At 38.4% G+C, this 44,049-nt stretch carries 40 protein-coding genes and 1 pseudogene; 17 read left to right on the top strand and 24 right to left on the bottom strand.

From position 1 onward, the window contains the following. Window positions 1–242: 242 nt before the first annotated feature. On the top strand, window positions 243–545 hold the full coding sequence (locus MKL62_RS13390; RefSeq protein ID WP_270899777.1) for a hypothetical protein: 303 nt from the start codon (window positions 243–245) through the stop codon (window positions 543–545). Between the two features lie 158 nt (window positions 546–703). Here the strand turns inward: MKL62_RS13390 and tyrS are convergent, their stop codons facing one another. Next, complete coding sequence (gene tyrS, locus MKL62_RS13385) at window positions 704–1,936, bottom strand: tyrosine--tRNA ligase (protein ID WP_000335558.1); 1,233 nt, start codon at window positions 1,934–1,936, stop codon at window positions 704–706. 61 nt (window positions 1,937–1,997) lie between these two features. Here tyrS and MKL62_RS13380 point away from each other — a divergent pair, with 61 nt between their 5' ends. Both MKL62_RS13380 and MKL62_RS13375 read left to right on the top strand, forming a co-directional pair. Next, window positions 1,998–3,125: an anhydro-N-acetylmuramic acid kinase gene (locus MKL62_RS13380; protein ID WP_004837146.1), complete on the top strand. Its 1,128-nt coding sequence runs from the start codon at window positions 1,998–2,000 to the stop codon at window positions 3,123–3,125. 127 nt (window positions 3,126–3,252) lie between these two features. Continuing rightward, complete coding sequence (locus tag MKL62_RS13375) at window positions 3,253–4,098, top strand: alpha/beta fold hydrolase (RefSeq protein ID WP_005127627.1); 846 nt, start codon at window positions 3,253–3,255, stop codon at window positions 4,096–4,098. A gap of 55 nt (window positions 4,099–4,153) precedes the next feature. Here the strand turns inward: MKL62_RS13375 and erpA are convergent, their stop codons facing one another. The 4 genes from erpA to MKL62_RS13355 all read right to left on the bottom strand — a co-directional run bounded on the left by erpA (window position 4,154) and on the right by MKL62_RS13355 (window position 8,228). Further along, the gene (gene erpA / locus MKL62_RS13370) at window positions 4,154–4,489 is read right to left on the bottom strand and encodes an iron-sulfur cluster insertion protein ErpA (RefSeq protein ID WP_000993572.1); all 336 of its coding nucleotides are present in this window, start codon (window positions 4,487–4,489) and stop codon (window positions 4,154–4,156) included. A gap of 124 nt (window positions 4,490–4,613) precedes the next feature. Then, window positions 4,614–5,618, bottom strand: coding sequence for a putative solute-binding protein (locus MKL62_RS13365; RefSeq protein WP_001212536.1), 1,005 nt, complete (start codon window positions 5,616–5,618; stop codon window positions 4,614–4,616). A 342-nt stretch (window positions 5,619–5,960) separates the two neighbouring features. Beyond that, a complete protein-coding gene (locus tag MKL62_RS13360) occupies window positions 5,961–6,968 on the bottom strand; it encodes a putative solute-binding protein (RefSeq protein ID WP_000724999.1) in 1,008 nt (335 codons plus the stop codon). Between the two features lie 255 nt (window positions 6,969–7,223). Further along, window positions 7,224–8,228, bottom strand: coding sequence for a putative solute-binding protein (locus MKL62_RS13355; RefSeq protein WP_000746542.1), 1,005 nt, complete (start codon window positions 8,226–8,228; stop codon window positions 7,224–7,226). Between the two features lie 256 nt (window positions 8,229–8,484). Between MKL62_RS13355 and abc-f the strand changes: the two genes are divergently transcribed. Both abc-f and MKL62_RS13345 read left to right on the top strand, forming a co-directional pair. Continuing rightward, window positions 8,485–10,416, top strand: a complete 1,932-nt coding sequence (gene abc-f / locus MKL62_RS13350; protein ID WP_000613985.1) for a ribosomal protection-like ABC-F family protein — start codon at window positions 8,485–8,487, stop codon at window positions 10,414–10,416. Window positions 10,417–10,666: 250 nt separating this feature from the next. Then, window positions 10,667–11,224 (top strand): VTT domain-containing protein, encoded by a 558-nt coding sequence (locus MKL62_RS13345; protein ID WP_001009202.1) that lies wholly within the window; start codon window positions 10,667–10,669, stop codon window positions 11,222–11,224. Between the two features lie 85 nt (window positions 11,225–11,309). On the opposite strand, the gene cybC is transcribed toward MKL62_RS13345, so the two are convergent. The 5 genes from cybC to dnaA form a co-directional block, all read right to left on the bottom strand. After that, entirely contained in the window at window positions 11,310–11,702 is a 393-nt protein-coding gene (cybC, locus tag MKL62_RS13340) for a cytochrome b562 (RefSeq protein WP_000987632.1), read from the bottom strand. A gap of 37 nt (window positions 11,703–11,739) precedes the next feature. Continuing rightward, the gene (gyrB, locus tag MKL62_RS13335) at window positions 11,740–14,208 is read right to left on the bottom strand and encodes a DNA topoisomerase (ATP-hydrolyzing) subunit B (RefSeq protein WP_270899776.1); all 2,469 of its coding nucleotides are present in this window, start codon (window positions 14,206–14,208) and stop codon (window positions 11,740–11,742) included. A gap of 52 nt (window positions 14,209–14,260) precedes the next feature. Next, entirely contained in the window at window positions 14,261–15,343 is a 1,083-nt protein-coding gene (recF, locus tag MKL62_RS13330) for a DNA replication/repair protein RecF (RefSeq protein WP_004837138.1), read from the bottom strand. A 14-nt stretch (window positions 15,344–15,357) separates the two neighbouring features. After that, a complete protein-coding gene (gene dnaN, locus MKL62_RS13325) occupies window positions 15,358–16,506 on the bottom strand; it encodes a DNA polymerase III subunit beta (RefSeq protein ID WP_001237350.1) in 1,149 nt (382 codons plus the stop codon). A gap of 97 nt (window positions 16,507–16,603) precedes the next feature. After that, a complete protein-coding gene (gene dnaA, locus MKL62_RS13320) occupies window positions 16,604–18,001 on the bottom strand; it encodes a chromosomal replication initiator protein DnaA (RefSeq protein ID WP_000964770.1) in 1,398 nt (465 codons plus the stop codon). A 670-nt stretch (window positions 18,002–18,671) separates the two neighbouring features. On the opposite strand from dnaA, the gene rpmH reads away from it, so the two are divergent. The 5 genes from rpmH to mnmE all read left to right on the top strand — a co-directional run bounded on the left by rpmH (window position 18,672) and on the right by mnmE (window position 22,771). After that, complete coding sequence (gene rpmH / locus MKL62_RS13315) at window positions 18,672–18,806, top strand: 50S ribosomal protein L34 (protein WP_000831329.1); 135 nt, start codon at window positions 18,672–18,674, stop codon at window positions 18,804–18,806. 29 nt (window positions 18,807–18,835) lie between these two features. Then, window positions 18,836–19,228: a ribonuclease P protein component gene (gene rnpA, locus MKL62_RS13310; protein WP_001240377.1), complete on the top strand. Its 393-nt coding sequence runs from the start codon at window positions 18,836–18,838 to the stop codon at window positions 19,226–19,228. 10 nt (window positions 19,229–19,238) lie between these two features. Next, on the top strand, window positions 19,239–19,559 hold the full coding sequence (yidD, locus tag MKL62_RS13305) for a membrane protein insertion efficiency factor YidD (RefSeq protein ID WP_000251652.1): 321 nt from the start codon (window positions 19,239–19,241) through the stop codon (window positions 19,557–19,559). 5 nt (window positions 19,560–19,564) lie between these two features. After that, window positions 19,565–21,325 carry a membrane protein insertase YidC gene (gene yidC / locus MKL62_RS13300; protein ID WP_005129997.1) on the top strand — a complete coding sequence of 587 codons (1,761 nt, stop codon included), beginning with the start codon at window positions 19,565–19,567 and terminating at the stop codon, window positions 21,323–21,325. 90 nt (window positions 21,326–21,415) lie between these two features. After that, window positions 21,416–22,771, top strand: coding sequence for a tRNA uridine-5-carboxymethylaminomethyl(34) synthesis GTPase MnmE (gene mnmE, locus MKL62_RS13295; RefSeq protein ID WP_000556119.1), 1,356 nt, complete (start codon window positions 21,416–21,418; stop codon window positions 22,769–22,771). Window positions 22,772–22,816: 45 nt separating this feature from the next. On the opposite strand, the gene MKL62_RS13290 is transcribed toward mnmE, so the two are convergent. After that, on the bottom strand, window positions 22,817–23,080 hold the full coding sequence (locus tag MKL62_RS13290) for a metal/formaldehyde-sensitive transcriptional repressor (protein ID WP_000018128.1): 264 nt from the start codon (window positions 23,078–23,080) through the stop codon (window positions 22,817–22,819). Window positions 23,081–23,137: 57 nt separating this feature from the next. Here MKL62_RS13290 and dmeF point away from each other — a divergent pair, with 57 nt between their 5' ends. Next, window positions 23,138–24,142 (top strand): CDF family Co(II)/Ni(II) efflux transporter DmeF, encoded by a 1,005-nt coding sequence (gene dmeF / locus MKL62_RS13285; protein WP_005129994.1) that lies wholly within the window; start codon window positions 23,138–23,140, stop codon window positions 24,140–24,142. 95 nt (window positions 24,143–24,237) lie between these two features. Then, complete coding sequence (locus MKL62_RS13280; RefSeq protein ID WP_000592161.1) at window positions 24,238–24,936, top strand: DsbC family protein; 699 nt, start codon at window positions 24,238–24,240, stop codon at window positions 24,934–24,936. Between the two features lie 52 nt (window positions 24,937–24,988). Here the strand turns inward: MKL62_RS13280 and MKL62_RS13275 are convergent, their stop codons facing one another. From MKL62_RS13275 to MKL62_RS13240, 8 genes are all read right to left on the bottom strand, one after another. Next, window positions 24,989–25,240, bottom strand: a complete 252-nt coding sequence (locus MKL62_RS13275) for a GlsB/YeaQ/YmgE family stress response membrane protein (RefSeq protein WP_000269732.1) — start codon at window positions 25,238–25,240, stop codon at window positions 24,989–24,991. Between the two features lie 172 nt (window positions 25,241–25,412). Continuing rightward, a complete protein-coding gene (gene hpt, locus MKL62_RS13270; RefSeq protein ID WP_000214980.1) occupies window positions 25,413–25,940 on the bottom strand; it encodes a hypoxanthine phosphoribosyltransferase in 528 nt (175 codons plus the stop codon). Window positions 25,941–26,154: 214 nt separating this feature from the next. Further along, entirely contained in the window at window positions 26,155–27,480 is a 1,326-nt protein-coding gene (guaD, locus tag MKL62_RS13265; protein WP_005129993.1) for a guanine deaminase, read from the bottom strand. A gap of 56 nt (window positions 27,481–27,536) precedes the next feature. Beyond that, the gene (locus MKL62_RS13260) at window positions 27,537–28,592 is read right to left on the bottom strand and encodes a Rieske 2Fe-2S domain-containing protein (protein ID WP_005129992.1); all 1,056 of its coding nucleotides are present in this window, start codon (window positions 28,590–28,592) and stop codon (window positions 27,537–27,539) included. A 290-nt stretch (window positions 28,593–28,882) separates the two neighbouring features. After that, window positions 28,883–30,043, bottom strand: a complete 1,161-nt coding sequence (locus tag MKL62_RS13255; RefSeq protein ID WP_005129991.1) for a glutathionylspermidine synthase family protein — start codon at window positions 30,041–30,043, stop codon at window positions 28,883–28,885. Between the two features lie 21 nt (window positions 30,044–30,064). Further along, window positions 30,065–30,430 carry a hypothetical protein gene (locus tag MKL62_RS13250; RefSeq protein WP_001256727.1) on the bottom strand — a complete coding sequence of 122 codons (366 nt, stop codon included), beginning with the start codon at window positions 30,428–30,430 and terminating at the stop codon, window positions 30,065–30,067. Window positions 30,431–30,618: 188 nt separating this feature from the next. Beyond that, window positions 30,619–31,575, bottom strand: coding sequence for a TerC family protein (locus tag MKL62_RS13245; RefSeq protein ID WP_004843769.1), 957 nt, complete (start codon window positions 31,573–31,575; stop codon window positions 30,619–30,621). 318 nt (window positions 31,576–31,893) lie between these two features. Continuing rightward, on the bottom strand, window positions 31,894–32,490 hold the full coding sequence (locus MKL62_RS13240) for an undecaprenyl-diphosphatase (protein ID WP_000051338.1): 597 nt from the start codon (window positions 32,488–32,490) through the stop codon (window positions 31,894–31,896). A 135-nt stretch (window positions 32,491–32,625) separates the two neighbouring features. Here MKL62_RS13240 and MKL62_RS13235 point away from each other — a divergent pair, with 135 nt between their 5' ends. Beyond that, entirely contained in the window at window positions 32,626–33,876 is a 1,251-nt protein-coding gene (locus MKL62_RS13235; RefSeq protein ID WP_004843767.1) for a low temperature requirement protein A, read from the top strand. A gap of 70 nt (window positions 33,877–33,946) precedes the next feature. On the opposite strand, the gene mpl is transcribed toward MKL62_RS13235, so the two are convergent. Further along, window positions 33,947–35,320, bottom strand: a complete 1,374-nt coding sequence (mpl, locus tag MKL62_RS13230; RefSeq protein WP_004843764.1) for a UDP-N-acetylmuramate:L-alanyl-gamma-D-glutamyl-meso-diaminopimelate ligase — start codon at window positions 35,318–35,320, stop codon at window positions 33,947–33,949. A gap of 241 nt (window positions 35,321–35,561) precedes the next feature. On the opposite strand from mpl, the gene MKL62_RS13225 reads away from it, so the two are divergent. From MKL62_RS13225 to MKL62_RS13210, 4 genes are all read left to right on the top strand, one after another. Further along, the gene (locus MKL62_RS13225) at window positions 35,562–35,924 is read left to right on the top strand and encodes a DMT family protein (RefSeq protein WP_002018080.1); all 363 of its coding nucleotides are present in this window, start codon (window positions 35,562–35,564) and stop codon (window positions 35,922–35,924) included. A 183-nt stretch (window positions 35,925–36,107) separates the two neighbouring features. Then, window positions 36,108–36,620 carry a 5-(carboxyamino)imidazole ribonucleotide mutase gene (gene purE / locus MKL62_RS13220; protein WP_000994663.1) on the top strand — a complete coding sequence of 171 codons (513 nt, stop codon included), beginning with the start codon at window positions 36,108–36,110 and terminating at the stop codon, window positions 36,618–36,620. Between the two features lie 9 nt (window positions 36,621–36,629). Next, the gene (locus MKL62_RS13215) at window positions 36,630–37,751 is read left to right on the top strand and encodes a 5-(carboxyamino)imidazole ribonucleotide synthase (RefSeq protein ID WP_000361786.1); all 1,122 of its coding nucleotides are present in this window, start codon (window positions 36,630–36,632) and stop codon (window positions 37,749–37,751) included. Between the two features lie 689 nt (window positions 37,752–38,440). Then, window positions 38,441–39,733 (top strand): lytic murein transglycosylase, encoded by a 1,293-nt coding sequence (locus tag MKL62_RS13210; protein ID WP_001252448.1) that lies wholly within the window; start codon window positions 38,441–38,443, stop codon window positions 39,731–39,733. Between the two features lie 49 nt (window positions 39,734–39,782). Here the strand turns inward: MKL62_RS13210 and MKL62_RS13205 are convergent, their stop codons facing one another. The 4 genes and pseudogenes from MKL62_RS13205 to MKL62_RS13190 all read right to left on the bottom strand — a co-directional run bounded on the left by MKL62_RS13205 (window position 39,783) and on the right by MKL62_RS13190 (window position 43,994). Continuing rightward, window positions 39,783–40,169, bottom strand: coding sequence for a hypothetical protein (locus MKL62_RS13205; protein WP_001985173.1), 387 nt, complete (start codon window positions 40,167–40,169; stop codon window positions 39,783–39,785). A gap of 101 nt (window positions 40,170–40,270) precedes the next feature. Continuing rightward, a pseudogene (locus MKL62_RS13200) lies at window positions 40,271–41,282 on the bottom strand (M57 family metalloprotease). 81 nt (window positions 41,283–41,363) lie between these two features. Then, entirely contained in the window at window positions 41,364–42,281 is a 918-nt protein-coding gene (locus MKL62_RS13195; RefSeq protein ID WP_004843757.1) for a matrixin family metalloprotease, read from the bottom strand. Between the two features lie 334 nt (window positions 42,282–42,615). Further along, a protein-coding gene (locus MKL62_RS13190; RefSeq protein WP_094081405.1) for an IS3-like element ISAba45 family transposase occupies window positions 42,616–43,994 on the bottom strand; the annotation gives its coding sequence in 2 pieces (ribosomal slippage) (window positions 42,616–43,520 and window positions 43,520–43,994; 1,380 coding nt in all). Between the last annotated feature and the right edge of the window lie 55 nt (window positions 43,995–44,049).

The following is a 44,049-nucleotide window of genomic DNA, read 5'->3' as shown; positions in this document are numbered from 1 at the left end:
ATTCATCACTTAAAGCAATCAATCTAATCACAAGTAACTGTTTTTCAACAAGTTTCTATCTGCATCACCGCCGATGGATGTGCATTATAGACCATTAATATCCCTTTGCAAGGGGTATTTATCCCTTTTTCACTTGAGTGCCGTTTTTTTCTACTATTTTGCGAAAAAAGTGATATATATGGCTTTTTTTTAAGCATTTTTGCTATTTTTTATTGGTTTTTATCTTTAGCTATATAATCATTTTGGAGTTAGGGAGCCTTTTATATGGTTTTTATTCCTCTATAAGCTTTTTTATTCCAAAGAATCCAAAGAATCCAAAGAATCCAAAGAATCCAAAGAATCCAAAGAATCCAAAGAATCCAAAGAATCCAAAGAATCCAAAGAATCCAAAGAATCCAAAGAATCCAAAGAATCCAAAGAATCCAAAGAATCCAAAGAATCCAAAGAATCCAAAGAATCCAAAGAATCCAAAGAATCCAAAGAATCCAAAGAATCCAAAGAATCCAAAGAATCCAAAGAATCCAAAGAATCCAAAGAAATATTAGAGTAAATACTCTACCCTCACTTTATATTTCTTCTTATTTTTTAATTTATTTTATTCTTAATAATACTTAGATGGTTCCACGTGGAACGCTTAATTGGTTTTATAGTTCTGAAATAAAAAAAGCAGGATTACTCCTGCTTTTCTATCACTATATAACTTTTAGTCAGTGAAAGTTACACGCGCAATTGCTTTTTTCCCAGACTGAATAATAAAAGTCCCGTTTTCTTTTACAGAGAAACTTGCATCTACTACATTCCAGTCTACTTTTACTGCACCGCGTGCAACAGCATCTTTTGCAGCAGCTGCATTTGGATTTAATCCTGCTACGCGAAGAATCGTGGCAATAAAGATTTCACCACCAAACTCACCACGTGAAATAGTTACTTCAGGAGTATCTGCCGGCACCTCACCTTCTGTAATACGGTTACCAGCACTCTTATGAGCATTAGCAGCAGCTTCAGCATCATGGAAGCGTTCAACCAACTCGAGTGCAAGAATACGCTTTACTTCTTGTGGATTACGGCCAGCCGCGATTTCATCTAATAAAGCTTTGATCTCATCTAGAGATTTAAAACTTAATAAATCGAAATAACGTTCGATTAAAGAGTCAGGCATTGATAATACTTTTTGGTACATTGCACCTGGCGCATCAAAAACACCAATATAGTTACCTAAAGATTTAGACATTTTATTTACGCCATCTAAACCTTCTAGAATTGGTACAGTGATACACACTTGTGATTCTTGGCCATAACGGCTTTGTAACGTACGGCCCATGAGTAAGTTAAAGGTTTGGTCTGTACCACCTAACTCAACGTCTGCTTCAAGTGCGATAGAGTCATAGCCTTGAACTAAAGGATATAAGAACTCATGAATTGCAATTGGCTGATGGTTGTTATAACGCTTAGTGAAGTCATCACGCTCTAACATACGTGATACTGTTTGCTGGCTTGCCAACTGAATAAGATCCGCAGCAGACTTTTGGTTAAACCACTCTGAGTTAAAACGTACTTTTGTTTTATTCGGATCTAAGATTTTGAAAACTTGTTCTTGATAAGTTTTAGCGTTAGCTTCAACTTGTTCGCGTGATAACGGCGGACGAGTTGCACTTTTGCCTGTTGGATCACCAATCATGGCTGTATAGTCGCCAATCAAGAAAGTAACTTCATGACCCAAATCTTGAAACGTTTTTAGTTTGTTAATAAGAACCGTATGTCCTAAATGTAAATCTGGAGCTGTAGGGTCAAAACCAGCTTTAATTTTAAGAGGACGATTCTCTTTAAGCTTTTTCAGTAAATCTTCTTCTGAAATAATTTCGTGCGTGCCTCGTTGGATGAGGGCAAGCTGTTCTTCGGCGGGCAAGAAATTTGACATCACAAAACCTAAACACATCAGTTATTCAATTTGTGCGATATACTAACATTTTTTCAGCGTCTTGCAGGGGAAGTTGCATATGAGCGCAATCTATATCGGCGTAATGACTGGCACTAGTATGGATGGTGTGGATATTGTTGCGGCTTCATTTGAGCCACTACAGCTTCATGCCACACTTACAGTTCCATTCGAACCCGAGTTACGTGATGAGCTTATGGCATTAACTTTACCCGATGACAATGAAATTGACCGCATGGGTAAAGCTGATGTTGCTCTAGCCAAAATGATTGGTCACGGGATTAATTCTCTCATTGAAAAGCACCAATTAGATCGTAGTCAAATTAAAGCGATTGGGTCGCATGGACAAACCATTCGTCATCGTCCAGAGCATGGTTTTACGCTACAAATTGGCGATCCAAACATTATTACTGAGATCACTCAAATTCCGGTTGTTTCAGATTTCCGTCGTAGAGATATGGCAGCAGGTGGTCAAGGCGCTCCATTAGTGCCTGCATTTCATCAGGCATTATTCCAGCACCCAAGCATTCATCGGGTAATTTTGAATTTAGGCGGCATTGCCAATGTAAGTATGTTGCCAGCTAACAATCCGGACGGCGTTTTTGGTTTTGATACGGGACCTGCCAATATTTTGATGGATGCATGGTGTCATCGCCATACAGGCCATCCATACGATGAAAATGGTGACTGGGCGGCTTATGGTCATCCTATTCGCTCTTTACTCGACCGTCTTTATGCTCATGAGTATTTTTCTAAAGAACCTCCTAAAAGTACGGGACGTGAAGATTTCAATATTGACTGGTTAGATGATCAGTTAATCGATTGGCGTAATGATTTAACTTATGATGAGTTAGAAGATACACCTGAAAATATTCAAGCTACCTTATTGAAACTTACTGTACGTGCCATTCAAAAAGCGATCTATCGTTCTAATATGGAAACAGGTGAAGTTTATGTATGTGGAGGTGGAGCTTATAACTCTTATTTGTTAGAACAATTACGTTGGCGCTTACGTAAGCACAATTGGTCAGTTCAAACCACTGATGTTTTAGGGCTCTCCCCTACTTGGGTTGAGGCTACAGCATTTGCATGGTTAGCAATGCATTTTGTGAATGGTTTAAGTGGTAATTTACCTGCGGTAACCGGAGCGTCAGATTTTAGAATCTTAGGCACGATCACGGCGGTATAAAACTACTTATTCGATTTAATTGGACTGATTCGACCTCATAACACATTTCCTGACCCGAAATGCTGTTATTAAATTGGTCATAAAAATTCATGATAAATGCCAACAAAAATAAGTAAGGCATGTTGTTATGGATCTGACCAAACGTATTCATCAATACACACGTGGGGCCTGGACATTCGATGTCATTGATTCAGGCCCTATAGATGGCCCTCTCGTGGTTTTATTGCATGGTTTTCCAGAAACTGCCCATAGTTGGGAGCAGACTTCGGAATTATTGCATGAGCATCAATTTAGAACACTTGCGATTCATCAACGTGGTTATAGTTTAAATGCTAGACCTCAAAGCCGATTTCAATATTCCTTGAGTGAACTTGTAGAAGACGTAGCAAGTTTAATTAAACAACTTGGTCAACCAGTTTATTTAATTGGGCATGATTGGGGTTCTGTAATTGCGTCTAGTGTAGCTATGAATTATCCGCAGTATATTCAACATCTCACTTTAGTTTCCGTACCCCATCAAGCTGCTTTTTTAAAAGCCTGCTTAAGTAGCAATCAACTACTAAAATCTTATTATTTTGCAGTTTTTCAGCTTCCTATTTTGCCCGAACTTTTATTTAAGAAAATGCCTAAAGTAGCAAGAAAATTTCTTAAATCATCTGGCATGACCGAACAGCAAATTAAAATATTCGAAACTGAATTTATAAAAGAAAATAGGCTAACTACGGCATTAAATTGGTATCGTGGTTTTTTTTGGGACAAACCTGAAAATCCTTTTAAAACAATAGACGTTCCCACTCTTTTTATTTGGGGTAAGCATGATATTGCAGTAACAGAAAAAAGTGCCAAGTTAAATTCAGGTTATTTTAAAAATAATTATAAGGCTATTTTTATGGATGCCTCTCATTGGATTCCTTATCAAAAGGCACCTGAACTCGTACAGTGCTTTTTAGAATCTATACATGATCAAGCATAGTCTTATAAGTAAAAAACCTCTCATCATAGAGAGGTTTTTTTATTTAAAATTCTTTTTAAATTGAGAATGAAGAACCACAACCACAGGTTGTTGTCGCATTCGGGTTCTGCACAATAAAGCGTGAACCTTCAAGGCCTTCAACATAATCAACCACTGAGCCAACTAAATATTGATAGCTGAGCGAGTCAACCAGCATCTTTACATCGCCATTTACAAATTCAGCATCATCTTCATTTACGCTTTCGGCGAAATTGAAGCCGTATGAAAACCCTGAACACCCGCCTCCGGTTACATATACACGTAACATGAGATCGTCATTCCCTTCACTATCACGGAGTTGGCGTACCTTATTGGCAGCATTATCTGTCAAAACTAGAGCTTGGGCATTCATGATGATTGTTCCTCGGATTTTGCTGTGCCTTTCAAAATAAAAAAGACCCTATATTGAGTATAGCATAATCAATATAGGGTCTGTCTTCGAAGTTTAAAGCGAATCTTGAGTATTTTTATCAAGATTATTTGTAATTCTCATCTTGTAAGCCACATTCAAAGTTTTTCGCGTCTTGCTTACAACGGAATTGCCATAGTAGTTTCATCATCCGTTTATCATACACCCCGCGTTGTGTAAGGTTAATTCGAGACTCACGCATGAGCTTTTGATAACCCGGTTTATCGGCAGCTGGTACTTCCATCCAATATTTTTGCGGAATATCCGCTTTCATTTTACCCAAGATAGTAAAAGCACGCGGTAACTGACCAGCCACCCACTCTCTAGATTTCTGACCAAAACCAGCTGGGAATTTGTCTGGACGAATAATAATATTTCCGGTCACCTGTAAAATTGGATAGTTTACAATTGCCCCTTTTGTACCTAAGCCTTTTTGTAACTCTAAAGGTTTAAAAGCTGCTGCTGGCGCACCAATAATATCCACCTGATGATTATTAAATTTAGCTCCAAAGTTCGTCACGTCAGCACTCACTGCCTGGGCACCCACCTGCTGAACCATGATTTTTTGTGCTTCATCGTAGTCTAATACGGCGATTTTTTTACCCGCAGCTTTCGCTACGGTATTAATACTACGGTCGTTTACTAAAAGATAAGCATCTCCTACCGGAATAACACCTACTACCTCATAGCGGCCATTGACCATATATTTACTAAAGGTTTGGCTTGCTAAACCTTGCATGACTTTAACAGCAAGTTTGAGATCTGGAATCGCGCCAATTGCATCTAATGATCCCGTAAATGAGTTGAATTGACGTCCGCGCATGCCTGATACACTAATACCATCACATTTGCCCGCTTTAAAATCTTCAGCAATCACTGCTTCATTCTGGTTTACTTTTAGTTCGATATCAGCTCCCCAGTTTTTCGCTGCAAGCTGATAGTCCTTCATGAGCGCATAGACATCGCCATTTTTACCAACAAAATCAAAAACACATATGGTTTGTTTGGCCTCGGCTGCAAATGAAATTGTTGTGAGTCCCATCGCAAGTAAAAGCGTTTTGGAAAATCGCATATTCTTTTCCTTTCCTTGTAAATTTTTTGTTTTTGGCATCAAGAAATTTCACGCTGGTTGGCATGATTCTCATGAGATACGCTTCATCTAAAATTCACACTTGAGATATTTTTATGCTCAATTCTGTTTGTCCGAGCTCAATAAAAAATAACGAGTTAAATTCCCTTAGCTCTTTTAATGACTCACTTCCTTGTTCTATTTTCTAATATCTTCATATATCCAGATGAAGTTTTATCCTCAATTTAGATTAGCGTCTTTTTAATGAATCACAATGGCTGAATTGACAGCCTATAGAAAGCAAAAAAGCCTAGAATAAATCTAGGCTTTTAAGTTCAACATGAATTATTCACCAGGCATTGAACATTCAAAGTTAGCTTTGTCTACAGAACAACGTGCTTTTTTCAATACAGACATCATACCTGCATCGTAAATACCGCGTTTAGTTAAATCCATACGGCCATCACGTAACATTTTTTGATATTTCAGTTTGTCTTCAGCACTTAGGTTCATTTTATATTTACCTGGAATTTGTGCTTCTAAACGGTTAATCATTGCAAAGCTTTTTGGTAATTGTTTTACGAACCAATCACGAGACTTTTGACCAAAGCCTGCTGGGAATTTATCAGCACGCAATACTAAATCAGCCGTTACATGTAATACCGGGAAGTTCCACATTACACCGTTTGCACCCAAACCTTTGTTCAATTCTAATGGTTTGTAAGCATAAGCAGGCGCACCTACCATATCTACCTGACCATTATTAAATTTAGCAGCAAAGTTTGAAATATCAGAAAGAACTGCCTGAGCACCTACGCGCTGCACCATAATTTTTTGTGCATCGTCATAACCTAACACGGCGAATTTTTTACCAGCAGCTTTTTCAACTGAGTTGATGTTTTTATCACGTACGAAAATGAACGCTGAACCTAACGGAGAGATACCAGCAACTTCGTATTTTTTACCACCAAGGTTAGTTGTCATTTTTGCAGCATTACGTGCATCTAATACATAAGTAATAGCACGTTGTGCAATTTGGTTATTAGGAACACCACCAAGCGAGTCGATTGATCCGGCAAATTTGTTATATTGGCGAGCACGCATAGCTGTCATTGCTACGGCATCACATTTACCAGCTTTAAAATCATTATCTGCAACAGCCTCGTCCTGACGAGGAACTAAGTTAATTTCAGTACCCCAGCCTTTTGCAGCTAGAGCCCATTCTTCCATCATTTTATATGAGTCGCCTGCTTTTCCTAAGAGGTCGAATACACACACGGTACTCGCTGCTTGCGCTGAAGCAGAAAAACCAACAACAGAAGCGGCAGCCATAGCAAGTACGATTTTTTTCATTTTCTTCATCCTTCCACGGAACAGATTTTTTGTTTGAAGTTTCCTTTCAAACACAGATATTAATCATGTTTTTTAGAAAAAAATAGAGCTTTTACTCAAATATTTTTATCTCATTGAACCATTGTTTGTTCGATTTAAATTATTTATTAAAATGAAAAATCGCTAATTTTCCGTAAGTTATTTTTTATATTCACAATTTTCATACCCATATTCAGCTTTGAAATATCTGTAGGGTTTTTGTGATTAAAAAACAAACTACTCTCCAGTAAGCGTACATTCAAAATTTGTCCGTTCAATGGTGCATCGTGCGCGCTTGAGTACACTCATCATTGTCGCGTCATATACACCTTGTTTTGTTAAGCCAAGGCGACCTTCACGTAATATTTTCTGATATTTCAACTTATCTTCGGCTGAAAAATTTAATTTAATTTTAGGAGGAATCCCGGTTTCTAACCGTTTTACCATTGCGAAGTTCTGTGGCAACTGTTTAATAAACCATTCACGAGACTTCATTCCAAAATTGGCCGGAAACTTATCACTTCTTGCAATTAAATCCCCTGTGACGTTCACCACAGGAAAAGTAAACATAGCTCCATTTGCTCCAATTCCCTTACCAATTTCTAACGGTTTATAAGCATAAGCAGGTGCAGCAATTGCCTCGACTTGGCCACTATTAAACTTTTTCACAAAATCGGTAATCTCAGAAGGAATAGGCTGGGCACCTACACTTTCAACCATAATTTTCTGGGCTGCGTCATATTGCAAAATAGCAAACTTAGTCCCACGTACTTTCTCAATTGAGTTGAGGTTTCTATCTCTTACAAATAAGTATGCTAGTCCAATCTGGACAATTCCAACCACCTCATAGTTTGTTCCATTTTGCGTGGTTAGCATGCGATGTTTATTACGTTGATCCAAAACATAACTAATCGCCTTTTGAGCAATAGCATTACTTGTCACGCCCCCAATTGCATCAATCGAGCCTGCAAATTTATTGTAGTTTCGTGCTCGCATTGAAGTCATATAAGCTGCATCGCATTTACCCTCACGCAGCCTACGATCTACCAGAGCTTCATCTTGAAATGGAATTAATGTAATGTCCGCTTGCCAACTTTTTGCCGCAAGTGCCCATTCTTCCATCATTTTGTAGGATTCACCTGATTTACCCAATAAATCGAATACACATACGTTTTGCCCCGCGTGTGTTGTCCCCATAGCACAGCAAATGACTGCACTTACTATCCCCAATCTTTTTTTCATTTGACTTTCCTTAGTCTGGTTTTATTAGTTAGTAGCTCATTTATCAACCAAGTTTTAAATTGTTTTTATTTTAGCCATATTTTTCTAAATGTGGCCTATCTTGCTCAAAATTTAGATATTTTCAGACGAATAGCTTTAATCGGGATCAGTGAAACCATGCAATCTCAGTATTTATAAACTAAAACTCCGAAAGCTTTGTCTTCATGATCAGTTCTCTTTAAAATACAGCATCCCTAACTCACCACGATAAGACAAGATGATTCAATTTGACCAAGTTTCTTTACGCCGCGGTGGACGTGTTCTATTTCAAAAAGCGTCTATGCAATTACACCCAGGTTGGAAGATTGGTCTGACTGGAGTCAATGGTGCAGGTAAATCAACACTATTTGCAGCATTACTCGGTAGCTTAGGAGCAGATGAAGGCTCGCTTACTCGTCCTTCTGTATGGACTGTGGCCCATATGGCGCAAGAAGTTAAAGCCCTAGACATGCCTGCTATCGACTTTGTCCTTTCTGGTGATGAAGAATATTGGGATATTCAAAATAAACTTGCTCAACCAGAACAATTAACAGACTCGGATTTGGCTAAATTACATGGCCGTTTTGATGAAATTCATGGTTATTCTGCGCCATCTAAAGCAGCTCAGCTGATGGCTGGCTTAGGGTTTCTAGAACATCAATTACGTTTAAACGTTGCTAGTTTTTCTGGTGGATGGCGTATGCGTCTAAATTTGGCGCGTACATTGATGAGTCGTTCTGACTTACTCTTATTGGATGAGCCAACCAACCACTTAGATTTGGATGCAATTTTATGGTTAGAAGATTGGCTCAAAGCTTATGAGGGCACCCTCATTTTAATCTCGCATGACCGAGATTTCTTAGATGCAATTACGGACCATATTCTTCATATTGAGAATCAGGAACTTACTCTTTACACGGGTAACTACTCCACATTTGAAACCACTCGAAGTGAACGTTTAGCACAACAACAACAAGCTTTTGAAAAACAGCAAGAAGCACGTGCTCATTTACAAAAGTTCATTGATCGCTTTAAGGCTAAAGCCACTAAAGCTCGTCAGGCACAAAGTCGTATTAAGCAACTTGAACGCATGCAGCAACTTGCACCTGCTCATGTAGATACACCGTTTACTTTTAGTTTCCGTGAACCTACCAAAATGAGTTCACCGTTACTGACCTTAGAAAATGCCAGCATAGGTTATGGCGATAAAAAAATTGCTGAAAAAATTAAACTTCAAATTACGCCAAACTCGCGTATTGGTCTGCTTGGTATGAATGGTGCGGGTAAATCAACATTGATTAAAAGCTTGGTGGGTGATTTACCATTACTGGCAGGTGAACGTAAAGCTTCCGAGCTACTTAACATTGGTTACTTTGCGCAGCACCAAATGGATGCTTTAGATGGTCAAGCCAGCCCAATGCTTCAACTCGCTCGGATAGCCGATAAACAAATTAGTGAAGCAACATTACGTTCTTTTTTAGGTAGTTTTGGCTTTAGTGGCGAACGCATGGATACCCCATGTGAAAGCTTCTCTGGCGGTGAGCGCGCTCGTTTGGCCTTAGCACTTATTGTATGGCAGCGCCCAAATGTTTTAATTCTGGATGAACCAACGAACCACTTAGATCTAGATATGCGTCATGCGCTTAGTATGGCCTTACAAGATTTTGAGGGTGCAGTCGTTCTGGTTTCTCACGAACGTCAACTTATTGCCAGCGTTTGTGATGAACTCCTTTTGGTACACGGTGGCAAATGTACTGAGTTCGAGGGTGATTTACAGGACTATGCTAAATGGCTACGTGAAGCACGTCAGCAGCAAATCAATGCTCAGACTGCCGTCGCACAGAACAACTCTTCCTCTGCCGCTCCAGCGCCTGCTAAAGTTGATAAAGAAGCACAGCGTAAAGAAGCAGCTCGCCGTCGTGAACAGACTCGACCTATTCGTAAAAATATTGAAAAGGTTGAATCTCAAATTGAAAAGCTTCAGCCACGTCTTGCTGAAATCGAAGAAGCTTTAGCAGATACTTCATTATATGAAGCTAATCGTAAGGACGATTTACTTAAACTGATGAATGAGCAAACCGAACTCAAAGCTAAGCTTGAACAATATGAAGAGCAACTCTTAGAACTCATGATGGAACTTGAGGAAATGGAAGCCTCATTTGAAAACTAAATATCTTGGCCAGTACTCGTATATTTAAGTATCTGTACTGGCTTTTATTTTTATTAGCTTATAAAAATATGAACGATCTCTAATAAAGTTTCATTCAGCTGTTAAATTTTTGAGATAGATTCAAATTTGATAACATATAAAACTTAAGCTACATCTTAAGGGTTGCCATACACAGATAATTTAACTAAATTCTGTAACTTCGTTTTTACCCTTCTTGAGTAGGTATTTAATTCGGGATCAGACAAACTGAATGAATTTTATTGATTTTATTACTAATTTTGAACAATTTTTACCTATTTTGATTCAGGAGTATGGTGCATGGGTTTATGCCATACTCTTTTTGATTATTTTTTCTGAAACCGCTTTTGTGTTTATGTTCTTTTTACCTGGAGATAGCTTACTTTTAACTGTAGGTGCACTGTGCTCGGTGGTTGAACTGATGCATCTTGGTTATATGATTACTCTGCTCACCGTTGCAGCAACATTAGGCTATATCGTCAATTATTCTATTGGCCGCCATTTTGGAAATCGTATTTTTGAAGCAAAATCACGTTTTATTAAAAAAGAATATTTGAATAAAACGAACCGCTATTTCTTGCAACATGGTGGTAAAACTATTCTTTTAGCACGTTTTATACCTTTCGCACGTTCTTTTGCACCCCTCGCTGCTGGCTCAAGCAATATGAGCTATGGAAAATTTTTGATTTACAATGTGGCAGGAGCTATTTTGTGGATCTGTATCCTCTTAACGGCTGGCTACCTATTTGGCCATGCACTCATTCAAGTTACAGATTTTGTAGAGAATTAATATATTTAGTTAAATAAATTTATATAGCCAAAAATAAAGGGAATGAATTAATCATTCCCTTTATTTGATTTAGATCAAAGTAACTTTATCTAAACTTTTTGTGGTTTTCATTACGAATATTTACCAGATTAATTGCTTCAGTTTTGGCTTGGTCCAATTGTCCCTTATCAACAAAAACCGTAACCCGATCAATTTCAGCAACTAACTGATCTAAACCCGCTTGGTACTCTTTTACCTGTACATTTTCAGGGGGTAAACCTTCCAACTTATGAGGTAAAGATAATTTTGAAGATAATGCTGCCTGACGCATAATCACAAGCTGCTGTTTAGCGTTATCGATATCTTTTGCTTCAGCAAAGGCTTTAGTGCTCTTCGCTAAAGTTTTCATGTCGGCTTCCAAGTCTGCTGCAAATGCAGAATGACTCACTAAAGCCGCACATGAAATCAGCATACTTGCTAGAATTTTTTGACTCATCATCTTCTCTCCCTAGACTGATTTAGAATCTTGCTATCAATTAAGCATCAATATCCGCATTCAATGCATTTTCTTCAATAAAGGCACGACGTGGTTCAACATCATCGCCCATTAAGCATGAGAACATGCGATCAGCTTCAATTGCATCATCAATAGTCACCTGTAACATATTACGGTTTTCAGGGTCCATTGTGGTTTCCCAAAGCTGCTCAGCATTCATCTCGCCCAGACCTTTATAGCGCTGGATCATCATTCCACGGCGTGAATCTTGCAGAATGTGCTGCCATACCTGATGGAAATTAGCGACTTGAATACGACGATCACCTTTTTGTAAGTATGCGCCATCTTCAATTAACTTGAACCAACTCTTCGAGTTCTTCAATAAACGAGCATATTCCGCAGAATTCAATAAACCTGCGTCAAGTAAGTAAGCATGTGGCAAGTTATGAACATATACAGTTACACGTGGCCAGTAATGCGCAGATTTCTCGCCTTGAGCATTCTCGCGTTCAAATGTTTCAAGCGTAATTTCAGGGTGCAAACTTGGCTGTAGTCTTTGTACAGCTTCACGTACTTGATCCGCCCATTGTTGTACATAAGCTTGATCATGGTTTTGATCTGCTTTAAATGCATCTACTTCGAGTAATGCATCAAGTAAGCTTGCTGGATAACGTAACGTTAAGCGTTGTAAGCTCTTTTGTGAAACTTGATAGTCTTGAATTACTTTTGCCAGCGCTTCACCTGTAATTGCAGGCGCATCAGCACTAATATGTAAAGCAAGCTCATCAATCGCATTTGAAATCAAGTAAGTTTCTAATGCGTCGTTATCTTTAATATATTGCTCTTGCTTACCTTTTTTGAGCTTATACAAAGGTGGCTGTGCAATATAAATATGACCACGTTCCACCAACTCCGGCATTTGACGGAAGAAGAATGTTAATAACAATGTACGGATGTGCGAACCATCGACATCGGCATCGGTCATAATAATAATTTTATGATAACGGAGCTTGTCAGGGTTATATTCTTCACGGCCAATACCACAGCCAAGTGCTGTAATTAATGTACCCACTTCCTGACTAGAGATCATTTTATCAAAGCGCGCACGCTCAACGTTCAGGATCTTACCTTTTAAAGGTAGAATAGCCTGCATTTTACGGTTACGGCCTTGTTTGGCACTACCACCCGCAGAGTCACCCTCGACAAGATACAATTCAGACAGCGCTGGGTCTTTTTCCTGACAGTCAGCCAATTTACCAGGCAAACCTGCAATATCTAATGCACTCTTACGGCGTGTCATTTCACGTGCTTTACGTGCAGCATCACGTGCGCGTGCAGCATCAATAATCTTGCCTGCAATTGATTTTGCAGCTTGTGGATTCTCAAGTAAGTAAGCAGAGAACTCTTTGTTCATTGCTTGCTCTACCGCTGGTTTTACCTCACTTGATACCAATTTTTCTTTTGTCTGAGACGAGAATTTCGGATCAGGAACCTTAACAGAAATAATGGCTGTTAAACCTTCACGCGCATCATCACCAGTCACATTCACTTTTTCTTTCTTGAGAATATTTTCATTTTCAAGATACTGGTTTAAGCCACGTGTTAAAGCTGCGCGGAAACCTGCTAAGTGCGTACCACCATCTTTTTGTGGAATGTTGTTTGTGAAACAGCGAACATTTTCTTGGTAACTATCGTTCCATTGCAATGCTACTTCTACAGCAATGCCGTTGTCAGCATCAGCTGTGAAATGGAAGATTTCGTTGAGATGGTTTTTACCTTCGTTGATGTATTTTACAAACTCAGATAAACCACCTTCATAGTCATACACATGTTCAAGGTTAATACGTTCATCACGTAAAACGATACGTACACCAGCATTCAAGAAAGAAAGCTCACGTAAACGGCGTGCTAGAATTTCAACATTAAAAATGGTTTGACTGAATGTTTCTGCACTTGGCCAAAAACGTACAGTTGTTCCGGTATTATCCGTTTCACCAATCACACGCAATGGATATTGCGGATCACCATGATGATATTCTTGCTCATGGATTTGACCAGCACGGTAAATTGTTAGATGCAATTTACTTGAAAGTGCGTTAACAACAGAAACACCTACGCCGTGTAAGCCACCTGAAACTTTATAGCTATTATCGTCAAACTTACCACCTGCGTGCAGAATCGTTAAAATTACTTCTGCAGCAGAAACCCCTTCTTCAGGGTGAATATCGGTTGGAATACCGCGGCCATTATCTGAAACACTGACCGATTCATCCTCGTGAATGGTGACAATAATTTCATCACAGTGGCCAGCTAAAGCTTCGTCGATTGCATTATCGACAACCTCAAACACCATATGGTGTAAACCGGTACCGTCATCTGTATCCCCAATATACATACCCGGACGTTTACGAACTGCATCTAATCCACGTAATACTTTAATACTAGAGGAATCATAAGCCTTTTCATTGGTTTGTTCTGTTTGAGAGGCTGATTGAGACTCTGAACTCATGGTTTCTCCCTAGCAAATATAGGTTTATTCAAAGATGGGTAACATCAAAAAATTATGGTGCAGCAAGACTAACTTGACCGGATTCAACACTGAATAATTGATATGAAATAGACAGATCATGTAAATGTTTTTTTACCGATGCATGATCTAAAGTTGTCATAAAAACCTGGCTACCAAGTTGGCTTAATCGTTCAATTAAACGTTGTTGTGCGGTTAAGTCTAATTCTGCTGTCAGATCATCTAATAATACCACAGTTTCCTTATTACTCGCATGCAACATTGCAATTTGTGACAGTTTTAAGGCAATAATCAAGAGTTTTTTCTGACCTCTTGATAAAACATCATCAGCATGCCCAAATGGAGTTTTTAAGCGCAAATCTGCCCGATGAGGACCATACTCGGTATAACGTCTCTCGATGTCTTTTTGATGCTGATTCAACAAGTCTTGCATAAGCCCCTGCTCTGTATGAAAACCTGGGCTATATTCCAGTTCAATCTCCAAATCAGGGAGTAATTGGCTTAAGTCATTTTGGAAATAAACATTCCATTGCTCGACAATACTTAAACGCTGTGAGTGCAAAATCTCGCCATAATCACTCAACATTTTGTTCCACGGTTCTAAATCAGCTAATGAAAGATTACGCCGTGTTTTGAGTAAGGTATTACGCTGCTTTAGCGCACGAGAGTAATATTGCCACGCAAAATAAAATTCAGGTTCCACGTGGAACATAAGCCAATCTAAAAGTTGTCTTCTTGGCTTGGCACCATGATCAATAATTTCCGTACTTTGTGGATCAATATGCTGTAAAGGAAGTAACTTTGCAAGCTGACCTTGAGTCGCAACGGTATCGCCATTCACTTTCATGAGTTGCTCACCAGAAGCGAGTTTCTGCATACCAATTTTTTCAGTTGCTGACTGAGCAAATACAATCGCGTCGTCAGCTTCATATTGAATATAATTTTTGGGTATATGTGTACGGAATGAGCGGCCTGTTGCAAGCAAATGGATCGCTTCTAAAATTGATGTTTTACCCGAACCGTTTGCGCCATAAAAGACATTAAACGGTTGCAACCCATGGAGTGCAACCGTTTTTAAATTACGCACACGTTCAATATTTAAGCGCGTAAGATGCATATAGTTAAACCAGATTAAACACGCATCGGCATAACCACATAGGTCTGGTCAGGATGAGCCGGATCTTGAACCAATACAGACTGATTCGCCTCAGTCATGCTCATATTTACATCATCACCATCTAATACACCCAACACATCGAGTAGGTATTGAGCATTAAATGACATTTCTAATGGGGCACTTTGATATTGAATCGCTAAATCTTCAATTGCTTCATCTTGTTCAGGGTTATTTGCACGAAGCTGTAAAGAATCCTGATTGAAGTTTAGGAAAACACCACGCAATTTTTCATTACTTAAAATTGCTACACGTTGTAATGATTGTTTAAATACGTCATGACCAATCAAAACATGTTTATCACCACCACGTGGAATAACACGGCGATAATCAGGGAATTTCCCATCAATCAATTTAGTTGTAAAACGAACTGTAATATCACCTTGTTCTTTATCACGGCTTGGCGTATTAATCGTTACATTTAATAATTCACGGCCAATAAGCAAAGTGAGCTGTTCATCTTCAATGCTGAGTAAACGTTGCAATTCGCCCACAGCTTTACGAGGCACAATCGCTTGTACCAACTGAGATGAAGTAGAGGAAGCCAAAATTTCACAAAGTGCTAAACGGTGACCATCAGTTGTTACTGCACGCAATTGATTTTCATCAATTTCTAATAAAGTACCAGTGAGGTAAAAACGTACGTCTTGTACAGCCATTGCAAAAGCAGTTTTTTCAAATAAACGCTTTAATTCACGTTGAGTCACCTGTACTTGCGTACCTTGGCTATTCTCAGTGGTTAACAATGGATAATCTTCAGCCGGTAGTGTACCTAGCACAAAACGGCTATTACCAGACTTTAAAATACATCTTTGATCTTCAGTAATTTGTAAATCAATCAATGCAGCTGTAGGCAAAGATTTACAAATTTCCATCAATTTACGAGCAGGAACAGTTGTCTCGCCTGCCTCAAGGCACGCCCCTTCTGATAAAGCGGTGCTCGCTACGAGTTCAACTTCTAAATCGGAACCCGTAATAGTGAGCGCTTGAGCATTAGTCTGAATTTTGACGTTTGAAAGAATATTCAAGGTATGACGACGTTCTACCGCACCGACCACATGCGATAAAACATTGAGTAAACTTTCTTTAGCGATTTTCAAACGCACGATTCATTCCTCTAGCAACTTGGAGCAAACATTTCATTTTTTAGCTGTGTACTATGCTGCACTTACGTAGACTTTGCAACAACGTCTTATTATTTCATTAACTTTGAAGCAAACGTAATAAGTTCTTATAATCTTCATCAAAGATTGGGTCTTCTTCCCGTAAACTGACGACTTTTTCACAAGCATGCATCACTGTACTGTGATCACGCCCACCAAAAGCCATTCCAATTTCAGGAAAACTATCTCCCGTTAATTCACGGGCAAGCCCCATCGCCAACTGACGTGGTCGAGCATAAATTCGGGTACGCTTTGGACCTACCAGCTCTTTTAATGGAATTCGGAAATATTCACTCACTACACGCTGGATATTTTCTACACTAATTGTACGAGCACGGATCGCTAAAACATCTTTTAAAGATTCCCGTACGACATCAAGGTCAATTGGAGCACCTTTAAAACGTGAAATTGCGACAACTTTATTCAGTGCGCCCTCAAGTTCACGTACGTTCGCTACGACTTGTTGGGCAATAAACAACGCACAGTTTCTAGGTAAATCAACGCCACTATTTTCAGCTTTTTTAAGCAGAATTTCGATTCGAGTTTCAATATCAGGTGGTTCAACACCTACTGACAGACCCCAGGAAAAACGAGAAACCAATCGAGGATCAAGTTCTGTTAATTCCTTAGGGTATCGATCAGACGTTAAAATAATTTGTTTAGATTCATCAAGTAAGGCATTAAATGTATAGAAGAATTCAACAAGACTTGCTTCTTTTCCTGCCAAAAGATGAATATCATCTACTAATAACAAGTCTAAAGAACGGCAATTTTTCTTAAACTCTTCTACCTTTCCTTTTTGTAATGAGCTCACAAAATCTTGTACAAAACTTTCTGAAGTCATATACATGACTCTTGCATTCGGCTTCGCTTGCAGTAAGGCATTACCAACTGCTTGCATTAAGTGAGTCTTACCTAGACCTGTCGGACCATATAAAAATAAAGGGTTATGTTGAGAAGCACCTAACTGTGTTAATACTTTTCTACAGGTTTCTGCTGCCATTTGGTTAGAACGGCCTTCAACAAATAATGAAAAAGTAAATTGTGGATTTAATAGTTTCTTTTTTGAACTCTTAGAACTAACTGTAGTATTAGCAACAGGTTCCGGTTCTCTTTTAACCTTAGTAGGTTGAGGTATAGGGGCAGTTTGTAAAGCTGCTGTAGTTGTTGCAGGCTGTTCACTAGAGGACAAAATACTACCAGGACGAGAATCTACCAAGATTTCAACTTGACGCACCCGCCCTTCTGACAATTGTTCAGCCAATATAGAAATTAACTCTAAATGATTCTCTTGAATATAACGCGTCCAATAAGGATTAGGAGCATAGAGACGTAGTATCCCCTCTACTTCTTCAGCTACTAAAGGGCGAATCCACATCGCAAAGACGTTATCAGAGAGCTCTTGTCGCAAGCGAGTTAAGCAGTCTGTCCAAAGCATGTGTATCCCCTATGTCTGCGTTTTAAATTCAAATCATTTAAAGATTAACCCTTCCTGATGAGAAGGGGTCGCCATTCTACCCAAGTTATCCACATCTGTCATGACGATTTCGTTTGATTTTGCCTAAAAAGAAATCTCTTGTGAATAAATTTAAATTCAAAATCAATTGTGAATAACTTTTTGCACATCCTGTGGATAAATTATCACATAAACTTATCCACAATCCATAAAGACAATAAAAACAGAGTTATCAACAGTTCAAATATATGTTTTTTAAATTTAAAACTGTGAAATCCACAAGAAAAGTCCACACTAATAAGAATAAATTTAAATTTTAAAATTTGAATTTATTTAATAGGGTTGATCCAAATTGTGGATAACTAAAAAAAATGAATTTAAATTCAAATATACCAAATCAAAACCAACTTCACATCAAGGTTTGTTGATAAGTGTGTAAATAAGAAGTGTATATCTTAAAAATCTTAATAAAAATAAACAATTACTTTGTGTATAACTTTTAAATAAGAAAAATAGGCTAAATATAAAGAGAAGATAAAAAGTTAAAAATTTGACTTAAATACAAAACTTTCACGGTTTTTCATTGACAGCGTAAACATTGCACAATAAAATCGCGGACCTTTATAGAAAGATCATTTTTGGGAGTTTCGATATGAAACGTACTTTCCAACCATCTGAATTAAAGCGTAAACGCGTTCATGGTTTCCGTGCTCGTATGGCAACTAAAGCTGGTCGTCAAGTATTAGCTCGTCGTCGTGCAAAAGGTCGTCATAGCTTAACTGTTTAATACTGTTACGCTGACCAGACTTGGGTGTGATGGCACTTTACAGTTTTAGCACAGATCTTCGTATACGCTGTGCTGCAGATTATAAAAGTGTATTTGATGGTGCGCTTTTTAAAGTGCATCAACCCCATTTTTTATTTCTTGCAAAATTAACCGAACAGCCTAACAGCCGTTTGGGTATTGTTGTTGCTAAGAAAAAAGTGCGTCGTGCGCATGAAAGAAATCGAATAAAACGTCTTGCTCGTGAGAGCTTTCGTCTACATCAGCCGAAATTTGGGTCAGACATAGATGTTGTTGTGATGCCTAAAGTTGGTATAGAAACGATTACGAATGCTGAGCTATATCAACAATTAGATTTTGCTTGGCAAAAATTACAACGCTTAGCGAAAAAACATTCTAAAGTTGTCCCAACCTCGCAGAATTAAGAGATGACCAATGGTTCGTATTTTGCGTTGGTTCATTCGACTGTATCAAATTGCGATTAGTCCGCTTCTTGGACCCCGTTGTCGTTATATCCCAACTTGTTCCCAATATGCGCTAGAAGCATTACAAACTCATGGTGCAATCAAAGGCGTTTGGTTATCTTCTAAACGTATTTGTCGTTGTCATCCGTGGGGAGGCTCTGGATACGATCCGGTACCGCCTAAAGCAATTCGTTTTATTTCGTTTCATCAAATAGATTCTCAAACGCATCATGTTGCTGTACCCTTTCGTGATCGTTTAATGAAGCAAAATCTCTCTAACCATTTGGGGTAATAGATATGCAACAATGGGCCAGGTTTGCAATTCTCGGGGCCATGTTTGTCACCGCATATTTGCTCATTTTGGCTTGGCAAAAAGATTATGGAAATGCTGCAACTGCACCGCAACAACAAGCGACGGCTGTAAGTTCACATGAAGTATCTGCTGATTTGCCAAATGCTAAAACTGCAACAGTGGCTTCCGATGTGCCACAAGCAAATATTGCGCAGTCACAAACCACAGATGCAACTGCACCTGTGAATCAACAGCTTATTTCAGTACAAACTGACCTTTATCATCTTTGGATCAATCCAAAAGGTGGTGATATTGTTCGTATTGAATTACTCTCTCACGACAAGAGCAAAGACAGTAATCAACCATTTGTTATGCTTGAAAATGATGCCAAGCGTACTTATGTTGCTCAGTCTGGCTTAATTGGTTTGAATGGACCAGATAGCAGTCGTGGTGGTCGCCCATTATATGCTGTTGAAAAAACATCATATACTTTAGCTGATGCTAAAGGGGTACAAGATCAAAGTGGACATTCTGAGAAAGTTTTAACAGTTCCTATGGTGTTTAAGACACCAGAAGGCGTTGAAATTATTAAAACTTTTACATTTACTCAAGGTCAATATCCAATTGTTGTCAAACATCAAGTTGTTAACCGTAGCCAACAAAACTGGCAAGGTCAGATGTTTGGACAGTTGAAACGTGATAATTCGGAAGATCCAGGTAAGTCTTCTCAGGGTATTTTCACTTTAGGTACGTTCTTAGGTGGTGCATGGGGTACTCCAGATGCTCACTACAACAAACTTAAGTTTGCGAATTTCTCTGAAGAAAAACTCAATACCGAAGCTAAAGGCGGTTGGGTTGCAATGGTTCAGCACTACTTTGTAAGTGCTTGGATTCCAGGAAACCTTAAACTGACTCAAGCAAATGGTCAGCCTTATGTCGCTAAACTTGAATCTCGTCAGTCTGCGGATCATATGAATATTATTGGCTTTACTTCGCCAGTAATTAATGTTCCGGCGGGTACTTCGATGGAAGTCGATGCGAAGCTTTATTCAGGTCCAAAAGTACAATCTGAATTAAAAGATTTAGCGGTAGGTTTAAACCAGACTGTTGACTATGGTTGGTTATGGCCAATTGCGAAGTTATTGTTCCTAGGTCTTCAATTCTTCCATAGCATTGTAGGCAACTGGGGATGGTCAATTATCTTACTTACCATTATGGTGAAGATGATTTTATGGCCTTTATCTTCAAAAAGTTATCGTTCTATGGCGAAAATGCGTGTGATTGCACCAGAAATGCAACGCATGAAAGAAGAATTCGGTGAAGACCGTATGCGCTTCTCGCAAGAAATGATGGCGCTTTACAAACGTGAACAGGTTAACCCGCTTTCTGGTTGTTTACCGTTATTGCTACAAATGCCAATTTTCCTTGCTTTGTACTGGGTACTCATGGAAAGTGTGGAATTACGTCATGCACCGTGGTTAGGCTGGATTCAAGACTTGTCTGCGATGGACCCATGGTTCATCTTGCCATTAATTATGGGTGCGACAATGTTTGCTCAGCAAATGTTGAACCCGCAACCAGCTGATCCAATGCAAGCGAAAGTATTCCGCATTATGCCGATTATGTTTACGGTATTTATGTTGTTCTTCCCTGCGGGTCTTGTGTTGTACTGGATTGTGAACAACAGTATTACAATCTTACAGCAATGGTTTATTAACAAGAGCGTTGAGAAAAGTCGTATCAGTAAAGCTGAATCGGCATCTTAATCCTTGAACTTTTGCTGAATCAATCCGCTTAAGATGGTAATCTTAGGCGGATTTTTCTTTGGCTGTATTTTAGGTTTTTAGGTGAATAATATGCATAGTCAAACCACAATTGCCGCAATTGCAACGCCACCAGGGCGTGGTGGAGTGGGCGTGATTCGCTTATCGGGACCTAAGGCCTATGATATTGCTCAAAAACTGACGCAAAAAAACTTACCTGAAGCTCGGATGGCGGGTTTCCGTAAGTTTTATGATGCTGATGGAAGTATTATGGATGAAGGTATTGTCTTGTGCTTTCCAAATCCACATTCTTTTACTGGTGAAGATGTTGTAGAACTTCAAGGCCACGGTGGTCCTGTCATTCAAAATGCCTTACTTGGCCGTTTATTTGAGCTTGGGGCAATTGCTGCAAAAGCTGGGGAATTCTCCATGCGAGCTTTTGAAAATGGCAAAATGGACTTGGTACAAGCTGAAGCAATTGCCGATTTGATTGATGCGACCTCTCAAGCTGCGGCTCGTTCGGCAGTCCGTTCTTTACAAGGCGCTTTTTCAACAAAAATTAATACAGTTTTAGAAAAACTGATTCATTTACGTCTGCACGTAGAAGCTGCGATTGATTTTCCAGAAGAAGAAATTGATTTTTTGGCTGATGGCAAAATTTTAGCTTTGTTGGAAGATGTTCAACAATCTGTACATGCTGTTCAAACCTCTGCACGACAAGGGCAATTACTCCGTGAAGGTCTACAGGTTGTTATTGCGGGTAAACCAAATGCAGGTAAGTCGAGCTTGTTGAATGCACTTGCTGGTGTTGAGCGTGCAATTGTGACTGATATTGCTGGTACAACTCGTGATGTTTTACATGAAAAAATTAGCTTAAATGGTTTACCAATCACCTTAACGGATACTGCGGGTCTTCGTGAAACGGGAGATGTAGTCGAGAAAGAAGGCATTCGTCGTGCAATCAAAGAAATTGAGCAGGCCGATTTGTTGTTATTAGTCTACGATTTAAATCAAGGCGATGACCCCTTAAAACTGGCTCAAGAATACTTTGCTGAACATATTGAACCGCGTCGTCTCATGTTAATTGGCAATAAATGTGATTTAACTGGTCAATCTGCCGAAATAAGCGATTATCAAGGGTTCCGTCATATCACAGTTTCAGCAAAACAAGAGATGGGCGTACAAGGCCTCGTAGATGCGATTATAGCACATGCAGGATTTCACCCTGAGGAAGATACATTTATTGCGAGAACACGTCATTTAGACGCAATGAAGCGCACTCAGCTCTATTTGGCAGAGGCACGTGAGCAACTTGTTGTATTTAACGCAGGTGAACTCGTTGCCGAATCACTACGTCTTGCTCAAAATGCTTTAGGTGAAATTACGGGTGACTTTAGTGCCGATGACCTATTAGGCAAAATCTTTGGTTCGTTCTGTATCGGAAAATAATAAAAAACTGGATGATGTAGAGTGCTATGTCATCCAGTACTTTTCTCAGCCGTATCTTTTTAAAACTTTTAAAAATTCATCTAGCTCATTTTGATCGACTTCTGCGCCTTTAAGTACGTGATGATGTAAGTGCTGTTCCATTAATTCACTCATCAAACCGTTTATTGCACCTTTTATGGCTGCAACTTGCTGCAAAATATCTATACATGAAGATTCTGGTTGTTCTATCGCATTTTCAATGCTGTTGATTTGCCCTTTTAGTCGTTTTACACGATTAACAATTTTTTTATCCTGACCAATGTGACTCATCTGTTTTCTCTTGTACAATTTAATATACTGGTAGGGAGTATATTGGGTTTAAATTTTATGCAGGATTATAGTGTATCACGTCATCATCAACATCAGTTTGATGAAGGAAATCCACTTGCACAAAAACGTATTTTGATTGCAACCATTTTAACGGCGTCCATGATGGTACTGGAAGTATTTGGTGGATGGTTCTTCAATTCAATGGCACTACTGGCCGACGGTTGGCATATGAGTTCACATATGTTGGCCCTTGGTTTAGCCTACTTTGCCTATCGTGCAGCCCGCCATTATTCCAATGATCACCGTTTTAGCTTTGGAACTTGGAAAATTGAGATTTTAGCTGGCTATAGCAGCGCAATTTTGCTGATGGTTGTGGCTATTTTTATGGCGTTTCAGTCAATTCAACGTTTATTTAACCCAGTTGAAATTTTTTATAATGAAGCGATTCCAATTGCAATTTTAGGTTTAGTTATTAACTTGATTTGCGCATGGTTACTTCATGATGATGGTCACCATCACCATCACCATCACCATCACCATCACCATCACCATCACCATCACCATCACCATCACCATCATGAGCATAGCCATGGGCATCATCACCATGATTTAAACCAAAAAGCTGCGTTTTTACATGTGGTTGCAGATGCAGTGACTTCTGTTTTTGCAATTGTAGCGCTTTTCGCAGGTAAATATTTTGGATGGGATTTTTTAGATGCACTTTTAGGAATTTTAGGTGCTATTTTAGTTGCAAAGTGGTCTTTTGGCTTAATGAAAGAGACAGGAAAAACTCTTCTAGATGCTGAAATGGACCATCCTGTAGTTGATGAAATTCGGGAAGTAATAGCTGAATTTCCGAAACATGCGGAAATTACAGATATTCATGTCTGGAAAGTCGCAAAAGGTAAATTTTCTTGTATTTTGGCACTTGAAACTGATGATATCTCTTTAAATGCAGACCAGATTCGTGATGCTTTATCGATTCATGATGAAATTGTGCATATTTCAGTAGAAATTAATACCTTAAAACCTGTTTATGTTCCACGTGAAACATTGGCGTAACTGAGTAGAAGTTTGGTTATAACTCGGTAATCAGTTCTGTTTTCACTAACGGAACTGATTAAAATGTTCTCCTCTCCTGCCTCCGAGTCGGTTTTATGATTAAAAAATTAGGAATATTGGCGTTATTTAGTTTAACTACAAGTTTGAGTTTCGCTAATGTAGATACTGTTCGGGAAAATATTAAAAAACAATATCCTAATTTGAAAATTAGTAATATTCAGAAAACCGAAATGCCTGGACTATATAGTGCTAATCTGGACCAGCAAATTATTTATCTTGGTGAAGATGGGCAGCACATGTTTGTAGGCTCTATGATTCGGTTAAAAGACCAAAAGAACTTAACTAAAGATCTGGTTTTAGGACAGAACTCAATTGATTGGAAACAGTTGCCTTTAAAAGATGCTATTAAAACAGTCAAAGGTAATGGCCAGCATGTTTTAGCAGTATTTTCTGATCCAAACTGCCCTTATTGTAAACAGCTTGAGCCTGAACTCGACAAGCTGAAAGATGTGACTATTTACACGTTCATCTATCCTTTAAAACCTCAGTCTATTGTGGTTTCTAGACAAGTTTGGTGTGCACCGAATCAATCATATTCATGGAAAAAATTAATTGAGCAAGGTGTTAAACCAACGGTTGCGAGCTGTACAAACCCGATTGACCGTAACTTGGAATTAGGGAAAAAATTAGGTTTTAATGGCACGCCTACTCTCATTTTTGCTAACGGATTTAAACTCGTCGGAGCGCGCTCTGCTGAAGAAATTCAGGCAGTTTGGAAAGAGTTAGGTTTATAAAATGACTTAAAAAAAGCACCTTTCGGTGCTTTTTTTAAATTAAATTTACTACTTAGCTTTTTCGTGCAATTAGGTTATAGATAAAGAGAATAATGACGGCACCAATGACAGAAGCAATAAAGCCCGCCGCTGAATTTTCTCCATAAAGACCAAGTAAGCGACCGCCATAAGTGGCTAGAAGTGAACCAGCAATACCAATTAAAGTAGTAACAATAAAACCTGCTTTATCATCACCTGGGTGTAAAGCACGAGCGATTAAGCCAGCGAAGAAACCAACCACAATAGCAACAATAAGTGACCACATATTTGTTCTCCAGTTGTTTTTTTGATGAAGTTAATGATTTTGCTTCATATTCTATCGTGCGGTAGAGTGATCTATTTTGTCTGTAGCAGATTGCGACTTTTTGTGTCTTTTTTGTTCAAAGCTCAGCCTTTATATAAAAAAATAGCACCTTGCGGTGCCATTTTTATAAAATTTATAGGCCAATCTCACCAATAAATGGTAAGTGACGATATTTCTGGTCGTAGTCTAAGCCATAACCAACAATAAATTTATCTTCAACTTCAAAACCTAAAAATTTAACTTCTAAATCAATTTCACGGCGAGATGGTTTACTCACTAATGTGCATAATTGAATTGAATTTGGTTCGCGAGTCTGCAACATTTCCACGACTTTGCTTAAGGTGTTGCCTGAGTCAATAATATCTTCAACCACAAGCACGTCTTTACCACGAATTTCACCATCAAGATCTTTTAAGATTTTAACGTCTCGACTTGAAGTGGTACCGCCGCCATAGCTAGACACTGTCATAAAGTCGAGTTCATGTGGTTTGGTAATCGTACGGCATAAGTCTGCCATGAAAATAACAGAACCACGAAGTAGACCAATCAGAACCAATTCTTTGTCACTATTTGCATAGTGAGAATTGATTTGCTCGCCGAGCTCTTTGACTTTTGCTTGAATTTCTTCGGTTGAAATCATGATGCTCATTGCAACAGTCATGGCAGATTCCTACAAGATATAAAAGAAAAAATAAAAAAGGTGTTGACCAGCAACACCTCGAAAATCTGAGTTAATGGTAAAATTTTAAAGCAAAATGACGTTTCATGCACCCTTTGATGGCTGTGAAATTTTATCATTTTGCGGAATATGTCGATCACGCTTTAACGCAATAGCACATATTCCAAATAATAACAAAACCTTAACAATGCCTTTTTTATTTGGCTGTTTCTTTTTGATAAGCACGGTTTCCATAAATATAAGTCGCCTCAATATTACGGTCATCACCTAAAGTGAATAATGCAAACAGTGAATCTTCAACAGACTTAGATTTAGACTGGCGAAGTTCCTGTAATGCTGTTGGCTTTAAGTTTAGTACCACAAAGTCTGCTTCTTTACCGACGTTGAAGTTACCTAACTGATCCTGCAAATCGAGTGCTTTTGCTCCGCCTAGGGTTGCATGATAAAGCGCTTCGTAAGCTGAGAGTTTATCACCTTGTAATTGCTGAACCTTATAAGCCTCGTTAACAGTTTGCAGTAAGCTAAACGATGTGCCAGCCCCAATATCTGTCCCTAAGCCTACTTTCACTTGTTTTTCCCAAGTTTTTTTCAATGGAAATAAACCACTGCCTAAGAACAGGTTTGAAGTTGGGCAAAATGCGATAGCCGATTGTGTATCATGCATACATTGCCATTCTTCATCTTCTAAATGAACGCAATGCGCAAACACAGAACGCTTACCAGTCAGGCCATAATGTTGATAAACATCTAAATAGCCTGCTTGTTCCGGGAATAAAGATTTCACCCAAGCAATTTCATCTTTGTTTTCACTTAAATGCGTATGGACATACACATCCGGAAATTCTTGTTTTAACTGCCCTGCTCTTTCTAATTGCTCAGGTGTAGAAGTCGGCGCAAATCGTGGCGTAATCGCATACAGAGCACGGCCCTTACCATGCCATTTTTCAATGAGTGCTTTAGTGTCGCTGTAAGCCGTTTCTGGCGTGTCACACAGCGCTTCCGGAGCATTACGGTCCATAAGTACCTTACCAGCAATTAATCGCATCTGAACGCGCTCTGCGGCTTCAAATAAGGCATCTACAGATTCGGGATGAACTGTACAGAAAACGAGGGCCGTGGTTGTACCGTGTTTTAAGAGTTCCTGAACAAAGAACTGGGCAATTTCGTTTGCATATGTTTTGTCTTGAAACTGGATTTCAGTTGGGAAAGTATAAGTATTAAGCCAGCTTAAAAGTTGCTCGCCGTAAGCTCCCACCATTTCGGTTTGAGGGAAGTGTATATGAGTATCAATAAAGCCAGGTACAATCAATTGTTCTGGATAATGTTGAACCTCAACTCCAGCAGGAAGATGCTGTTGAGCGTCTGCCCATGCACCAAACCATTTGATTTTTCCATGTTCACTAATCAATACACCATCTTCCAAATAACGTATTTGATTTTGAATATCAGTTGGCTCAGAGACAGTTTGTTGAATATCTAAAAAACGACCACGCACAACGGTGGTATTTGCGATCAATGACATGGAAAGCCTATATATTTTCACTTTTTTCGATTGATTGTACCCCAGTTAGCCAAGATTTAAACGGTATAACGTTTACTTAGTCCCCATTCAGCCAAAATCCTTCGATAAGTCGTTGATGAACGGTCTGCTTCAAAATGTGCTTCCATCATTAGATCAAGCGGTAGTTCTTCTGGCTTTTGTGATTCGACCATATCTTGGTCTTCGGCAAAAATTTGCGCATTAAATGCATATACCTTTTCTAAATCACCTGTTTGGTCAAAGTTACGTGTGAGTGGAACAAATAAGCGGGTTTTATTACTTGAGATAGGACAACAGGCATTTAAAATTTTTAAGATCCCACCTTCTGGAAAATCGACAGTAAGCACGGCAGAAAATGGCGGATAAACCTCAAAAGTACGCTTCCATAAAAAGCCTTCTGGTTCGAGATGTTTCAGTTCATGTGGATAATTACTGACATTGCTGATATAGACCGTTTTTAAGCCATAGTTGGTACGTTCAGTGTGATATTTAGGGACGACAGGATTATCACGACTGGCAAAGGCATTGTGATGCACCCATGCAAAATGAGCGACATCGATAAATCCTTCAAGTTGACGTCCACTAGAACCACCAATATCTACAAAAGGTGGCAAAATCGCTTGATGTTCTGCATCATCCCAAGTATCTAATACAGGAATATTGGCTTTATCAATATCACGACCATGAATACTGGTCCAAATGAGGCCGTATCTTTGCACAACCGGAAATTTGGTTAGAGAAAAACGATCAGAAATTTTAGTCAGTTCGGGCTGAGCTGGTATTTGGGTACATTTCCCTTCGGTGTTATAGCGTAGACCGTGATAAGGACAAACAATCTCCTCACCATCCACCCAACCTTTGGTTAAAGGCACGCCACGATGTGGGCAAATGTCTCGGACCAGATGAATTTCACCACTTTCTGTCTTGTAGAGTGCCATATTGACGTCTAGTAGTGTGACTCGTTGAGGCGCATTAGAGACATCTTGAATACGTGCGACGGGATACCAATGGCTCGATAAAATTTCCCAATCTTTTGCGTCAAAACTACTGTTACATGGTAGAGAAAGTGGCGTTAAAGTTGGAATCGCATTCATGGCATTACTCCTTAAAAAAATTAGGGCTCTGACGAGCCCCTAAAATCTAGGCTTTTTTCTTTTTTGGAGATGCAAAGAGCTTGCCAATATTGAATTTTAAGAAAGTAAACCAGAATAAAAAATTTAAAATACATAGAGTTAAATCATTATATTTTTGAATTTTTGTTCTAATTTAGCTTTAAAAGCGAACATTGATTATTCGCTATATATTTAAAATGCACTGATTGACTGCGTCGAAGGCACAATAAAAAAGCACCTAAACAGTGCTTTTTTAAATCTCTATTCGCTTATTACTCGACAAAATAATGTGCTGCAAAGTGGGCATCATTACCAATGATGTCATAACAATCTTCACGAATAGACATGCCTGCACATTGATGTCCAACCATCCATAAACCAAGAGTAGGTAGTTGTCCTGAAAATAATGGGGTGTCTACCCATTTCTGTACGACATAACCATATTTGTCATAGTCATCAAAATAAAAGCTACCAGAAGCCGCGCCTTGGTCATGGCCGTCTTGTAAAACCCGAATATTGGCCCCTTCCCTTGCCAAAATCGGCTTTTTCACCCATTTACCGGACAAAGCTTGTTGCGGGTTATAGGTATGGGATTCGACTAATAATGGATGGTTTGGATAACGCTTCCAAAGCTCAACCAGAATCGCTTTATTTGAAAGTAGCATTTTCCAGCAAGGTTCAATCCATTGTGTTTGTGGGTGGATATATTGAGAAAATGCTTCTTCCCAGATCCATTCCCATGGATAAAGTTTAAATATGTTTTGAATGGGCTGATTATGGAGATCAACAAAATCTTGCCCGTTCCAGCCTATGTTCTCCATAGAAAGCTCGGAAACTTGTAGATGAGCTTGGTAAGCGGTATCCATCAAATACTCGAGATTGCCCCAGTCTTCCCTTCCGGCTTCCTGACAGGCAGCAAAATGCACATGGCTACCACGCGGTAAAATTGTCTTCCAGCGTTTAATCAGGTCTTCATGAATACTATTGAACTGGTCTCGGTTTGCAATGCCCGAGACTTGTTCTATCCACAGCCACTGTGCGACAGAAGCTTCAAGTAAGCCAGTCGGTGTGTCGGCGTTATATTCCAGCATTTTGATATTTCGCCCATCGTAAGCGAAATCAAAGCGGCCATACAGCATCGGAGCATTTTGTTTCCATGAATGTTCAATATGGTTTATAGCGACTTCAGGAATTTGAAAATAAGCAGGATAGTCGCCCCGTTGAATAAGGTCTCCTACTACCGATAAACACATCTGATGCAGTTCATTTGCCGCATCTTCAAGTTGTTCAATCTGTTTAAGAGTAAACTCATACGCAACCCCTTCAGACCAGTAAATTGAGCCATCGAGAGAAGGTAAATTAAAATAATCAAAACCAATATTTTGATGTTCCACTTGCCAGTCTGGACGTGGAGTAAATATTTTTCTTTTCATATTAAGTGAATGCCTGAGGATTTAGCCGCCGAAAGAGAAACCGCTACGACCAAACCCCCCACGTATTGGGGATGAAGAAGACGCGCTTTTCGCCGTACTTGAGATAATGGGGCGACCTACACTCAAATTGCTGTAAGGATGTAAGGTATTTCCGTGATAAGAAACTTCCCGATTATTTTGATAATACGCAGGCCCTAAATAGCGGCTTCCAACATAGCTAGACCCATGTCCACTTGAGCTATTTTCTTGTTTACATGTTTCATTATTCCAGTCGCGAGCACAGTCATATTGGTTGTTATATACGTCTTGTACTAAAGGACCATCATTATGGCTACATGCCGTGAGTAATAACGGGACAACGACAAGATTAATTTTTTTAGAACGCATGAGACTCCACACATTTTAATAAATATATTCGGCATAAAATACCGATTAGCTGTTGTCTATTATGTTTCTGATTAGGAAAGATAAATTTTAGGTTGGCATATGATATTAACCTGTTTTTTTAAAGTACAGTCTCTTTTGAAGATTTAGATAACAAGGCATCTTACATGTAGATGCCTTGTTGTGATGAATTAGGACTGCAATTGCTTTTTGTTGTGTCGTAAAGAGAGGTAAGCAGTGATTGCTAACACTATGACGATAAAGCTTAATGAGATCCAGATTGGCATGTGGAATACATCAAGCAACAACATTTTTGCACCAATGAACAATAAGATAATGCCTAAGCCGTATGGCAAGTAATGCAATTTAGTCGCAGCGCCAGCAAGTAAAAAGAACATTGCGCGTAAACCTAAAATTGCCATTAAGTTCGCCGTTAAAACAATAAACGGGTCGCTAGTTACCGCGAAAATAGCAGGAATAGAATCTACTGCGAAAATCACGTCTGAAGCTTCAACCAAAATCAAAACTAAAAATAACGGTGTTGCCCATAATAAATCGTTTTGGCGTACAAAAAATTTGTCACCTTCAAGCTGTGGCGTAATACGCATATGGTTACGTAACCATTTTAAAAGCTTGATATCTTCAATATTGGTTTCTTCTTCTTGGCCTTTTAAGAACTTAAAGCCTGTATATACCAAGAACGCACCGAAGATATAAAGTACCCAAGAAAACTCTTGAACGAACCATGCACCAATAAAAATAAAGAGGGTACGCAGTACGATTGCACCTAATACGCCGTAGAGCAAAATTTTACGTTGTAGCGCAGCCGGTATAGCAAACGCTGCGAAAATCATTAACCACACGAAAACGTTGTCAATTGCGAGGGACTTTTCGAGTAAGTAACCTGCAAAATATTCCATGGTTTTTTGGTTTGCTAAGGTCACCCCAACTGTTTGTTGTAGGTAAAGCCATAAACCACCACCAAATAAAGCTGCAACGCTTACCCACGCCACGCTCCAGTAAGCAGCTTGCTTAATTGAAACATCTTGACCTTGTTTTTGCTTAAAGCCCAAGAAGTCAATCAGAAGCATGACAATGACTATGCCAAAGAATGCTACGTACAGCCATAAATTGCCGATTGTTTCCATAAATCCTCCATACATCCGGCAATTGGGCATAAAAAAACCTCGACCAGTTGCCAGATGAATTAAACATCTGTATCAACATGATCAAGGTCTTGCCTACACCATGAATTTCACGATGCTCAGATACCGACTTTTTAATAAAAGTGTATTGACGATATCTGACACATAACATTGCTGTTATGTTTGGAGGAGGCTACTCCCCTTGTCAAATTAAATTCTGTTTTGGATAAAACATATCCAAGTCCACATAGAATGGCAGATTTTTTTGTATTACGCAACTGAACTTCATGTGGTGGTTTTACTACATAAAAGCTCTAGAGGTTATTTAATCAAACCACGGTCTAAAAGCGGTTTGCATATAATCTGGTAAAGGTGAATAAAGAATGCAGTTAAAGGCGTACCATAAACATTCCAGAAGTAATAACCGGCTGTGTTGACTAGTAACGCGACAATAAAAGCACCCAACATATCTAAAGGGAAATGCACACCTAAATAAATACGTGACCACGCCACCACAAATGACAAAAATAAAAGAATAATTCCAATCATTTTGCGCTGAGCAAATAAATAAGACAGGGCAATGGTGCTAAAAATTAGCATATGATTACTTGGAAAAGACGCTGTTGGCGCATGTTCAATAAAGGTGGTGCCCACACCCATCACAAACGGTCTTGGGTGATGGTAAAACAGAGAAATAACGTAACCGACTAAAAGCGATACACAGGTTAGAAAGACAGATTTAATGACCCTATTTTTTAAATCTTGATCGCCATAAAACCATAAAAATGTAAGTATGAATAAAAGAATATAGAGGAGATCATTAGCAAAAAAGATAGCAAGACGAATGATAAATTGACTCGCATCCTGAGCCCCATTAATGACATGGAATAAGCTAAGGTTGAGTGTTTCTAAAGACATTCATATTCCAAACAAGAACAAAAACGTGAGCTATGATAAAGAATTAAGCTTAAGGTCTTGATAAAGAATTGTCACAAAAATGAAATATAGTTTATTTGTGAGTAAATAATAGACAGTAAGGCTAGATAATTTTTAATGCGTGTTCGGGGCATTAATATTAAAGTGTTAACGTGTTGGCACTTTATTCGAGAACGTTATTTTATGACTACTCAAGAAAAACAGAAAAAATTAAGTTTGAGGCCCCTATCTCCAAGAGATCCAGAACAGCCGCATAGAGCAGCAACTCCCCTCGAATTATTATTCGATTTAATTTTTGTGGTCGCGATTGCAACAGCAGGTCAGCAGCTACATCATGCAATTATTGAAAATCATCTATGGCATGCATTACCAAGTTATCTGATGGTATTTTTTGCGCTGTGGTGGGCATGGATGAATTTTTCATGGTTTGCTTCGGCTTACGATAATGACGATGCATTGTATCGGTGTCTTACCTTTGTACAGATTGTAGGGTCATTGGTCATGGCCGCAGGTATTCCTGATGTGTTCCATAGTCAGGATTTTGACATCATTATTGTCGGCTATGTGATTATGCGTTTGGCTTTAGTCACCCAGTGGCTGAGAGCCGCAAAACATGATCCTGAACGGCGAATTACAGCGTATCGCTATGCCATAGGTATCGTATTGGTACAAATTGGCTGGCTTGTTGCTAACTTTGCTCATGCCCTTTCAATTCCTTTATTTTTACTTCTGGTTGCGGTCGAGTTATTTGTTCCTATCTATGCAGAAAAATATTCTCCTACGCCGTGGCATCCTCATCATATTGTAGAGCGCTATGCCCTTCTTACTATTATCGTTTTAGGGGAATCCATCGTAGGTAGCTTTAATGCCATTCGTGATGCGCTTGCGGCTCAATCTATTAATATTCCGGCTGTTTTTTTAATGATTGGCGGATTAATGCTGATGTTTGCAATGTGGTGGGCTTACTTTGACCGCAGTGAACAGCATCATCATATTAAAGGTGTACGTCCGTTTGTTTGGGGATATGGCCATTATTTTGTTTTTGTGAGTATTGCTGCGGTAGGTGCTGCCCTTGCTGCTGCTGTGGATGTCACCACGCACCATGCCCATATTTCTGATTTATACATGGGTGTAATTGTCGCGGTGAGTGTGGTGCTTTATACCAGTTGCATATGGATACTTTATGAGTTTCAGTGCTTATCTGGAATTACTAAATGGTTTTATCCTATTACTGCACTCATTATTTTATGTATTCCGTTTATTTGTAATAACGTGGGATATAGCGTGTTTGCGATGGGTATTGTCTATACGTTACGTTTATTCATCTCGAATAAATTTATGCAAAATATAGAGCCAAAACAGGTTTAAAAAATAATTAAACTAAAAAAACGGGTTTCAATTTGAAACCCGTTTTTTATTGAATCATCTGGAGCGCAAGTTAAGCAGCTTTAGCTTTTAATGCGCTCATAAGTTTTTGATGTAAGCCACCAAAACCACCATTAGACATAATTACAACGGCATCACCCTCACCTGCTTCATTGACAATACGTTCAATAATTTCATCAAGTGAACGGCTGACTTGGGCATGGTTAGTCGCAGCTTCAATCACAGGTTGTAAATCCCAATCTAGGCCTTCTGGCTGATACCAAATCACTTCGTCTGCTAAACGAGCAGAATGTGCTAAGCCATCTTTATGGCTACCCATGCGCATGGTATTTGAACGTGGCTCAATAATGGCCCATAAACGACGTTCGCCTAAACGTTTACGTGCGCCATCTAAAGTCGTGTCGATTGCTGTTGGATGGTGAGCGAAGTCATCATAAACCTCAATACCATTGATCGTGCCGAGTAACTCCATACGGCGTTTTACACCGCCAAAGTTAGACAAAGCTTCACATGCCTTTTCAAGCGAAACGCCTATATGCTGAGCGGCTGCAATCGTTGCCAATGCATTCGCTACGCTATGCTGCCCTGTCATGCTCCATTTTACTTCGCCAACAACATTGCCATTTTCGAGTACTTTAAAATGGCTGCCATCAATTGAAATTAATTCGGCAGACAAAGCAGCTTTTTCATTTGCTTCTAAACTTGTACGAATCACTGGTGTCCAGCAGCCCATTTCAAGTACTTCATCAATATGTGTTTCAGTAATTGGCGCAATAATACGGCCTTCACTTGGAATAGTACGAACCAGATGATGGAATTGCTTTTGAATCGCTGCTAGGTCATCAAAAATATCGGCATGGTCAAATTCAAGGTTATTTAAAATCGCCGTTTTTGGATGATAATGAACAAACTTAGAACGTTTATCGAAGAAAGCTGAGTCATATTCGTCGGCTTCAACCACAAAGTATTTGCCACCGCCTAAACGAGCACTTTCACTAAAACCAAGTGGAACACCGCCAATTAAAAAGCCCGGGTTTAAACCCGCCTGATCAAGTACCCAAGCGAGCATGGTTGTCGTAGTTGTTTTCCCGTGAGTACCTGCCACACCAAGCACATGTTTACCTTGTAAAACGTGATCAGCAAGGAACTGTGGACCAGAAATATATGGCAGACCTTCATTTAGCATGTATTCGACAGCATCTATACCACGTTTCATGGCATTGCCGACAATAACCAAGTCCGGATGAGGCTGTAAATGGCTACGGTCATAGCCTTGCATGAGTTCAATACCTGCATTTTCTAACTGGGTAGACATTGGCGGGTAAACGTTTGAATCGGAACCTGTTACCTTATGTCCTAAATCACGAGCTAAAAGTGCTAAAGAGCCCATAAAAGTGCCACAAATACCCAAGATATGCAGATGCATTGCTCGCCTTCTCCACTGCTTTTGTACACAGTATTAATGTGAATTACTGTGTTTTCATTATTGATAAATTTGCCAGCAACGATAGCAAGGCTCAACTGGAAAAGATAGTCAAAATTCGTTGTTGTTCTATGTGTTTGAGGCGTTCATAAAAGTACAGCTTTATTTTTTAGATTTAAGCTGAATTACAGTTTTATCTTTTATAATATTTTCGATCCATATTAATACTTACATCATCGTGATGATGAAGGATGTGCCTTTGAGCCCAACGGTTTTAGCTTTCGTTCTGTTAATTATTTCTAACTGTTTTATGACACTTGCATGGTATGGGCATCTTAAGTTTTTGCACCACGCACCATTCTGGCAAGCGATTTTATTTGGTTGGACTATTGCCCTGCTTGAATATAGTTTTATGATTCCGGCAACTCGACTCTTGAGTGACCAAGGTTGGACTTTGGGTGAAATGAAAATTACCCAAGAAGTTGTCACGCTTATTGTATTTGTTCCATTTATGGTGTTGCTATTTAAGCAGCCGTTCAAGCTAGACTATGTTTGGGCTATGTTATGCCTGTTTGGTTGTGTCTATTTTGTATTTAGAAGCCAGTAAAATTATATGAAATTGGGTTTTCAGACAGATCGTTGTTAAATCCATCGGAATCATGCTTTTTCCACATAAACTTGGGCTTTGGGGTGAGTGAAAAAACAGCTATAATATTGGCCTCATCTTTTTCTCTCATGCTTGGCTTGGTACAAGTCGAGTTTTTACCATTTTTACGCTTTGGAAATGCCAATGAACGCGGTCGCAACAGATACCCAACCTTTAGTCGGAATTATCATGGGTTCCCAGTCCGATTGGGCAACGCTTGAACATACTGCCAATATGCTTAAACAACTTGGTGTCCCATTTGAAGCGGAAGTGGTATCTGCTCACCGTACTCCGGACCGTTTGTTTGAATATGCAGAAACTGCGCGTGATCGTGGTATTCAAGTGATTATTGCAGGCGCTGGTGGAGCTGCGCATTTACCAGGTATGTGTGCGGCAAAAACTGATTTACCTGTGTTGGGTGTACCAGTTAAATCATCAATTTTAAATGGCGTAGATTCATTACTTTCAATTGTACAAATGCCAGCAGGTATCGCTGTAGGTACTTTGGCAATTGGTCCGGCTGGTGCGACCAATGCTGCGATTATGGCTGCTCAAATCTTAGGTTTAACTCGTCCTGAAATCGCAAAAAATGTTGCAGATTTCCGTGCTGCACAAACTGATAAAGTTGCAAGCAACAATATTCCGGGACAGGTTTAAGAGGCTGAAATGGATAAAACTATCGGTATTTTTGGTGGTGGGCAATTGGGCCGTATGATGGCGCAAGCAGCTTTACCATTAAATATTCAATGTACTTTTTTTGAAGCAAATACAGATTGTCCAGCAGGTGTTTTAGGCCAAGTTTTTTCTAGTCAAGATGAACAAGGTTTAAAGCAGTTTATTGAAAGCGCTGATGTTTTCAGTCTTGAGTTTGAAAATACACCTGTTGCAGATGTAGATGTGTTAACACAAACTAAAACACTGCACCCTCCCCGTATTGCTTTAGCAACTGCGCAAAATCGTTTGTCAGAAAAAGCATTGTTTGATGAACTTGCGATTCCTGTTGCGCCGTATCGTGCTGTAGATAGTCTAGAAAGCTTGAAAAAAGCTGTTGCTGAGCTTGGTTTGCCGATTGTACTTAAGACTGCAACTGGCGGATATGATGGCAAAGGTCAGTTTGTACTTCGTTCCGAAGACCAAATTGATACAGCTTGGGCAGAGCTTGGTCCTGCAAAAAGTTTAGTGGCTGAAAGCTTTGTGAAATTTTCTCGCGAAGTTTCGATTATTGCAGTACGTGGTCAAAATGGTGAAGTGAAGACTTGGCCATTAGCTGAAAACCACCATCACAACGGTATTTTGTCGCACTCAATCGTACCTGCACCGAATAGTGAAGCTCTACAACCTGTTGCTCAAGACTACATTACGCGTTTGTTAAATCATCTCAACTATGTAGGCGTGCTAACTCTCGAGCTATTTGTGACAGAACAAGGCTTATGCGCGAATGAGATGGCACCACGTGTGCATAACTCAGGTCACTGGTCAATTGAAGGCGCGGTTTGTTCTCAGTTTGAAAATCATATTCGAGCTGTTGCAGGATTACCATTAGGCTCAACAGACGTTGTTCGGCCAACGGTTATGATCAATATTATTGGTCAACATCCTAAAACTGAGGATGTTTTGGCACTGAATGGCGCTCATCTGCACCTTTATAACAAATCGGAACGTGCGGGCCGTAAGTTAGGTCACATTACATTAATGCCTGTGGATAGTAATGAATTGACGAATTTATGCCGTCAGTTAGCGAAAATTTTGCCAGAACCACTCGCTTTAACAGATGATATGACCATTTAAATAAGTTAAATTTTCTAAAAAGCGATCTTCGGATCGCTTTTTTTTGTCTTTTAAATTTAAAAAAATATTAAAAACCTTTTATTTGCTCACTGTGGATAACTTTTGTTGAGCTTTTGAATTTAAATATAGGCCCTAATTTTGAATTTAAAAATAAAATAAGTTGTTTTGAGAGTTTTTAAATTTAAAATAAGTTATCCCCAATACTTAAAGTTTGAATTTAAGTCTGGTACTGCAGCTGGTGTTTGTTTTGAATTTAAAAAGATGTATGTCGTCTGAATGATATTTTGAATTCAAAACTGCGCCTGACTTTTAAATTTAAAACGTATATTCATGAGTAGACAAGGGCTTGTACTTCACAAAAGTTATGAAAAGCATAAAGAATATAGTGTGTAAGGCGCTTTAGGTGTGTGGTTTTATGAGTTATCCACAAGTGGATTGGGTTTGGATTTTTAAATTTAAAATGAAGTTTTTGAATTTAAATTAGAGGGCGGATTTTGAATTTAAAAATTAATTCATCTTGTGAGGAAAGTTTTAAATTCAAAAATAGAGGGGAAATTTGAATTTAAAACTCCGAAAATGAATTTAAAGAAGTAATTATGAATTCAAATTTACGATTTCTCTCTGAAAAATTTGAGTCCATAATGGTATGGTACTTACAAATTTAAATTTAAAAATTGAACTAGGATAATATGCGACGTTTTTCTTGTATTGTTGGGTCTGTATTTTTGGCGATGACCCAGGCTCAAGCAGAGCTGGTAATTAATGGTTCTACAATATCTAGTAATGCGACTGTTCCAGTAACGAATAGTAATACTTATACGCCTAATAATAATTTCCAGAGCTGTTTGGCAAATTTACGTTCACAGGCTATTGCTGCTGGTGTTTCAGGTAGCACTTATGATCGCTATACGCAAAATTTAACACCAGATTACTCGGTGATTGATAAGTTAAATTACCAACCAGAGTTTTCGACACCGATTTGGGATTATTTGTCTGGTCTGGTAGATGAAGAACGTGTTGCACTTGGAAAACAAAAACTTGCACAACACCGTGATGTTTTAAATCGTGCTTCTCAAGTGTATGGTGTGCCTGCTGAAACCATTGTAGCAGTATGGGGCGTTGAAAGTAATTTTGGTGATATCTCTGGAAAATATCCTTTATTACAAGCGCTTGGAACTTTAAGTTGTGAAGGGCGCCGGCAAAGTTATTTCCGTACCGAGTTTTTTGCCACAATGCGTATTTTACAGCGTGGTGACTTAACTGAAGATCAACTTAAAGGTTCATGGGCAGGAGCATTTGGTCATACTCAATTTATGCCATCAACTTATGAACGCTTAGCGGTTGATTTTGATGGAGATGGCCGACGCGATTTAGTATCGAGTACTGCAGATGCATTGGCATCAACGGCTAATTTCTTGAATAAAGCAGGTTGGCAGACGGGTATGCCTTGGGGCTTTGAAGTTCAAATTCCAGCAGGCATGTCAATTGATGGAGAAGGACGACGCTCGAAAAAACCATTAAGCAGTTGGAGTGCGCGAGGAGTAACACGGATTGATGGTTCGCCACTAATACAAGGTCCTTTGTCTGGTAGTACGCCAGCCGGTTTAATGGCTCCAGCAGGACCAAGTGGACCAGTATTTTTAGTATTTAAGAATTTTGATGCTATTTATAGTTACAACGCTGCGGAAAGTTACGGGCTGGCAATTGCACATTTGTCTGATCGCTTAAGAGGAGCAGGTCCATTTGTTAGCTCTTGGCCAACTGATGATCCTGGTACTTCACGTGCAGAGCGTCGTGAAATTCAGCAATTTTTGATTAATCGTGGCTATGATATTGGTGCTGTTGATGGATTGATTGGCGATAAAACCCGTGTTGCTATTCGTCAGGAGCAAACCCGTTTAGGTTTAAATCCAACAGGACGGGCAGGGCAACAAATTTTACGTGCATTCCGCCAAGAACAAGCACGAAAAATGATGCAATAAAATATTAAATAAAAAAGGTCTGCATATGCAGACCTTTTTTATTAAACAGCTAAACTATAGATTGATCTAGCTTAACTGCTTCCAATATATCAAAAATAACTGAGGTGACATCTTGGCTTAAATCACGGTCATTAAAGATTTCATAAGCAGTAATTGTGACATCTGTATCACTTGGTAGCTGCTTTTGTTCTTCTTCAATTAGGTGCTCGATAGGCAATAATGTCTGCTTAACTTCCAGATGTAAAATATCTTTATATTCAATATTTTCATCTTCAAGCTCAATTTCTTGCTCATTGAAGTAAGGTAATAAAATAGAATGAAGATAAGGTTTAAGTTCAATAATATCAAATAGTTCGATATCTCGAGTTTGCTCAATCGTACTAATGTGATCATTTACTTCAATCAGGATATGATAATAACTCATCTTGATCTCCATTCTATTTTAGACGGCTCTTACAACCACAATAACATGACTTTGACATGAATTTCGATGTATCTATTTATAAAATAGATACATCGTATGAGTTCAGTATCTAATTATTGAGGTAAAGCGCTTAATAGATCACGATCAGCATCAGTTAAAATATTACTTTTTTTATCGCTATCTTTTCGAACTGAATACATTAAAGCACCCGGTTGATCACTATGTTTTAAGCCAAGTGCATGGCCTAATTCATGAGCAATTGTTAAACGTAAATCATCAATAGAACTATATTCATAGATCATGATTTGTTTACCGTTATAAATACCTTTCTTAAATACATCAGCTTGGGCATTTTGCTTAAACTGATTTAATGATTGATTGAATTCATCATTAATCTGGTTAAAGTGAGTAACCTTTTTATTTAAGTCTGCAGCTTGCTGATTATAAGCAGCGATATCTTTCTTTAAAGCAACTGTCTGTTTCTGTAAATCTTTCTGAGTTTTCGAAAGTGATTTTGCAGTGTATTCAGGTGCTAATTTTCCTTCCTTAAACTGCATCATCTGTTGATCAAAATTCTTCAACTTCTCATTTAAGATCTGTTTTTTATTTTCAAGATCCGATTGAGTTTGACTTAAATTTTGCTTCAACTGTTTAATTTGTTGTTGCTCATCAATTACACGTTGTTGGTCTTGTTTAAACTGAGAAGCGATTTTTTGACGCTCTGCTGAACGATTTTGGCTGTCATCGTATACAAGACGAATTTCTAACTTTGCATTTGGGTCATAAGTAAAGTAATTTTTACCTGTGCCTTCTTTCCAAATATCAGCAGCTTGCTGTGTAATCTGGATCAATTGCTCTTGACTTAAACCAAAACGAGGGTCAACTTCAGCAATTTTATATGTCAAATGTTGAACATTTTTTTGCTGAACTTGGGTGTGTAGGGGAGTCGCAAGATTAGCATTAGCCTGAAAATTAGAAAAAGCAAAGGCCATGCCTAATAACAAAGAAGTTAAACGCATAATCAAAGGGGGGGAGATTTGAAAAAAAACGTATTATAAGAATATAAAATGAAAAATCAATCAAAAAATATACAATTTCGACAAAATAATGAGACTTGTGTCTCATTGTTTTTTACCAAATGCCAAATTATTTTTTAGTAAAAATTGAATAGTTTTTATTTTATTTAGTTTATTTAATTAGTTAGTTTTAATGATTTTCATCATTTAAACCATATAATGTAGCCAATAGATCTAAATCTGAATTTGTTAATTTGAAGTTATGAATATCCTGCTCTCTTAAAAGAGGATACATCAAAGATTTAGGATCATCGGTATGTTTTAAACCTAATGCATGTCCAAACTCATGAGCAAGTGTTAGGCGCAAATCATCGAATGAAGTAAAGCCATAAATCTGAATTTGGTTTTGACTAAACAAGCCTTTATGAAAAGTCTTTGAGCCAGAAGTCGTGCTCAAATTAAATTGCTCAATAGATTGATTAAGCAGGCTTTGTTGTTGATTTATTTGCTTAATTTGTCTATTAAGCATTTCTATTTTATTGCTATGTTGAGAAAACTTTGTTTGTAATTCTAACGAAAGCTGGCTTAACTCAGCTTGGCGTTTGTTTAAACAGCTTTGAGTAAATTGCCCATAGTTTCCTTGATTAAAAAGAGATACATCTTTTTGATATTGTTCGAATTTATAATTAAGATTCTCTTTTTCTTTATTCAAAAGAGAGGTTTCCTGATCAATTTGTTGTTTAAATAAAAGAATAGCTTTATTTTTCTCTCTCCATTCTTCCTGCTGCTTTAATAGCTCATTTATACTATTTTTTCTTTCATTTTGAGTAGCTTGTTGGTTGTCCAATACTAAATTAATAGTAAGCTCTGCTTGAGAATCATAAATAAAATAGGTTTTCCCAGTTTCTTTTTGCCAAATTTCAGCTGCTTCTTTACCAATTTGAATAAATTGTTCTTTCGTTAATTCAAAACGTGGATCTATATAATCAATCCTATATTTTAAAGGCTGATTAAAAGAAATATTTGATAAATTGCTTTGAGCAAAAGCAGCTACCTGTAAGCTTATACTGAAGTATAAACTTATTCCCCACCATAGAAATTTTTTCATGGCAAAAATAAAAATATAAATAAATTCTTATTGTTAGGATGTAATCCTTATTCGTCAAAGTGATAAAAATGACCAGAGATAGCGATTGTTTTGTGAACTTGCTAAAGAAAGAGAATAAATAAATACATGTGTTTGGCATTAATGGAAAAATTAATGGATTTCATAACAGTGATTTTAATTTTTTAAAATATCTATAAATAATAAATAGTTAATTTTTATGATTGACTATTTTGCCCATTAAGTTCATGAAAATATATAAAAAATATTATTGTTACTTTTTGTAAATAATAAAAAACCGCGCTTTTGATCTGACCCCATAAAGTTGGACAATTAATTAAGCAGCTTCTAAGGACTGAGTTCTGTATTGTACAGGGCTTAGTCCTTTTAATTTAACCTTGATTCTTTCATGGTTGTAATAATGAATGTATTCTTTCACAGTTTTCTCTAATTCCTCAACAGAATTAAATTTTTCACCGTAGAAACATTCTGATTTAAGTATTCCAAAGAAACTCTCCATTGATGCATTATCTAAGCAATTTCCTTTACGAGACATACTTTGGGTTAAACCATTTTCTGCTAGTTCTCGCTGATAATGACGCATTTGATATTGCCATCCCTGATCTGAATGGATGATAGGCTTTTCATGATCTGCAAGCTTCGTAAGTGCATCTTTCAACATATTTTTTACTAACTCATACATTGGTCTACGGTGGGTTTGGAAGGCAATAATTTCCCCATTAAACAAGTCCATAATTGGTGATAGGTAAAGCCTATCTCCTCGAATATTAAACTCGGTTACATCCGTTACCCATTTCTGATTTGGTTTGTCAGCTTTAAATTGGCGCTGTAGTACATTATCTGCAACTTGCCCGATGTCCCCTTTGTAAGAACGATATTTTGCGATTCTAATGCGTGATTTAAGTTTCATTGACTGCATGAGTCTTTGTACACATTTATGGTTAATTGTTAATCCCATATTCTTTAAAGCAAGAGTAATTCTACGATAGCCATACCGACCTTTATGCTTATGATAGATCATCTTAATTTGCTGCTTAAGGTCACTGTATTTGTCGTTAAGCTTTGATCGCTGCTCATGATAAAAGTACGTGCTTCGAGCCATCTGTGATGCACGTAATAGATATTTCAATTTATAGTTTTGCCTTAATTCAGAAATGAATCTTGTAACCGTTGCTGTTCGGCTTGTTCCTGTTCTTTCTGCTTCTGAATCAAGGCTCTCCGCTTTTTTAAATAAGCGTTCTCAGCTCGTAGATATGCAAGTTCTTCTAGTAGCTGTTCTTGGGTTTTGTCTCTATCATTCAGAGCATTTTTGACTTTTTTTATCTTAGGCTTTGGCACGGATTTAGGTCGTCCTTTCGGCTTAGCTTTTAAGCCATCTATACCGTGTTCTTCGTATTGGAGCAACCAACTTAATAACTGTGTGTGTGATTTCAGATTAAATTGATTTGTAGCTTCACGTACAGATAAACCTTGTTCAAGAACAGACTGAATAACTTTAAATTTAAATTCAGGAGTATATACAGTATTTGTGTTTTTCCTGCTCAGACCCTCAGCACCATGATTATTATAATTGGCTACCCATTTAGCAACATCGCTATGATGTATTCCAAATTTATGACTTACTTGGTGTCTGCCAAAACCAGATAAGTAATATTGGACAACCTCAAGTTTAAATTCTTGAGAATATTTAGCCATAGAAAAGCACCCTCCAAGTTAGACTGAATGTGTCCAACTTTCGGGGTGCAGTTCA

Origin of the sequence: Acinetobacter sp. AOR01_HL (assembly GCF_027855455.1) — a bacterium.
GTDB classification, from domain to species: domain Bacteria; phylum Pseudomonadota; class Gammaproteobacteria; order Pseudomonadales; family Moraxellaceae; genus Acinetobacter; species Acinetobacter baumannii.
The sequence above is the reverse complement of the archived record's forward strand: the minus strand, read 5'-3'. Positions and strand labels throughout refer to the sequence as shown.

Excerpts from the sequence above, each read along its gene's own strand:
- MKL62_RS13355 (WP_000746542.1), bottom strand. The coding sequence starts at position 8,228 with ATGAAAAAAAGATTGGGGATAGTAAGTGCAGTCATTTGCTGTGCTATG.
- MKL62_RS13210 (WP_001252448.1), top strand. The coding sequence starts at position 38,441 with ATGCGACGTTTTTCTTGTATTGTTGGGTCTGTATTTTTGGCGATGACC.
- MKL62_RS13225 (WP_002018080.1), top strand. The coding sequence starts at position 35,562 with ATGAAGGATGTGCCTTTGAGCCCAACGGTTTTAGCTTTCGTTCTGTTA.
- MKL62_RS13280 (WP_000592161.1), top strand. The coding sequence starts at position 24,238 with ATGATTAAAAAATTAGGAATATTGGCGTTATTTAGTTTAACTACAAGT.
- MKL62_RS13360 (WP_000724999.1), bottom strand. The coding sequence starts at position 6,968 with ATGAAAAAAATCGTACTTGCTATGGCTGCCGCTTCTGTTGTTGGTTTT.
- MKL62_RS13235 (WP_004843767.1), top strand. The coding sequence starts at position 32,626 with ATGCGTGTTCGGGGCATTAATATTAAAGTGTTAACGTGTTGGCACTTT.
- MKL62_RS13250 (WP_001256727.1), bottom strand. The coding sequence starts at position 30,430 with ATGCGTTCTAAAAAAATTAATCTTGTCGTTGTCCCGTTATTACTCACG.
- MKL62_RS13375 (WP_005127627.1), top strand. The coding sequence starts at position 3,253 with ATGGATCTGACCAAACGTATTCATCAATACACACGTGGGGCCTGGACA.
- yidD (WP_000251652.1), top strand. The coding sequence starts at position 19,239 with ATGGTTCGTATTTTGCGTTGGTTCATTCGACTGTATCAAATTGCGATT.
- mpl (WP_004843764.1), bottom strand. The coding sequence starts at position 35,320 with ATGCATCTGCATATCTTGGGTATTTGTGGCACTTTTATGGGCTCTTTA.
- cybC (WP_000987632.1), bottom strand. The coding sequence starts at position 11,702 with ATGATGAGTCAAAAAATTCTAGCAAGTATGCTGATTTCATGTGCGGCT.
- mnmE (WP_000556119.1), top strand. The coding sequence starts at position 21,416 with ATGCATAGTCAAACCACAATTGCCGCAATTGCAACGCCACCAGGGCGT.
- abc-f (WP_000613985.1), top strand. The coding sequence starts at position 8,485 with ATGATTCAATTTGACCAAGTTTCTTTACGCCGCGGTGGACGTGTTCTA.
- MKL62_RS13365 (WP_001212536.1), bottom strand. The coding sequence starts at position 5,618 with ATGCGATTTTCCAAAACGCTTTTACTTGCGATGGGACTCACAACAATT.
- guaD (WP_005129993.1), bottom strand. The coding sequence starts at position 27,480 with ATGTCATTGATCGCAAATACCACCGTTGTGCGTGGTCGTTTTTTAGAT.
- yidC (WP_005129997.1), top strand. The coding sequence starts at position 19,565 with ATGCAACAATGGGCCAGGTTTGCAATTCTCGGGGCCATGTTTGTCACC.
- rnpA (WP_001240377.1), top strand. The coding sequence starts at position 18,836 with ATGGCACTTTACAGTTTTAGCACAGATCTTCGTATACGCTGTGCTGCA.
- MKL62_RS13380 (WP_004837146.1), top strand. The coding sequence starts at position 1,998 with ATGAGCGCAATCTATATCGGCGTAATGACTGGCACTAGTATGGATGGT.
- MKL62_RS13260 (WP_005129992.1), bottom strand. The coding sequence starts at position 28,592 with ATGAATGCGATTCCAACTTTAACGCCACTTTCTCTACCATGTAACAGT.
- gyrB (WP_270899776.1), bottom strand. The coding sequence starts at position 14,208 with ATGAGTTCAGAGTCTCAATCAGCCTCTCAAACAGAACAAACCAATGAA.
- MKL62_RS13215 (WP_000361786.1), top strand. The coding sequence starts at position 36,630 with ATGGATAAAACTATCGGTATTTTTGGTGGTGGGCAATTGGGCCGTATG.
- MKL62_RS13290 (WP_000018128.1), bottom strand. The coding sequence starts at position 23,080 with ATGAGTCACATTGGTCAGGATAAAAAAATTGTTAATCGTGTAAAACGA.
- MKL62_RS13205 (WP_001985173.1), bottom strand. The coding sequence starts at position 40,169 with ATGGAGATCAAGATGAGTTATTATCATATCCTGATTGAAGTAAATGAT.
- purE (WP_000994663.1), top strand. The coding sequence starts at position 36,108 with ATGAACGCGGTCGCAACAGATACCCAACCTTTAGTCGGAATTATCATG.
- dmeF (WP_005129994.1), top strand. The coding sequence starts at position 23,138 with ATGCAGGATTATAGTGTATCACGTCATCATCAACATCAGTTTGATGAA.
- recF (WP_004837138.1), bottom strand. The coding sequence starts at position 15,343 with ATGCATCTTACGCGCTTAAATATTGAACGTGTGCGTAATTTAAAAACG.
- rpmH (WP_000831329.1), top strand. The coding sequence starts at position 18,672 with ATGAAACGTACTTTCCAACCATCTGAATTAAAGCGTAAACGCGTTCAT.
- MKL62_RS13195 (WP_004843757.1), bottom strand. The coding sequence starts at position 42,281 with ATGAAAAAATTTCTATGGTGGGGAATAAGTTTATACTTCAGTATAAGC.
- dnaA (WP_000964770.1), bottom strand. The coding sequence starts at position 18,001 with ATGCTTTGGACAGACTGCTTAACTCGCTTGCGACAAGAGCTCTCTGAT.
- MKL62_RS13275 (WP_000269732.1), bottom strand. The coding sequence starts at position 25,240 with ATGTGGTCACTTATTGTTGCTATTGTGGTTGGTTTCTTCGCTGGCTTA.
- hpt (WP_000214980.1), bottom strand. The coding sequence starts at position 25,940 with ATGACTGTTGCAATGAGCATCATGATTTCAACCGAAGAAATTCAAGCA.
- MKL62_RS13255 (WP_005129991.1), bottom strand. The coding sequence starts at position 30,043 with ATGAAAAGAAAAATATTTACTCCACGTCCAGACTGGCAAGTGGAACAT.
- MKL62_RS13345 (WP_001009202.1), top strand. The coding sequence starts at position 10,667 with ATGAATTTTATTGATTTTATTACTAATTTTGAACAATTTTTACCTATT.
- MKL62_RS13245 (WP_004843769.1), bottom strand. The coding sequence starts at position 31,575 with ATGGAAACAATCGGCAATTTATGGCTGTACGTAGCATTCTTTGGCATA.
- tyrS (WP_000335558.1), bottom strand. The coding sequence starts at position 1,936 with ATGTGTTTAGGTTTTGTGATGTCAAATTTCTTGCCCGCCGAAGAACAG.
- erpA (WP_000993572.1), bottom strand. The coding sequence starts at position 4,489 with ATGAATGCCCAAGCTCTAGTTTTGACAGATAATGCTGCCAATAAGGTA.
- MKL62_RS13240 (WP_000051338.1), bottom strand. The coding sequence starts at position 32,490 with ATGTCTTTAGAAACACTCAACCTTAGCTTATTCCATGTCATTAATGGG.